At 63.6% G+C, this 57671-nt stretch carries 46 protein-coding genes, 3 tRNA genes, 2 pseudogenes and 1 riboswitch (1 of these 52 running past the window's edge); of the genes and pseudogenes, 26 read left to right on the top strand and 25 right to left on the bottom strand.

Annotated elements, in window-relative coordinates:
* The 7 genes from xdhA to AC07UK_RS19920 all read left to right on the top strand — a co-directional run.
* On the top strand, window positions 1-564 hold the end of the coding sequence (gene xdhA, locus AC07UK_RS19950) for a xanthine dehydrogenase small subunit (protein WP_494686202.1). 939 nt of this gene lie to the left of the window's left edge; the window shows 564 of its 1503 coding nt (coding positions 940-1503); its start codon lies off the left edge, out of view; the stop codon is at window positions 562-564.
* 25 nt (window positions 565-589) lie between these two features.
* Window positions 590-2938, top strand: a complete 2349-nt coding sequence (gene xdhB, locus AC07UK_RS19945) for a xanthine dehydrogenase molybdopterin binding subunit (RefSeq protein ID WP_494686203.1) — start codon at window positions 590-592, stop codon at window positions 2936-2938.
* Window positions 2939-3119: 181 nt separating this feature from the next.
* Window positions 3120-4109, top strand: coding sequence for a xanthine dehydrogenase accessory protein XdhC (gene xdhC, locus AC07UK_RS19940; protein WP_494686204.1), 990 nt, complete (start codon window positions 3120-3122; stop codon window positions 4107-4109).
* A 55-nt stretch (window positions 4110-4164) separates the two neighbouring features.
* The gene (locus tag AC07UK_RS19935; RefSeq protein ID WP_436221115.1) at window positions 4165-5220 is read left to right on the top strand and encodes an adenosine deaminase; all 1056 of its coding nucleotides are present in this window, start codon (window positions 4165-4167) and stop codon (window positions 5218-5220) included.
* Between the two features lie 76 nt (window positions 5221-5296).
* Window positions 5297-6619: a guanine deaminase gene (guaD, locus tag AC07UK_RS19930; RefSeq protein WP_436221114.1), complete on the top strand. Its 1323-nt coding sequence runs from the start codon at window positions 5297-5299 to the stop codon at window positions 6617-6619.
* A gap of 185 nt (window positions 6620-6804) precedes the next feature.
* Window positions 6805-7980 (top strand): fatty acid desaturase, encoded by a 1176-nt coding sequence (locus AC07UK_RS19925; RefSeq protein ID WP_013955981.1) that lies wholly within the window; start codon window positions 6805-6807, stop codon window positions 7978-7980.
* 57 nt (window positions 7981-8037) lie between these two features.
* A riboswitch (yybP-ykoY riboswitch) is annotated at window positions 8038-8187 on the top strand.
* A 114-nt stretch (window positions 8188-8301) separates the two neighbouring features.
* Complete coding sequence (locus AC07UK_RS19920) at window positions 8302-8877, top strand: TMEM165/GDT1 family protein (protein WP_436221112.1); 576 nt, start codon at window positions 8302-8304, stop codon at window positions 8875-8877.
* 153 nt (window positions 8878-9030) lie between these two features.
* On the opposite strand, the gene AC07UK_RS19915 is transcribed toward AC07UK_RS19920, so the two are convergent.
* Together AC07UK_RS19915 and uraH are read right to left on the bottom strand one after the other, a co-directional pair.
* Complete coding sequence (locus AC07UK_RS19915) at window positions 9031-10239, bottom strand: urate hydroxylase PuuD (protein ID WP_436221111.1); 1209 nt, start codon at window positions 10237-10239, stop codon at window positions 9031-9033.
* A gap of 31 nt (window positions 10240-10270) precedes the next feature.
* On the bottom strand, window positions 10271-10624 hold the full coding sequence (uraH, locus tag AC07UK_RS19910) for a hydroxyisourate hydrolase (protein ID WP_010809171.1): 354 nt from the start codon (window positions 10622-10624) through the stop codon (window positions 10271-10273).
* A gap of 297 nt (window positions 10625-10921) precedes the next feature.
* On the opposite strand from uraH, the gene AC07UK_RS19905 reads away from it, so the two are divergent.
* The 6 genes from AC07UK_RS19905 (at window position 10922) to AC07UK_RS19880 (ending at window position 16606) form a co-directional block, all read left to right on the top strand.
* Window positions 10922-11692, top strand: a complete 771-nt coding sequence (locus tag AC07UK_RS19905) for a GntR family transcriptional regulator (RefSeq protein WP_494686205.1) — start codon at window positions 10922-10924, stop codon at window positions 11690-11692.
* A 179-nt stretch (window positions 11693-11871) separates the two neighbouring features.
* Entirely contained in the window at window positions 11872-13278 is a 1407-nt protein-coding gene (locus AC07UK_RS19900) for a nucleobase:cation symporter-2 family protein (RefSeq protein WP_436221110.1), read from the top strand.
* A 125-nt stretch (window positions 13279-13403) separates the two neighbouring features.
* Window positions 13404-14354, top strand: a complete 951-nt coding sequence (gene puuE, locus AC07UK_RS19895) for an allantoinase PuuE (RefSeq protein ID WP_494686206.1) — start codon at window positions 13404-13406, stop codon at window positions 14352-14354.
* Window positions 14351-14869 (top strand): 2-oxo-4-hydroxy-4-carboxy-5-ureidoimidazoline decarboxylase, encoded by a 519-nt coding sequence (gene uraD, locus AC07UK_RS19890; RefSeq protein WP_494686207.1) that lies wholly within the window; start codon window positions 14351-14353, stop codon window positions 14867-14869. The genes puuE and uraD overlap by 4 nt, the downstream gene beginning before the upstream one ends.
* A gap of 183 nt (window positions 14870-15052) precedes the next feature.
* Window positions 15053-16120, top strand: coding sequence for a porin (locus tag AC07UK_RS19885; RefSeq protein WP_436221107.1), 1068 nt, complete (start codon window positions 15053-15055; stop codon window positions 16118-16120).
* A gap of 240 nt (window positions 16121-16360) precedes the next feature.
* Window positions 16361-16606 (top strand): hypothetical protein, encoded by a 246-nt coding sequence (locus tag AC07UK_RS19880; RefSeq protein ID WP_013955972.1) that lies wholly within the window; start codon window positions 16361-16363, stop codon window positions 16604-16606.
* Window positions 16607-16716: 110 nt separating this feature from the next.
* Here AC07UK_RS19880 and AC07UK_RS19875 read toward each other — a convergent pair whose 3' ends face one another.
* Window positions 16717-19038: an NADP-dependent malic enzyme gene (locus AC07UK_RS19875; RefSeq protein WP_494686208.1), complete on the bottom strand. Its 2322-nt coding sequence runs from the start codon at window positions 19036-19038 to the stop codon at window positions 16717-16719.
* 342 nt (window positions 19039-19380) lie between these two features.
* Window positions 19381-20004 (bottom strand): DUF4136 domain-containing protein, encoded by a 624-nt coding sequence (locus AC07UK_RS19870; RefSeq protein ID WP_494686252.1) that lies wholly within the window; start codon window positions 20002-20004, stop codon window positions 19381-19383.
* Window positions 20005-20275: 271 nt separating this feature from the next.
* Between AC07UK_RS19870 and pepN the strand changes: the two genes are divergently transcribed.
* The 4 genes from pepN (at window position 20276) to AC07UK_RS19850 (ending at window position 25834) form a co-directional block, all read left to right on the top strand.
* A complete protein-coding gene (pepN, locus tag AC07UK_RS19865; protein WP_494686209.1) occupies window positions 20276-22972 on the top strand; it encodes an aminopeptidase N in 2697 nt (898 codons plus the stop codon).
* A 97-nt stretch (window positions 22973-23069) separates the two neighbouring features.
* A complete protein-coding gene (locus AC07UK_RS19860; RefSeq protein ID WP_013955968.1) occupies window positions 23070-24086 on the top strand; it encodes a class 1 fructose-bisphosphatase in 1017 nt (338 codons plus the stop codon).
* 152 nt (window positions 24087-24238) lie between these two features.
* Window positions 24239-24314: transfer RNA gene (locus tag AC07UK_RS19855), tRNA-Thr, on the top strand.
* Between the two features lie 107 nt (window positions 24315-24421).
* Window positions 24422-25834, top strand: a complete 1413-nt coding sequence (locus tag AC07UK_RS19850; protein WP_494686210.1) for a DUF6538 domain-containing protein — start codon at window positions 24422-24424, stop codon at window positions 25832-25834.
* Between the two features lie 306 nt (window positions 25835-26140).
* On the opposite strand, the gene AC07UK_RS19845 is transcribed toward AC07UK_RS19850, so the two are convergent.
* The 3 genes from AC07UK_RS19845 to AC07UK_RS19835 all read right to left on the bottom strand — a co-directional run bounded on the left by AC07UK_RS19845 (window position 26141) and on the right by AC07UK_RS19835 (window position 29527).
* A complete protein-coding gene (locus AC07UK_RS19845; RefSeq protein WP_494686211.1) occupies window positions 26141-27457 on the bottom strand; it encodes a hypothetical protein in 1317 nt (438 codons plus the stop codon).
* Window positions 27458-27517: 60 nt separating this feature from the next.
* Window positions 27518-27976, bottom strand: coding sequence for a hypothetical protein (locus AC07UK_RS19840; RefSeq protein ID WP_494686212.1), 459 nt, complete (start codon window positions 27974-27976; stop codon window positions 27518-27520).
* 948 nt (window positions 27977-28924) lie between these two features.
* Window positions 28925-29527: a recombinase family protein gene (locus AC07UK_RS19835; protein WP_494686213.1), complete on the bottom strand. Its 603-nt coding sequence runs from the start codon at window positions 29525-29527 to the stop codon at window positions 28925-28927.
* 579 nt (window positions 29528-30106) lie between these two features.
* Between AC07UK_RS19835 and AC07UK_RS19830 the strand changes: the two genes are divergently transcribed.
* Window positions 30107-31936 carry a hypothetical protein gene (locus AC07UK_RS19830; RefSeq protein WP_494686214.1) on the top strand — a complete coding sequence of 610 codons (1830 nt, stop codon included), beginning with the start codon at window positions 30107-30109 and terminating at the stop codon, window positions 31934-31936.
* A gap of 412 nt (window positions 31937-32348) precedes the next feature.
* Here AC07UK_RS19830 and AC07UK_RS19825 read toward each other — a convergent pair whose 3' ends face one another.
* The 3 genes from AC07UK_RS19825 to AC07UK_RS19815 form a co-directional block, all read right to left on the bottom strand.
* Complete coding sequence (locus AC07UK_RS19825) at window positions 32349-34841, bottom strand: DUF4062 domain-containing protein (protein ID WP_494686215.1); 2493 nt, start codon at window positions 34839-34841, stop codon at window positions 32349-32351.
* An 815-nt stretch (window positions 34842-35656) separates the two neighbouring features.
* Window positions 35657-36574, bottom strand: a complete 918-nt coding sequence (ppk2, locus tag AC07UK_RS19820) for a polyphosphate kinase 2 (protein ID WP_436221104.1) — start codon at window positions 36572-36574, stop codon at window positions 35657-35659.
* 130 nt (window positions 36575-36704) lie between these two features.
* Window positions 36705-38093, bottom strand: coding sequence for an FAD-binding oxidoreductase (locus AC07UK_RS19815; protein WP_436221103.1), 1389 nt, complete (start codon window positions 38091-38093; stop codon window positions 36705-36707).
* A gap of 245 nt (window positions 38094-38338) precedes the next feature.
* On the opposite strand from AC07UK_RS19815, the gene AC07UK_RS19810 reads away from it, so the two are divergent.
* Window positions 38339-39451 carry a CapA family protein gene (locus tag AC07UK_RS19810; protein WP_436221102.1) on the top strand — a complete coding sequence of 371 codons (1113 nt, stop codon included), beginning with the start codon at window positions 38339-38341 and terminating at the stop codon, window positions 39449-39451.
* A gap of 61 nt (window positions 39452-39512) precedes the next feature.
* On the opposite strand, the gene AC07UK_RS19805 is transcribed toward AC07UK_RS19810, so the two are convergent.
* Both AC07UK_RS19805 and AC07UK_RS19800 read right to left on the bottom strand, forming a co-directional pair.
* Entirely contained in the window at window positions 39513-39668 is a 156-nt protein-coding gene (locus AC07UK_RS19805; protein WP_010809186.1) for a hypothetical protein, read from the bottom strand.
* Window positions 39669-39923: 255 nt separating this feature from the next.
* Window positions 39924-41537 (bottom strand): flagellar assembly protein A, encoded by a 1614-nt coding sequence (locus AC07UK_RS19800; RefSeq protein WP_436221101.1) that lies wholly within the window; start codon window positions 41535-41537, stop codon window positions 39924-39926.
* A gap of 216 nt (window positions 41538-41753) precedes the next feature.
* Here AC07UK_RS19800 and AC07UK_RS19795 point away from each other — a divergent pair, with 216 nt between their 5' ends.
* Entirely contained in the window at window positions 41754-42596 is an 843-nt protein-coding gene (locus AC07UK_RS19795; RefSeq protein ID WP_436221100.1) for a class I SAM-dependent methyltransferase, read from the top strand.
* On the opposite strand, the gene AC07UK_RS19790 is transcribed toward AC07UK_RS19795, so the two are convergent.
* A complete protein-coding gene (locus tag AC07UK_RS19790) occupies window positions 42597-43172 on the bottom strand; it encodes a DUF1415 domain-containing protein (protein ID WP_494686216.1) in 576 nt (191 codons plus the stop codon).
* Between the two features lie 90 nt (window positions 43173-43262).
* Between AC07UK_RS19790 and AC07UK_RS19785 the strand changes: the two genes are divergently transcribed.
* Entirely contained in the window at window positions 43263-44528 is a 1266-nt protein-coding gene (locus AC07UK_RS19785) for a TIGR03862 family flavoprotein (protein WP_494686217.1), read from the top strand.
* On the opposite strand, the gene AC07UK_RS19780 is transcribed toward AC07UK_RS19785, so the two are convergent.
* Entirely contained in the window at window positions 44525-46150 is a 1626-nt protein-coding gene (locus tag AC07UK_RS19780; RefSeq protein WP_436221097.1) for an NAD(P)/FAD-dependent oxidoreductase, read from the bottom strand. The two genes, AC07UK_RS19785 and AC07UK_RS19780, sit on opposite strands and share 4 nt — an antisense overlap.
* 67 nt (window positions 46151-46217) lie before the next feature.
* Window positions 46218-46589, bottom strand: coding sequence for a hypothetical protein (locus AC07UK_RS19775; RefSeq protein WP_436221096.1), 372 nt, complete (start codon window positions 46587-46589; stop codon window positions 46218-46220).
* 175 nt (window positions 46590-46764) lie between these two features.
* Here AC07UK_RS19775 and AC07UK_RS19770 point away from each other — a divergent pair, with 175 nt between their 5' ends.
* Complete coding sequence (locus AC07UK_RS19770) at window positions 46765-48201, top strand: aminotransferase-like domain-containing protein (protein WP_494686218.1); 1437 nt, start codon at window positions 46765-46767, stop codon at window positions 48199-48201.
* Window positions 48202-48463: 262 nt separating this feature from the next.
* Here the strand turns inward: AC07UK_RS19770 and AC07UK_RS19765 are convergent, their stop codons facing one another.
* The 5 genes and pseudogenes from AC07UK_RS19765 to AC07UK_RS19745 form a co-directional block, all read right to left on the bottom strand.
* The gene (locus tag AC07UK_RS19765) at window positions 48464-48718 is read right to left on the bottom strand and encodes a putative hemolysin (protein ID WP_436221094.1); all 255 of its coding nucleotides are present in this window, start codon (window positions 48716-48718) and stop codon (window positions 48464-48466) included.
* Between the two features lie 94 nt (window positions 48719-48812).
* Window positions 48813-49715, bottom strand: coding sequence for a lipid A hydroxylase LpxO (lpxO, locus tag AC07UK_RS19760; RefSeq protein ID WP_114131400.1), 903 nt, complete (start codon window positions 49713-49715; stop codon window positions 48813-48815).
* 157 nt (window positions 49716-49872) lie between these two features.
* Window positions 49873-50184 (bottom strand): hypothetical protein, encoded by a 312-nt coding sequence (locus AC07UK_RS19755; RefSeq protein WP_013955947.1) that lies wholly within the window; start codon window positions 50182-50184, stop codon window positions 49873-49875.
* Between the two features lie 32 nt (window positions 50185-50216).
* Window positions 50217-50366, bottom strand: a pseudogene (locus tag AC07UK_RS19750) (DUF2252 domain-containing protein); the annotation flags it as partial.
* Between the two features lie 120 nt (window positions 50367-50486).
* On the bottom strand, window positions 50487-50930 hold the full coding sequence (locus tag AC07UK_RS19745) for a carboxymuconolactone decarboxylase family protein (protein ID WP_018312332.1): 444 nt from the start codon (window positions 50928-50930) through the stop codon (window positions 50487-50489).
* A 145-nt stretch (window positions 50931-51075) separates the two neighbouring features.
* On the opposite strand from AC07UK_RS19745, the gene pdxR reads away from it, so the two are divergent.
* Complete coding sequence (gene pdxR / locus AC07UK_RS19740) at window positions 51076-52524, top strand: MocR-like pyridoxine biosynthesis transcription factor PdxR (protein ID WP_494686219.1); 1449 nt, start codon at window positions 51076-51078, stop codon at window positions 52522-52524.
* Between the two features lie 158 nt (window positions 52525-52682).
* Window positions 52683-52991, top strand: coding sequence for a hypothetical protein (locus AC07UK_RS19735; protein ID WP_013955942.1), 309 nt, complete (start codon window positions 52683-52685; stop codon window positions 52989-52991).
* 57 nt (window positions 52992-53048) lie between these two features.
* Here AC07UK_RS19735 and AC07UK_RS19730 read toward each other — a convergent pair.
* Window positions 53049-53120 (bottom strand): annotated as a pseudogene (locus tag AC07UK_RS19730) (PKHD-type hydroxylase); the annotation flags it as partial.
* Window positions 53121-53205: 85 nt separating this feature from the next.
* Here AC07UK_RS19730 and AC07UK_RS19725 point away from each other — a divergent pair.
* Window positions 53206-53487, top strand: a complete 282-nt coding sequence (locus AC07UK_RS19725; protein ID WP_035819589.1) for a hypothetical protein — start codon at window positions 53206-53208, stop codon at window positions 53485-53487.
* 139 nt (window positions 53488-53626) lie between these two features.
* Here AC07UK_RS19725 and AC07UK_RS19720 read toward each other — a convergent pair.
* The 3 genes from AC07UK_RS19720 to AC07UK_RS19710 all read right to left on the bottom strand — a co-directional run bounded on the left by AC07UK_RS19720 (window position 53627) and on the right by AC07UK_RS19710 (window position 54510).
* A tRNA-Met gene (locus AC07UK_RS19720) sits at window positions 53627-53702 on the bottom strand.
* 257 nt (window positions 53703-53959) lie between these two features.
* Window positions 53960-54220: a hypothetical protein gene (locus tag AC07UK_RS19715; protein ID WP_013955938.1), complete on the bottom strand. Its 261-nt coding sequence runs from the start codon at window positions 54218-54220 to the stop codon at window positions 53960-53962.
* A 213-nt stretch (window positions 54221-54433) separates the two neighbouring features.
* A tRNA-Arg gene (locus AC07UK_RS19710) sits at window positions 54434-54510 on the bottom strand.
* A gap of 156 nt (window positions 54511-54666) precedes the next feature.
* Here AC07UK_RS19710 and greB point away from each other — a divergent pair.
* The gene (gene greB, locus AC07UK_RS19705) at window positions 54667-55236 is read left to right on the top strand and encodes a transcription elongation factor GreB (RefSeq protein ID WP_013955937.1); all 570 of its coding nucleotides are present in this window, start codon (window positions 54667-54669) and stop codon (window positions 55234-55236) included.
* Between the two features lie 21 nt (window positions 55237-55257).
* Here greB and AC07UK_RS19700 read toward each other — a convergent pair whose 3' ends face one another.
* Window positions 55258-57669, bottom strand: coding sequence for a RelA/SpoT family protein (locus AC07UK_RS19700; RefSeq protein WP_436221092.1), 2412 nt, complete (start codon window positions 57667-57669; stop codon window positions 55258-55260).
* Between the last annotated feature and the right edge of the window lie 2 nt (window positions 57670-57671).

Here is a 57671-nt window from a genome sequence, read left to right as displayed (position 1 = left end):
CCGATCGGCGACTCGATGCCGGCGCTGATCGCGCTGGGCACGGAAGCGGTGCTGCAGCACGGCGAAACGCGCCGCACGCTGCCGCTGGAAGACCTGTACCTGGCCTACCAGAAGACCGCGATGCAGCCGGGCGAATTCGTCGCCGCGCTGCGCGTGCCGGTGGCCGGCCCGCAGCACTTCCGCACCTACAAGCTGTCCAAACGCTTTGATGAGGATATTTCCGCCGTGTGTGCCGCATTCGGCATCACCGTGCAGGACGGCATCGTCACGCAGGCCCGCATCGCCTTCGGCGGCATGGCCGCCACGCCCAAGCGCGCCGCCGCTACCGAGGCGGCCCTGACCGGCCAGCCCTGGAATGAAGCCACCGCCCGCGCCGGCATGGCCGCGCTGGCGCAGGACTTCACGCCGCTGTCCGACATGCGCGCGAGCGCGTCGTACCGCAGCCGCGGTGCCGCCAACCTGCTGTACCGCTTCTGGCTGGAGACCCGCGCCGAAGCGCTGCCCGCGGCAGCCGTCAACGTCCGCGCCATCGGCGCCGGCGCCATTGAAACCGCCACGGCCTGAGCCAGAGAAATAGGAAAGCATCGGCATGAACAAGCAAACCGAACCCTTCCTGCTCGACGCCACCGCCGAACAGGTCCCGCAGGTCGGCATCTCGCGTCCGCATGAATCCGCCCACCTGCACGTGGCCGGCACCGCCACCTACACGGATGACATCCCCGAGCTGGCCGGCACGCTGCACGCCGCGCTCGGCATGAGCACCCGCGCGCACGCCCGCATCAAGTCGGTCTCGCTCGACAAGGTGCGCGCCGCGCCCGGCGTGGTCGACGTGCTGACGGTGGACGACATCCCGGGCACCAACGACTGCGGCCCTATCATCCACGACGACCCGATCCTGGCACGCGACGTGGTCCAGTTCATCGGCCAGCCGATCTTTATCGTGGTGGCGACCTCGCATGACGCCGCCCGCCGCGCCGCCCGCCTGGGCACGATTGACTACGAAGACCTGCCCCCGGTGCTGTCGCCGCAAGCGGCGCACGAGGCCGGCAGCTATGTGCTGCCGCCGATGCACCTGACACGCGGCGAGCCCGCCGCGCGCATTGCCGGCGCGGCCCACCAGGACAGCGGCAAGATCCACCTGGGCGGCCAGGAGCAGTTCTACCTGGAAGGCCAGATCTCATACGCCGCGCCGCGCGAGAACGACGGCATGCAAGTGTGGTGCTCGACCCAGCACCCGACCGAGATGCAGCACGCGGTGTGCCATATGCTCGGCTGGCAAGCGCACCAGGTGCTGGTCGAATGCCGCCGCATGGGCGGCGGCTTCGGCGGCAAGGAGTCGCAATCGGCGCTGTTCGCCTGCTGCGCGGCGCTGGCCGCCTGGAAGCTGATGTGCCCGGTCAAGCTGCGCCCGGACCGCGACGACGACATGATGATCACCGGCAAGCGCCATGACTTCGTGTTCGACTACACCGTGGGCCACGACGACGAAGGCCATATCGAGGGCGTGAAGGTCGAGATGGTGTCGCGCGCCGGCTTCTCGGCCGACCTGTCGGGCCCGGTGATGACCCGCGCCATCTGCCACTTCGACAATGCCTACTGGCTGCCGAACGTGCAGATCGACGGCTACTGCGGCAAGACCAACACGCAGAGCAATACCGCCTTCCGCGGCTTCGGCGGCCCGCAGGGCGCGTTCGCGGTCGAATACATCCTGGACAATGTCGCCCGCACGGTCGGCAAGGACTCGCTGGACGTGCGCCGCGCCAACTTCTACGGCAAGACCGAGAACAACGTCACGCCCTACGGCCAGACCGTGGAAGACAACGTCATCCACGAGCTGATCGATGAACTGGTGGCCAGCAGCGAATACCGCGCCCGCCGCGAAGCCACGCGCGCCTTCAACGCCACCAGCCCGGTGCTGAAGAAGGGCATCGCCATCACCCCGGTGAAGTTCGGCATCTCGTTCAACGTGGCCCACTTCAACCAGGCCGGCGCGCTGGTGCACGTCTACAACGACGGCTCGGTGCTGGTGAACCACGGCGGCACCGAGATGGGCCAGGGCCTGAACACCAAGGTGGCGATGGTGGTGGCGCATGAGCTCGGCATCCGCATGGAACGCGTGCGCGTGACCGCGACCGATACCAGCAAGGTGGCCAATACCTCGGCCACCGCCGCTTCCACCGGTGCCGACCTGAACGGCAAGGCCGCGCAGGACGCCGCGCGCCAGATCCGCGAGCGCCTGGCCGTGTTTGCCGCGCGCAAGGCCGGCGTGGAGCCGTCCGAGGTGCGCTTCAACGATGACCTGGTCAGCGCCGGCGAGCTGCGCGTGTCGTTCGGCGAGCTGGCGCGCGAAGCCTACGTGGCGCGCGTGCAGCTGTGGTCCGACGGCTTCTACACCACGCCCAAGCTGCACTGGGACCAGAGCAAGCTGCAGGGCCGCCCGTTCTACTACTTCGCCTACGGTGCCGCGTGCTCCGAGGTGCTGGTCGACACGCTCACCGGCGAATGGAAGCTGCTGCGCGCCGACGCGCTGCACGACGCCGGCCGCTCGCTGAACCCGGCGATCGACATCGGCCAGGTCGAAGGCGCCTTTATCCAGGGAATGGGCTGGCTGACCACCGAGGAACTGTGGTGGAACAAGGACGGCAAGCTGATGACGCACGCCCCGTCCACGTACAAGATCCCGACGGTCAACGACTGCCCGGAGGAATTCAACGTGCGCCTGTTCCAGAACCGCAACGTCGAGGACAGCATCCACCGCTCCAAGGCCGTGGGCGAGCCGCCGCTGCTGCTGCCGTTCTCGGTGTTCTTCGCGATCCGCGACGCCGTGGCTGCCGTTGGCGACTACCGCATCAACCCGCCGCTGAAGGCCCCGGCCACCAGCGAGGCGATCCTGGACGCCGTCGACGCCGTGCGCGAAGCCGCGGCGCAGCCAGCCTGAGCTGGCTGAACGATCGCAGGAAGCGCGCGCCTGCGGGCGCCGCCGGACTTTCCCCCCTTGCCCGCGTTGACGGGCAAGGGGCCGGTGGAAGAAGCAGGCGCGCGCCACCCTTGCGATGACCTAGCGCAGGCAGCACCACAGCATCAAGCAGCAACCAGGCAACACCGACAAGGCCCCCGACATGCAGAACGCACCGCTCAAACCCTTCCGCTTCGCCGACGCTGCCCGCATGGTGCGCGCCGGCGTGCCGGTGGCAATGGTCACCATCGTCGAGGTCAAGGGCTCGGCCCCGCGCGAGGCCGGCATCCGCATGCTGGTCAGCGCCGACGACCTGGTCGGCACCATCGGTGGCGGCCACCTGGAGTGGCGCGGCATGGATATCGCGCGCGAGATGCTGGTGCGCGGTGAACAACGCCGGATCGAGCGCATTCCGCTCGGGCCGGCGCTGGGCCAGTGCTGCGGCGGCGTGGTGCAGCTGGCGTTCGAGGTCCTTGGCAAAACCGACCTGCACTGGCTTGACGCGGTCGAACGCAATTTCACCGCCGGCAAGGCACTGCAGCGGCAGGTGCCGGCCAGCGGCGCGATCACCCATGGCGACAGCCATGCCGTGCTCCCCGGCGTAACGCTGCACGCCGACGGCAGCTGGACCGATACGCTGGTGCCCGACACCATGCACGTGGTGCTGTTCGGCGCCGGCCATGTCGGCCATGCGCTGGTCAAGGTGCTGGCCACGCTGCCGTGCCGCGTGCACTGGGTCGACGAGCGCGACACGCTCTTCCCCGGCGGGCTGCCCGACAATGTCGAGGCCGAGGCCAGCGACACGCCCGAGGCGGTAGTGGCGCAGGCGCCCGCCGGCAGCTACTTCCTGGTCATGACGCACAGCCACGCGCTGGACCAGACCCTGTGCGAGGAAATCCTCAAGCGCACCGACTTTGCCTACTTCGGGCTGATCGGTTCCAAGACCAAGCGCGCGCGCTTTGAACACCGCATGGCCGAGCACGGCATCGACCCGGCCCGGTTTGCGGAAATGACATGCCCCATGGGGGTTCCCGGGATTACCGACAAGGCTCCGGCTATGATTGCGGTAGCCATCGTCGCCCAGCTGCTCCAGGTCCGCGAACAGCGCCTTGCCGCGCTGCGTCTGGGCCGCCCGGAGGCGGTGCATCCCTGAACCCGTGCCGCCGGCCCCGCCGGCAGGCACAGAAATGCCCAGAAACGAGGCCCCCATGACCATCGATGCCGCGCTCGCGGAACAGATCCGCCGCACTCCCAAGGCCGAACTGCATGTGCATATCGAAGGCACGCTTGAACCGGAACTGATCTTCCGGCTGGCGCAGCGCAACCAGGTGGCGCTGCCCTACCCCAGCGTCGAGGCGCTGCGCGCCGCCTACGCCTTTACCGACCTGCAGTCGTTCCTGGACATCTACTACGCCGGCGCCAGCGTGATGCTGACCGAGGAAGATTTCTTCGACATGACCATGGACTACGTCAAGCGCGCCGTCGCCGACAACGTCCGCCACGCCGAGATCTTCTTCGATCCGCAGACCCATACCGCGCGCGGCGTGCCCATCGGCGTGGTGATCGACGGCATCGCCGATGCCCTGGCCCAGGCGCGCACCGAATATGACTTCTCCAGCAGCCTGATCCTGTGCTTCCTGCGCCATCTGCCGGAGGAAGACGCCTTCGCCACGCTGGAAGCGGCGCTGCCCTACCGCGACCGCTTTGTCGGCGTGGGCCTGGATTCGTCCGAGCAAGGCAACCCGCCCGAGAAGTTCGCGCGCGTATTTGCCAAGGCGCGTGAGCTGGGCCTGCACCTGGTGGCCCACGCGGGCGAGGAAGGTCCGGCGCAATACGTCACCGACGCCCTCGACATCCTCAAGGTGCAGCGCATCGACCACGGCGTGCGCGCCATCGACGATCCGGCGCTGGTGGCACGCCTGGCGCGCGAGCGCGTGGCGCTGACCGTGTGCCCGCTGTCCAACGTCAAGCTCAAGGTCTACCCGGACCTGCGCGACCACCCGCTCAAGCGCATGCTCGATGCCGGCGTGGTGATCACGCTGCATTCGGACGATCCGGCCTACTTCGGCGGCTATATGAACGCCAACTGGGAAGCCACCTTCGACGCGCTGCCGCTGGACGCGGCCGATGCCCACAAGCTTGCCCGCAACAGTTTTGAAGCGGCCTTCCTGCCTGCCATGCAGAAGGCCGAATTCCTGGCGGAAGTCGACCACTTCTGGTCGAGCCCGCCCAAGTCCCCGCCCGCAACGACCTCAGCGGCCTGAGCGCGGCGCATGCCAATAGCCCGGCCCGCTGCTTGAACCATGCCGTTCCGCGCGGGCCGGCCACAAGAGACAAACCATGACGACCAATCCCAAGACTGACTCCCTCACCCGTGCCATTCGCGGCCGCGTGCTGCATTTCCTGCGCGATCCGCAATTCCATGAGGACGCGTATCAGTATTGGGACGACGGGGTGCTGATCGTCACCAACGGGCGCATCGCCGCCGCCGGCGACTACACGCAGCTGGCTGCGCGAATTCCGGCCGACGCCGAGATCGTCGATCACCGCGGCAAGCTGATCGTGCCCGGCTTTATCGACACCCACGTGCACTACCCGCAGACCGACATGATCGCGTCGCCGTCGCCGGGCCTGCTGCACTGGCTCGAGACCTACACCTTCCCCGAAGAGCGCCGCTTTGCCGACCCCGACTACGCGCGCGGCGTGGCCGGCTTCTTCACCGAGGAACTGCTGCGCAACGGCACCACCAGCGCGGTGGTCTGGAGCACGGTGCACAAGGCCTCGGCCGAGGCCCTCTTTGCCGAAAGCGAGGCGCGCAACCTGCGCATGGTCACGGGCAAGGTGATGATGGACCGCAATTGCCCGGAATTCCTGCGCGATACGGCCGAGACCGGCGCCCGGGACTCCGCCGACCTGCTCTCGCGCTGGCATAACAAGGGGCGTCTGGCCTACGCCATCACGCCGCGCTTTGCCCCGACCTCGACCGAGGCGCAGCTGGCCGCCTGCGGCGAGTTGGCGCGCGCCTACCCGGACGCCTTTATCCAGACCCACGTGGCCGAGAACCGCGACGAGGTCAAATGGGTCGCCGAGCTGTTCCCGGACGCGCGCAGCTACCTGGACGTATACGACCGCTACGGCCTGCTGCGCCCGGGCGCTATGTACGGCCACGCCATCTACCTGGACCAGGGCGACCGCCGGCGCCTGGCCGACAGCGGTGCCGCGGTGGCGCATTGCCCCACCTCCAACCTGTTCCTGGGCAGCGGCTTCTATGACTTCCACCAGTCCGACGCCAACCGCCTGAACGTGACGCTGGCCACCGACGTCGGCGGCGGCACTTCGTTCTCGATGTTCCGCACCATGAACGCCGCGCACAAGGTGGCGCGCATGGGCGGCTACTACCTGACCGCCCTGCGCATGTTCTACCTGGCCACGCGCGCCGCGGCCGAGGCGCTGGGCTGGACCGACCGCGTCGGCAGCTTTGGCGTTGGCTGCGAGGCCGACTTCATCGTGCTGGACCCCAAGGCCACGCCGCTGATCGCCCGCCGCAGCAACCGCTCGGAAACGCTGGAAGAGGAGCTGTTCGCCTTTGCCATGCTGGGCGACGACCGCCTCATCGACAGCGTCTATGTGATGGGCGAGGCCGCCCACGTGCCGGCCGCCTGATCCGTCACCTGGCCAGCAGCCGCCCGCCGCCATGCGGCGGGCGCGCTTTTACCGCTTCGCCCCCGCCTCCGGCTTGACGAGCGTCAAGACCGTCTCCCACAAAGCCTTCTAACCTTGCGGTTCCGCCGCGGCCGTTCTGCGTGCCGTGCGCCCATACCCATCCGACCGCAATCAGAAGGTTCTGCATGACCGCATCCCAATCCGCCGCTCACGCCCCTGAGCGCGCCCATGGCCCGCATGATGTGCCCCATGCCGCGCGCAAGGGTGCGCCCAACCACGCCCCGCTTCCGGCGCCGATCGCACCGGACGCCCCGCTGCCCTCGCGCAAGATCATCCGCGGCTGGCTGATCCCGCTGGGCCAGCGCAGCACCCCGCGCGCACTGCTGCTGTTCGCCTTCGACTACCTGCTGTTCGGCGCCGTGCTGGCCGGCGTGGTGCTGGCGCAGCACTGGGCCGCCAAGCTGGCGCTGGGCGTGCTGGCCGGGCTGATCATCGCGCGCCTGTTTATCATCGGCCACGATGCCTGCCACCAGAGCCTGACCCCGCGCCGCGGCCTGAACAAGTGGCTGGGCCGGCTCACCTTCCTGCCCTCGCTGACGCCGTACAGCCTGTGGGAAGTCGGCCACAACGTGGTGCACCACGGCTACACCAACCTGAAGGGCTTCGACTTCGTCTGGGCGCCCTACTCGCTGGAAGAATTCAACGCGCTGCCGCGCTGGCGCCGCGTGATGGAGCGCATCTACCGCACCGGCTTCGGCCCGGGCCTGTACTACCTGGTGGAAATCTGGTGGTGCAAGATGTTCTTCCCGAGCAAGCGCCAGATGGCCACGCGCCGCCCGATCTTCACCGGCGACTGTGTGCTGGTAGCCGCATTCGGGCTGGCCTGGATCGGCGCGCTGGCTGGCCTGGCACTGGCCACGGACCAGTCCGTCTGGATGCTCATCGGTGCCGGCTTCGTGCTGCCCTTCCTGGTCTGGAACGTCACAGTCGGCTTCGTGCTGTACGTGCACCACACCCATACCAGCGTGGCCTGGTATGACACCAAGGCCATGTGGGCCAAGGCGCAGCCCTTTGTCTCGACCACCGTGCACCTGCGCTTCCGCCACGGCATCGGCGCGGCGCTGCACCACATCATGGAACACACCGCGCACCACGTCGACATGAGCGTGCCGCTGTACCGCCTCAAGCGCGCCCAGGCGCTGCTGGAGCATGCGCTGCCGGGCCGCATCATCATCGAGAACTTCTCCTGGCGCTGGTATTTCGACACTGCGCGCCGCTGCAAGCTCTATGACTTCAAGGCCCTGTGCTGGACCGATTTCCGCGGCCGCCAGACCAGCGACAACGCGCCTGTACCCGCCTGAGAGTGCAGGCCACGTGGCGGGGGCAGGTGGACGCCTGCCCCCGCTGCCGCTATAATTGCCGCCTCCATTGGGGAGTAGCCGCCCTGCTCTCACCGCGCCGCGCAATGCGGATTCCGGGAGACAGGGGCGTACGTCAACAGACTTGACCGCTTGCGGTTATGGCGTGCGCAGCTCCGGACCCGCCCGGCCGTGTACTGATACGGACCCGGCAGCGTCCAGCCTGGCGAGACCGATGACCATACCTTTCTGGCCGGGCCGGGAAAGGTATGCGTCATTGGCATCTCGCGATGCATTGCGGCCCGGTTACCCCACAAAACCAAAATGGAAGCCTTCCTCGTCTCCACAGGCATCGTCGCCCTCGCTGAAATGGGCGACAAGACGCAATTGCTGTCGCTGGTGCTGGCCGCGCGCTACCGCAAGCCCATCCCCATCATCCTTGGCATCCTGATCGCCACGCTGTTCAACCATGGCTTTGCCGGCGCGCTCGGCGGCTGGATCACGCATGTGCTGGGCGAAAGCCTGCTGCGCTGGATCCTGGGCCTGGGCTTTATCGCGATGGCGGGATGGATGCTGATCCCCGACAAGCTCGACGACGCCGAACAGGCCAAGCCGGTCAAGGGCGCCCTCGGCATCCTCGGCACCACCATCGTGGCCTTCTTCTTCGCCGAGATGGGCGACAAGACCCAGATCGCCACCGTGGCGCTGGCCGCGCGCTTCAGCGATGCGGTGATTGCCGTGGTGGCCGGCACCACCTTCGGCATGATGGTCGCCAATGCGCCGGCGGTCCTGCTTGGCGACAAGTTTGCCAACAAGATGCCGATCGCGCTGGTGCACAAGATCGCGGCGGGGATTTTCCTGGTGCTGGGGGTGTTGGCGCTGCTGAATATCGGCGGATAGTCGCCGAAAAAAAACGGGGCGCAAGGCCCCGTTCAAACCCTCGCCGGTCCGGTACTGACGATTGCCAACTGCACAACCCTCCGGACCGTCGATCACCGATGCTCGGATTTCGCGGGCCGGCTGCACGCGCCGGCCCTGATGCTTTTCACAGCCTTAGTTGGTGGTCTTGGCACCGCCTTCGAACCACTGCCCCAGCAGGGCGCGTTCGTCGTCGGTGATCTGCGTCACGTTGCCCAGCGGCATCGCCTTCTGCTGCACGGCCTGCTGGTAGATCAGCTGGGCGTGGGCCTTGATGTCTTCCGCGGTGTCGAGCTTGATGCCCTTGGCCGCGGTCGGCATCATCTTCGGCTGCGCGGCGTGGCACTGCACGCAGCGCGCGTTCAGCACTTCCTGCACCTTGGCAAAGCTGACGGTGGCGGCGGCGTCACCGCCTTCTGCCTTGGCCACGGCCGGGCGCGGTTGCGGTGCGATCAGCACGGCGACCACGGCCAGCACGGCAACGCCGGCCGCGGGCCAGGCCACGTTGATCTTGCCCTTGTGCTTCAGGATGAAGAACTGGCGGATCAGCACACCGGCCAGCATGATCAGGATCAGCGCGGCCCAGTTGTACTTGTAGCTGTAGGTCATGCTGTAGTGGTTCGACAGCATCGCGAACAGCACCGGCAGCGTGAAGTACGTGTTGTGCACGCTGCGCTGCTTGGCGTTCTTGCCATGGACCGGATCGACCGGCTGGCCTGCGCGCAGCGCGGCAACCACCTTGCGCTGGCCCGGGATGATCCACACCAGCACGTTGGCGCTCATGATGGTGGCGATCATCGCACCGGTCAGCAGGAACGCCGCACGGCCCGAGAACAGGTGGCACGCCACGTAGGCAGCTACGGCCACGTAGATCGCCACCAGCACGCCCACGGTCTTGTCGCTTTTGCCGAACACGCGGCAGATCACGTCATAGACCACCCAGCCCGCGGCCAGGTAGGACAGCGCCAGGCCGACCGCCGCGCCAGGCGACATGTCGTAGACGTTCTTGTCGATCAGGAACGTGCTGGCGTTGAACAGGTACAGCACCACCAGCAGGCCGAAGCCGGTCATCCAGGTGGAATACGACTCCCAGTAGAACCAGTGCAGGTTCTCAGGCAGCGTCTTGGGCGCGGTCAGGTATTTCTGCGGGTTGTAGAAACCGCCGCCGTGCACGGCCCACAGCTCGCCGCCGACACCCTTCTCCTGCAGGTCAGGATCGGTGGGACGGGTCAGGCTGTTGTCGAGCCAGACGAAATAGAACGAGGAGCCGATCCACGCGATCGCCGTGATGACGTGCACCCAGCGCAGCAGCAGATTGGCCCAGTCGAGAATATAGCCTTCCATGTCTTGTCTCCTGTTTCCCTATGCCACCGCTTCAGCTGCCGCGGTAGGTCGAGTACGACCAGGGCGAAACCAGGAGGGGCACGTGGTAGTGCGCGTTGACATCGGCAATACCGAAGCGCAGGGGCACCACGTCCAGGAAAGCCGGCTCGGGCAGCTGCGTGCCTTGCGCGCGGAAGTAGTCGCCCGCAGCGAATTCCAGCTCATACACGCCAACGGCGAAGTCCGCGCCTTCCAGCAGCGGCTGGTCGCAACGGCCGTCGTGGTTGGTCACGACTGTCTTCAGGGTTTCGCGACGATTGTCGACAATCTTATGAAGAGTAACCGACATGCCCTTGCCGGGCGTGCCGGCAGCGGTGTCGAGTACGTGTGTGGTCAAGCGTCCCATCGTGTTTTTCCTTAGGCGATTGGGTTGTGAGGGGCGCCGCTGCCTTCACTAGCACCATTGGTGGGAATGGTGCCCGCTCGGTACGTCTGGTAACGCATCCCGGCGCTGGGTGGTGCGTGGCGACAATGCGCCTGCACTACCCGGTTGGCAATTCAGGGATTTCCCTGAGTTGTCGAAAACCTGAGTCGGTTTTGTTGACAATATTGAAGCAGTAACCAAATAATTGTCAACAATTTTTGGATCACCGCTGCCTGATGTCCAGGATTTGCGGTGCCCTGCCTGACTGCTGGTGCCACGATGTCCAAGAGCCTGAAGCTGATTGCCGCCAACGCCGAAACCAAGGCCGACGCCGAGCCGACTGAAATCCAGGCGGGCAAGCCCGCCAAGCCCGCACGCAAGGGCTCGGTCGAAGAGCGCATGTATCACGAGATCTACGACGCGATCATGGAGCACCGGCTGCCGCCGCGCACCAAACTGACCGAGCATTCCCTTTGCGAGATCTATGCCACCGCGCGGCACACGGTGCGCAAGGTGCTGTCGCACCTGGCCGCCGACGGCATGGTCGATCTCGAACCCAACCGCGGCGCCTTTATCGCCAGCCCCTCCACCGACGAGGCGCACGACATGTTCGAGTTGCGCCAGATGCTGGAACGCGCGGTGCTGGAAAAGCTTGCCGGCATGCCCGACGTCAAGACCGTGATCACGCCGCTGCGCCAGATGGTGGCCAGCGAGCGCCAGGCCTTCCTCACGCATGACCGGCCCAAATGGATCCGCCTGTCCGCCGAGTTCCATACGGCCCTGGCGGAACTGTCGGGCAACGCGCTGCTGGTCAACATGATGCGCCGGCTGGTGTCGCGCACCACGCTGATGATCGCCAGCGTGGAAGCCCCGGGCAACAACGCCTGCTCGTTCGATGAACACGAAGAGATCCTCGACGCACTCGAACAGGGCAATGCCGCGCTGGCCCAGTCACGCATGGCGCACCACCTTGGCGCCTGCGCCGACCGCGTGCAGCCGGACGAGCCGGGCAACTTTGATCTTCGCAGCGTGCTAGGCCGCTCCACCTAGCACGGTGTTCCCGCCCCTGCCCCCAAATACAAGGCCAGACCCGGTCGGCAAACAGCACCCGGCTCACCGACGAGAGTGCTGACACGACCGGCAGATAACGGTCCGGAGACCTTCCTGCATCCAGGACCAGGGCCATGGCAGTGGTGTTCCCATCAAACCAAAGGAGAGGAGACGCACCCATGAATTCCGCAAGCACCACGGTCCCGACGGACCTCACCAACGAGCGTTTGCCTTCCGGGCGCCTGCTCGCGCTCGGGTTGCAGCACGTTCTGGTGATGTACGCCGGCACGGTTGCCGTGCCCCTGATCGTGGGTGGCGCGCTCAAGCTGCCCAAGGACCAGCTGGCGTTCCTGATCAACGCCGACCTGTTCGCCGCGGGCCTGGCCACGCTGATCCAGGCCTTTGGTTTCTGGAAGTTCGGCATCCGCCTGCCGGTGATGATGGGCGTGACCTTCGCCTCGGTGGCGCCGATGATCGCCATCGGCACCGATCCCAATGTCGGCCTGCTCGGCATCTATGGCGCGGTGATCGCGTCGGGAATTTTCGGCATCCTGATCGCGCCGATGATGGGGCGCATGCTGGGGCTGTTCCCGCCGGTGGTGACCGGCACGGTGATCACGCTGATCGGCGTGTCGCTGATGCGCGTGGGCATCAACTGGGCGGCCGGCGGCCAGCCCACCACCCGTGCCGTGATCGACGGCGTGGTCAAGGAGGTGCCCAACCTCGCCTACGGCGACCTGGCCAACCTCGGCATTGCCGGCCTGACGCTGCTGATCATCCTGCTGCTGACCAAGTACGGCCGCGGCCTGGTGGCCAACTGCGCAGTGCTGCTGGGCATCATCGCCGGCACGCTGGTGGCGATGGCGATGGGCAAGGTGTCGTTCGAAGGCCTGGATGAAGCCAGCTTCATGGCTGTCATCACGCCGCTGCACTTCGGCATCCCGACCTTTGAAGTGACCGCCATCCTGTCGATGTGCATCGTCATGCTGATCACGCTGGTGGAATCCACCGGCATGTTCCTGGCGCTGTCGGACATCACCGGCAAGAAGCTGAGCAACGAGGACCTGACCCGCGGCCTGCGCGCCGACGGCCTGGGCACCGTGATCGGCGGCATCTTCAACACCTTCCCGTACACCTCGTTCTCGCAGAACGTAGGCCTGGTGACAGTGACCGGCGTGCGCTCGCGCTACGTGGCGGCGGCCGGCGGCATCATCCTGATCGCGTTCGGCCTGTTCCCCAAGATGGCCCACGTGGTGGCCTCGGTGCCGCAGTTCGTGCTGGGCGGCGCCGGCATCGTGATGTTCGGCATGGTGGCCGCCACCGGCATCCGCATCCTGGGTTCATGCGATTTCAACCGCAACCGCCACAACCTGTTCATCGTCGCCATCTCGATCGGCGCCGGCATGATCCCGACGCTGGCACCGACCTTCTTCCAGTACCTGCCGAAGTGGACCGGTCCGTTCACCCACAGCGGCATCGTGCTGGGCACGATCGTGGCCGTGGCGCTGAACCTGTTCTACAACGGCATCCAGTCGCGCGAAGAGGCCATGCGCAACGCCGCCGCCAACTCGCACGGCACCGAGTAACCGAAGCAACGGTATCGAAGTATCCGGCACCGCCGCCGGCACGACTGGCACGTACATTGCGTGATGGTCGGCGCTTGCGGGCGGCGCGGCGGTGCCGGAAGTTTTCCTGAAGCAAGCAAAGACACATGACCAAAGATAACTATCCACGCGATCTCATCGGATACGGTGCCCGGCCGCCGCACGCCCGCTGGCCGGGCGGCGCGCGCGTTGCGCTGCAGTTCGTCCTCAACTACGAAGAAGGCGGCGAAAACTGCGTGCTGCACGGCGACGCCGCCTCCGAGCAGTTCCTCTCCGAGATCGTCGGCGCCGCGGCCTACCCCGACCGCCACATGAGCATGGAGGGCATCTACGAATACGGCTCTCGCGCCGGCGTCTGGCGCCTGCTGCGCGAGTTCGAGAAGCGCGGCCTGCCGCTGACCATCTTCGGCGTATCGATGGCGCTGCAGCGCCACCCGGAACTGACGCGCGCCTTTGTCGAACTGGGCCATGAGATCGCCTGCCACGGCTGGCGCTGGATCCACTACCAGGGCATCGACGAAGCCACCGAGCGCGAGCATATGCGCATCGGCATGCAGATCATCAAGGACCTGACCGGCGAGTTGCCGCTGGGCTGGTACACCGGCCGCGACAGCCCCAACACGCGCCGGCTGGTGGTGGAGCACGGCGGCCTCCTGTACGACTCGGACTACTACGGCGACGACCTGCCCTTCTGGACCGAAGTCGAAGTCACCGGCGGCGAGAAGAAGCCGCACCTGGTGGTGCCGTACACGCTCGACTCCAACGACATGCGCTTTGCCACGCCGCAGGGCTTCAATACCGGCGAACAATTCTTCCAGTACCTGAAGGACGCGTTCGACGTGCTGTACGAGGAAGGCGACCCCGACGGACAGGACAGCCCCAAGATGCTGTCGGTCGGCATGCACTGCCGCCTGCTCGGCCGCCCGGGCCGCTTCCGCGCGCTGCAGCGCTTCCTCGACTATGTGCAGGGACACGACAAGGTGTGGATCTGCCGCCGTGTCGACATAGCCCGCCACTGGGCCGATACCCACCCCTACACCCCCCGGAACCAAGCATGAGCCAGACCTGCACCATCGCCCAACTCAACACCATGCCTGTCGCGGAGTTCGTGCAGGTGCTGGGCGGCATCTACGAACATTCGCCGTGGTTTGCCGAGGCCGCTGCCGCGCAACGGCCCTTCGCCGACGGTGCCGCGCTGGCGCAGGCACTGCGCAAGGCCGTCGATGAAGCCGGCGAGGCGGCCCAGCTCAAGCTGGTGCGCGCCCACCCGGAGCTGGCCGGCAAGGCCGCCGTGCGCGGCGAGCTGACCGCCGAATCCACGCGCGAGCAAAGCGGCGCCGGCCTGAACCTGTGCACGCCCGAGGAGTTCGACCGCCTGCAGTCGCTCAACGCGGCCTACAACCAGAAGTTCGGCTTCCCGTTCATCCTGGCCGTGCGCGGCTACGACCGCCACGGGATCATCGCGGAGTTCGCGCGCCGCCTGGAAAACACGCCGCAGCAAGAGTTGCAAACGTGCATCAACCAGATCCATCGCATTGCGCAGTTCCGGCTTGACGACTTAGTATCCGCCTGAGCAAAAAAGCGTCACCTGTATAACAAAAAACGCTGTACCCGATGCCGCCGGCACCCCATGCACCACCCATCACCGAGCCAGGCCAGGCGGCACGAATAAAAGCACCAAGACATTAGAAGAACCCGACAGGGACCCAGTACACAACGTTCCAAGCAGGATCGATCAAACCACGGAGGTCTAACAATGCAGAAGCAGTACAAGCCGGCACTAAAGCTGGCGGTGGTAGCGGCTACCCTTTTTTCCGGCGCGGCCATGGCCCAGTCCAGCGTCACGCTGTACGGCCAGGCTGACATGTTCGTCGGCGGCGTCAAGAGCCCGGGTTCGGGCGAGCGCGCATGGGTGGCCAACTCGGGCGGTATGCAGACGTCCTACTGGGGCATCAAGGGCACCGAAGACCTGGGCGGCGGCACCAAGGCCATCTTCGACCTGAACGGGTTCTTCCGCACGGACAGCGGCAACAGCGGCCGCTTCAACGGGGATTCGATGTTCAGCCGCAATGCGTACGTCGGCCTGCAGAATGACAAGCTGGGTACGTTGAAGCTGGGCCGCAACACGACCCCGTACTTCATCTCGACCATCCTGTTCAACCCGCTGGTCGACTCGTACGTGTTCTCGCCGACCATCTTCCACACCTACTTCGGTTCCGCCAGCAATGGCGTGGTGGACCCGGGCATCATCGGCGACTCGGGCTGGAACAACTCGGTGCTGTATTCCACCCCGAACTTCGGCGGCCTGAGCGCGAACCTGATCTACTCGGCAGGCGAGAAGGCAGGTGCCGCGGGCCAGAACAAGTGGGGCGGCAACCTGATGTATTTCAATGGGCCGTTCGCCGCGACCGTCGCGTACCAGCAGGTCCGCTTCAACGCGGTTCCCGACGACCTGTCGAGCGCGGGCTTCAGCCGCCAGGACGCCGTCCTGGGCGGCATCACGTACGACTTCAAGGTGGTCAAGCTGTTCGCCCAGGGCCAGTACATCAAGACCAAGGCCAGCACGGCCGCCAGCGGCGACATCAAGCACACCAACGGTCAGGTCGGCGCCTCGGTGCCGATCGGTGCCGGCAACGTGCTGGCGTCCTACGCCTATGGCAAGACCGAGAACGCGATCGGTGACTTCAAGCGCAACACGTTTGCCGTCGCCTACGACTACAACCTGTCCAAGCGCACCGACGTGTACGCCGCCTACTACTACGACAAGATCACCGGCATCGAGCACGGCGATACCTTCGGCGTGGGCGTGCGTCACAAGTTCTGATGACGTAACCGCCTCACCGGCAGTCCTGCAGCCCGCCCTTCCGGCGGGCTTTTTCATTGCCGCGTTCGCATCACACCGTGCGGAAATCTGCCGCAGCAATGCTGCGCCGCGCCATCGCATGCCGTCAGGCAATACGGATCGAAAGCCAACATTTCATAGATGGATTCAATTGGAAGCCCCCCTTCACGCTTCCTAGATTGGTGTTCCGGACCCTCAAAACGACATTGAGAGAGGTGATTCATGCGGCGATACCCGAAGACCCGTTCCGAACTGATGGCCATCCTGAACCAGTGCCTCGACAACAACCCCGAGTGCGGCGAATGCGAACTGCACGCGGTGCGAATGCACCAGCCTGACCATACCGGATGCAACTGGAGCGCCGAGGTCGATTTCCCGCAGGAATATGTTGAAAATCTCGACACGCAGTTGGCCGCGGCCAAGTCGATCATCGTCGTGATGCGCGAGCAGTACAACGTGCTGCAATAGCAACCACGTCAAGTGCCCTCCCCTCGCGATTGCCGCGGGGCAGCATCAAACAAAAAGCCGGGTCAGACGACCCGGCTTTTTGCATTCTTGCTGACTGCGTTTTCAGCGCATCAGCGCACCGCGCTGCTCTCCGCCACGGCCACCGCCGTCATGTTGACGATACGGCGTGTGGTCGCCTGCGGGTTCAGGATGTGCACCGGCCTGGCCGCGCCCAGCAGGATCGGGCCCACCGTCACGCCCTGCCCGCCCGTGATCTTGAGCAGGTTGAAGGCGATATTGGCCGCGTCCAGCGTCGGCATCACCAGCAGGTTGGCGCTGCCGGCCAGCTTGGTCGACGGCAGGAAGTGGCGGCGCACGTCTTCGTCCAGTGCGGCGTCGCCCTGCATCTCGCCTTCCACTTCCAGGTGCGGTGCCACCTTGGCCAGGATCGCCGCAGCCTCGCGCATCTTGCGCGCCGACGGACGGGTCGAGGAACCGAACATCGAATGCGACATCAACGCGGCCTTGGGGATCAGGCCGAAACGCGCGATTTCCTCGGCGGCCAGTTGTGCGATCGCGGCCAGTTCCTCGGCGGAGGGATCGTCATTGACGAAGGTGTCAGTGATAAACAGCGTGTGCTTCTCCAGCATCAGCGCGTTCATCGCGGCGAACACCTTGGCGCCCGGCGCCAGGCCGATCACGTCACGCACGTGCTCGAGGTGAGCCTCGAAGCGGCCGACCGTGCCGCACAGCAGCGCATCGGCATCGCCCATGTGCATCAGCATCGTGCCGATCAGCGTGTTGGAGCGGCGCAGCGCCACCTTGGCCATGTCCGGCGTCACGCCGTCGCGACCGCGCAGCGCGTGGTAGGCCTCGTGGTAGGCGCGGTAGCGCGGGTCTTCTTCCGGATTGACCAGGTCGAAGTCCACCCCGGCCTTGAGGCGCAGGCCGGCCTTCTCGATACGCATCTGGATCACGTGCGGACGGCCAATCAGGGTCGGACGGGCCAGCCCTTCATCCACTACGGTCTGCACCGCACGCAGCACGCGCTCTTCCTCGCCCTCGGCGTAGGCCACGCGCTTGGGCGCGGCCTTGGCGGCCGAGAACACCGGCTTCATGATCAGGCCGGTGTGATAGACATAGGTGGACAGCTGCTGGCGATACGCTTCGAGATCCTTGATCGGGCGCGTGGCCACGCCGGATTCCTCGGCGGCCTTGGCCACCGCCGGCGCGATCTTCTCGATCAGGCGCTGGTCGAACGGGGTCGGGATGATGTAGTCCGGGCCGAACTTCAGCTCACGGCCGCCGTAGGCGGCGGCAACGGCGTCGTTCAGCTCGGCCTCGGCCAGCTCGGCGATGGCCTTGACGCAGGCCAGCTTCATCGCTTCCGTGATCTTGGTCGCGCCGCAATCCAGTGCGCCGCGGAAGATGTACGGGAAGCACAGCACGTTGTTGACCTGGTTCGGGTAGTCCGAACGGCCGGTGGCGATGATGCAGTCCGGGCGCGCGGCCTTGGCCACTTCCGGGCGGATTTCCGGCTCGGGGTTGGCCAGCGCCAGGATGATGGGCTTGTCGGCCATGGTCTTGACCATCTCGGCGGTCAGCACGCCGGCGGTCGAGCAACCCAGGAAGACGTCGGCGTCCTTGACGATGTCAGCCAGCGTGCGCGCCGAGGTGTCCTGTGCGTAGCGCGCCTTGTTGGCTTCCATGTTGGCGTCGCGGCCAACGTAGATCACGCCCTTGGAGTCCACCACGGAGATGTTCTCGCGCTTCACGCCGAGGCTGACCATGGTGTCCAGGCAGGCAATGGCAGCCGCGCCGGCGCCGGACACGGCCAGCTTCACCTTGCCGACGTCCTTGCCGACCACCTTCAGGCCATTGAGCAGCGCCGCGGTCGAAATAATGGCGGTGCCATGCTGGTCGTCGTGGAAGACGGGGATGTTCATGCGCTCGCGCAGCTTCTGCTCGATGTAGAAGCATTCCGGCGCCTTGATGTCTTCCAGGTTCACGCCGCCCAGCGTGGGCTCGAGCGCGGCGACGATCTCGACGATCTTGTCCGGGTCGCGCGCGTCGAGCTCGATGTCGAACACGTCGATGCCGGCGAACTTCTTGAACAGGCAGCCCTTGCCCTCCATCACCGGCTTGCCGGCCAGCGGGCCGATATCGCCCAGGCCCAGCACGGCGGTGCCGTTGGTGATCACGGCCACCAGGTTGGCGCGCGAGGTGTACTCGGCGGCAGTGGCGGGGTCCTTGGCGATTTCCTCGCAGGCATAGGCCACGCCCGGCGAGTAGGCCAGCGACAGGTCGCGCTGGTTTGACAGCGCCTTGGTCGCGGTTACCTGGATCTTTCCCTTGGTGGGGCTGCGGTGGTATTCCAGCGCAGCGAGGCGCAGTTGCGCTTCAGGACTGTTCGGGGCATGTTGCGGTGCATCACCGCTTTTCTTGCTGCTCATTGGCTCGTCCGGAAAATGGCCCGAACCGGAAGCGCCGCTCTCCCGCCAAGAACCGGCTCGGCCCCGATCGAGAAGTCTCAGGATACGGGCCGGCAGCGAAGGACAACGCCTGGCAGCGAAACTGGCGATTCCGGCAGACAGGCCGGAAAAATCGAGCAACCATTCTAGCCCACGTGTCCGCGCAAAGTACCACCAGAGCCCGCCTGCAGGCCGTTTTTTGAGTGGATTATTCCAGTTAAACAGCTTTTACCATTGCGTATGCAATGCAGGTGCAGACGCATGCCCCTGCATGCATCCGCACGCAGCGCCTTACCGGGACGGCGCGGCCAGGCTCCGGTCGCCCTACTTTGCGTTTTTCTCGACCTCCAGCGTCACCCGGCGCGGACGGCCGCTCTCGGCCGGGAAGTCGGTAAAGGCGCTGCGAATCAGGTAGGGCATGACCGCCGGCAGGCTGCCGTTCTCGGTCTGGTTCTGCGCGGTGACCTGGTAGATCCGCTTGCCGCTGGCCGCATCCCTGAAATACACCCGCAGGCTGGAGAACGTCACCGGCACGTCGCGCACCACGGTCTGCGGCGGCCAGTAGCCCGGCCCCCATGGGCCCCACGGACCCCAGGGCCCGTATGGGCGGTAGTTGCCAGGCCCCCAGTACGGGCCCCACGGGCCGTACCACGGGTCCGGGTAGACGGTCTCGGCCACGCGCACGATGCCGGGCGCGGCATCGAAGTCCATGCTGACGCGATAGCGCGCCTGTTTCGCCGGCACCTGCTCGAAGCCGATCCCCGCCAGCGCCGTGGCCAGCCACTGCTCATAGGTCTGGCGGTCCAGCTGCGCGGCCTGCTCGGCGCTGCGCTCGAAGCTGTAGGTGCGCGGCGCATCGTTCTGCCAGCCGGGCTGGCTGAACGCCGTGACATCGGTCATCACCGTGCTGGCGCACCCTGACAGCAACAGCGCCGCCAGGAACGCCATCGCCCCCCACCACCTGCGCGGCCCCGCCGCTCCTGCATTGCCGACACCGCCTGCGCGCTGCCACATAGTGCTACCTCGCTTTCCTCTGAATATCCACGTGTCTCTGAGACCACGCCGCCGGCGCGGAATTCCCCGCAGCATGCCGATGCCGTGCTGCGCCGGGCCGCGCCTCGACCCCTTGGCTACAATGAGGACTTCAGCGCCATGCTTCGCTGCCGCGCGCATGGCCCGCCCCCCTTTCCTAACGGTCTTCCGAAGACAGGATCTTTCCATGCTGCGCACCGACACGCCCGTTACCGTCTATCGCAAGGACTATACCCCGCCGCCGTTCGCCATCGACCACGCCGAGCTGGTGCTGGACCTCGATCCCCAGCGCACCATGGTCACCAGCACGCTGCGCTTCGCGCGCCAGGCCGGCGCGCCCGACGCACCGCTGGTGCTGGCCGGCGAGGAACTCGAACTGATCGGCGTCAGCCTGGATGGCAAGCCGGTCGCCAACGCGACCCAGGATGCCGGCACGCTGACCATCCCCGGCCTGCCGGCGCAGGGCACGCTGGAGATCACCACCGCGTGCCAGCCCGCGGCCAATACCACGCTGTCGGGCCTGTACGTATCCAACGGCAACTTCTTCACCCAGTGCGAAGCCGAGGGCTTTCGCCGCATCACCTACTTCCTGGACCGCCCCGACGTGATGGCGACCTACCGCGTCACGCTGCGCGCCGACCGCGCCGCCTACCCGGTGCTGCTGTCCAACGGCAACCTGGTGGGCCAGCGCGAACTGCCCGACGGCCGCCATGAAGCCGTATGGGAAGACCCGTTCCGAAAGCCGGCCTACCTGTTCGCGCTGGTCGCGGGCAAGCTCGAATGCATCGAGGAACGGATCCAGTCCACCTCCGGCAAGGACAAGCTGCTGCAGGTCTGGGTCGAGGCGCGCGACCTTGACAAGACCCGCCACGCCATGGATTCGCTGGTCCATTCGATCCGCTGGGACGAGCGCCGCTTCGGGCTGGAACTGGACCTGGATCGCTTCATGATCGTCGCCGTGGGCGACTTCAACATGGGCGCGATGGAGAACAAGGGCCTGAACATCTTCAACACCAAGTACGTGCTGGCCAACGCGCAGACCGCCACGGACACGGACTTTGCCAATATCGAGGCGGTGGTCGGCCATGAGTACTTCCACAACTGGACCGGCAACCGCGTGACCTGCCGCGACTGGTTCCAGCTTTCGCTCAAGGAAGGCCTGACGGTGTTCCGCGACCAGGAGTTCTCCGCCGACATGATGGGCTCGGAATCCGGCCGCGCAGTCAAGCGCATCGAGGACGTGCGCGTGCTGCGCCAGGTGCAGTTCCCCGAGGACGCCGGCCCGATGGCACACCCGGTGCGCCCCGACAGCTACGAAGAGATCAACAACTTCTACACGGTCACCGTGTACGAGAAAGGCGCCGAAGTCGTGCGCATGTACCAGACCCTGCTCGGCCGCGACGGCTTCCGCAAGGGCATGGACCTGTACTTCCAGCGCCATGACGGCCAGGCCGTCACCTGCGACGACTTCCGCGCGGCGATGGCCGATGCCAACGGCCGCGACCTGAGCCAGTTCGGCCTGTGGTACAGCCAGGCCGGCACCCCGGTGGTGACGGCGCGCACGGACTGGAACGGCGACGACGGCAGCCTGACGCTGACGCTGTCGCAGCGCTGCCCCAAGGTCGGCATCGAGACCCGCGCCGGCACGCCCGAGAAGCAGCCCTTCCATATCCCGTTCGCGCTCGGGCTGCTTGGCGCAGACGGCAAGGACCTGCCGCTGCAGCTCGAAGGCGAAAGCACGCCCGGAGCCACCACGCGCGTGCTCGACTTCACGCAGGCCGAGCAGCGCTTCCGCTTCATCAACCTGCCGCGCGGCGCCAGTGCCCCGCTGCCCTCGCTGCTGCGCAACTTCTCGGCGCCTGTGATCGTCGATGCCGAGTACACCGACTCGCAGCTGACCTTCCAGCTGTCGCACGACAGCGACGCCTTCAACCGCTGGGAAGCCGGCCAGCGCCTGGCCACGCGCGCGCTGCTGCAGCTGGTGGCAGACGTGCAGGCCGGGCGCGAGCTCAAGCTCGAGCCCGCGCTGGTGCAGGCCATGGGCGCCGTGCTGGCCGACGACACGCTCAACCCCGCCTTCCGCGAACAGGCGCTGGTGCTGCCCGCCGAGGCCTACCTGGCCGAGCGCATGGGCGTGGCCGATCCCGCCGCCATCCACCGCGCCCGCCAGTTCATGCGCGAAGGCCTGGCGCGCGCACTGCAGGCCGACTGGCTCGCCGCCTACGAGGGCAACGCCACGCCGGGCACCTACTCGCCCGATGCCACCTCCGCCGCCAGGCGCGCACTGCGCAACCTGGCGCTCAGCTACCTGGCCGACAGCGGCGATGCCGCGATGCAGGCGCTGGCCGAGCAGCAGTACCAGAACGCCGACAACATGACCGACCGCTTCGCCGCGCTGTCGGCCCTGGTCAACAGCTTCGCCCCCGGACGCGAGCACGCGCTGGCGGACTTCTACGAGCGCTTCGAGGACGACCCGCTGGTGATCGACAAATGGTTCTCGCTGCAAGGCATGCAGCGCGGTGAAGTCGGCCCGCACGCCGGCAAGCGCACCATCGACACCGTGCGCGCGCTGATGGAGCACCCCGCCTTCAACCTGCGCAACCCCAACCGCGCGCGTTCGCTGATCTTCAGCTTCTGCTCCGGCAACCCGGCCCAGTTCCACGCCCAGGACGGCTCGGGCTACCGCTTCTGGGCCGACCAGGTGCTGGCGCTAGACGCCATCAACCCGCAAGTGGCGGCGCGCCTGGCGCGGGTGATGGACCGCTGGCAGAAGTACGAACTGGCGCTGCGCGACCGCATGCGCGCCGAACTGGAACGCGTCGCCGCCAGCAGCACGCTGTCGCGCGACGTGCGCGAGATCGTCGGCAAGGCGCTGGCCACCTGAGCGGCGGGAACGACACAAGGAGGCGCGCCAACGCCCCCTTTGCCCGGCCAAGCGCGGCCGGGCATGTAGAATTGCGGCCATCCAAGGAGAACCAACCATGACTCGCATCAGCCTCACCCGCTACCTGGTCGAGGAGCAGCGCAAGCACAACACGATCCAGCCCGAACTGCGGCTGCTGATCGAAGTGGTCGCGCGCGCCTGCAAGGCCATTTCCAACGCCGTCAGCAAGGGCGCCCTCGCCGGCGTGCTGGGCTCGGCCGGCACCGGCAACGTCCAGGGCGAAACCCAGCAGAAGCTGGACGTGATCGCCAATGAAGTGCTGCTCGACGCCAATGAATGGGGCGGCCACCTCGCCGCCATGGCGTCGGAAGAAATGGAATCGTTCTACGAGATTCCCAACCGCTACCCGAAGGGCGAATACCTGCTGATGTTCGACCCGCTGGACGGCTCGTCGAACATTGACGTCAATGTCTCGATCGGCACCATCTTCTCGGTGCTGCACATGCCCAAGCCGGGCCAGACCGTGACCGAGGCCGACTTCATGCAGCCCGGCACCCACCAGGTCGCCGCCGGCTACGCCGTGTACGGCCCGCAGACCACGCTGGTGCTGACCGTCGGCAACGGCGTGCACATGTTCACGCTGGACCGCGAGGCAGGCAGCTTCGTGCTGACGCACTCCAACGTGACGATCCCGGACGACACCAAGGAATTCGCCATCAACATGTCGAACATGCGCCACTGGGCCCCGCCCGTGCGCCGCTATATCGACGAATGCCTGGCCGGCGAAGAAGGCCCGCGCGGCAAGAACTTCAACATGCGCTGGGTCGCCTCGATGGTCGCCGACGTGCACCGCATCCTGACCCGCGGCGGCGTCTTCATGTACCCGTGGGACAAGCGCGAGCCGGAAAAACCCGGCAAGCTGCGCCTGATGTACGAAGCCAACCCGATGGCCATGCTGGTTGAACAGGCCGGCGGCGCCGCCACCAACGGCCACCAGCGCATCATGGACGTGCAGCCCGAAAAACTGCACCAGCGCGTCTCCGTGATCCTGGGCTCCAAGAACGAAGTGGAACGCGTCACCCGCTACCACCTGGAAGCCGAAGGCAAGGCCTGATTCCGGCCGCGCGGCAACAGGACGGGGGGCGCCCAGGTGGCGCCCCGTTTTCTTTCGGCCCCGGCCGGATGGCACGGGCGACACAAAAGGGGTTCACAAGGCGGAAAAACGCTGCTACTATTGCGGGCTGTTCCAGTTCACCGGAACATGTTGCCGAAGTAGCTCAGTCGGTAGAGCAGCTCATTCGTAATGAGAAGGTCGGGGGTTCGATTCCTCTCTTCGGCACCATCGCAAAGGGTCTACACTGACCCGAAAGCCAGTCCTGGCAAGGGTTCCAAGGATTCCGACGCTGTGTGTGGGTACCACTTCGAGTACCTCAGGAGTACCACACGGCTATGGCTATCATCCCCCTCACCGCAATCCTGTCAGTCAAGGTCAGATACCTCTGGCTGAAGAGCCCAACGGGTTCGTTCTATTTCAAGCGCAGAATCCCCGAAGACATACAGCCCTACCTTGGCGGCAAGACCTTCATCCAGGAGTGTCTGCATACCAGAGACCCCAAGGAGGCCGCCAGGAAGATTGCTAGGCTGGTTCAGAAGACCAACACGGCATGGGCTCACCTGCGATCACCTACCCGCCCGTCCACCATTGAACAGGCCGAACAGCTCCCGCAACAGTTCGGGGTAGATCGCAGCACCCCCAAGGTCCATGAAGAGGCCCTAGCCCCGTTCTTTGACGAGAGAAAAAGCCTGCTATCGGTCAAGGCCAGGGATGACCTGTACCAAGACCAGACGCAAGGCATATCGGTCGGACCCCAGGACATTGACAAACACCTGTCACCAACCACGGCAGCAGCCTTGGTTATGGCCCAGGGAGGGATGGAATTCCTGGCCTCTGACTGCCTGGACATGTACCTTCGGATGCGGGCACACACCCCCAGGGCAAGGAAGACTGCCACCTTCCCTTTCAACTACTTGATAGAACACCTAGGCGATAGAGACATCAGGAAGTACCGAAGGGCAGACGCTAACGAATTCGTCAAGCACCTGCTCACTGGCGGTAACGGTAAGAAGCCAATCGCTACCACTACCGTACAGCGCTACCTGAACACCCTTAAAGCAGCCTGGGGGCTGGCTACCAAGGAAAACGAACTTGACCTGAAGAACCCCTGGGCATCCATCGAGATACCTAGGCTAGGCAAGGACGCCCAGAAGAGGGAGTCATTCACGGTCCCGGCATACAGGGCTCTCATGGCAGCCATAGACGCTACCGGGCTGGATGACCTTCGCTGCATGATCGCTCTGGTTGCAGAGACCGGCACTAGGTTGGGTGAGATTGTTGGTCTGGCGGTGAGCGACTGCCACCTCCATGCAGCAGTACCGTACATCGACCTCAAGCCTCATTCAGGGCGCAGCCTCAAGACCGACCAAAGCGCCAGAAAGGTACCTTTAACGGCAAAGGCTCAGGAGGTGGTAAAGATGGCTGTGCGGCTGCGGGGGGCCAGTCCATACCTCTTTCCTCGCTACACGGACGACCAGGAATGCAAGTCCGATTCTGCCTCCGCCACTTTGCTTAAATGGGTCAGGCCCAGGCTCAAGGCCGCTGGTATCGATGCAACTGGGTTGGATATCCACTCCATGCGCCATGGCATGAGAGACCTGTTACGAGAAGTTCACGCCCCCGATTCAGTAGCCGATCAACTCCAGGGCTGGAAAGCTCAGGGGATGGGGGCTAGATACGGGTCAGGGTATTCTCTGGAGAGGCTGAGGGAGTGGCTGGACAAGGCGACAGCGCTTTATGTCGCATAGGCTGGGCCGTGGTGATCCTGTTGCCAGATAGTGGCAGCCCCCGGTTTCCGTCTATTGATATGGTTATGGGCCCCTCATAAGGGGAAGGTAAGGATTACTACCATTAACAACACTATATTAATATCGAATAGAATGTACCTATGGATGGTTGTGTGGTGAGTGAGTGAATGGTACAGGAATGGATAAATACAGAGACATAGGACTAGGCTGTATCCCTACATCAATGTCCATGGCATTGCCAATACTGGCATAGTAGGGGCGTACCTAGGCAGACCCCTGGTTTTCCTAGCCCCCTCAACACTACCATTACACTTCGATTCCAACTACACCCTCAAAGCCGGTAAATTCCCTGAATACCGACAGCATAATGTCCTTGGTGTCTTCCTGGTGGTCCTCCGATACCATCACGGCATCGTGAATCGGTAATGCGATGATACCCTGTTCCATTAGGCGGGTCAGCACCTTTATCAGAATGCGACTCTCTTCGTAGAAAAGCCGCAGCCCTACGCCCGTATTGAAGGACTCTGCTATTGGCTTATGGAAGTCCCTGATAAGGCTAGTCGCTTGATACACTGTCATCCCCCTCGGTAGACCAGCCTTGGAGCCCTGGGGAAGTCTGCCTAGGGGCTTGCCTGTGTGTATCATTGCATTCATCACTTTCTTTACCCCGTCCCGGTGATCGAGCAGACCCGGTACGCTGTATGCGTCTTCAAAGTGAGGCTGGATACCAGCTAGTCCATACAGAATCCGTGGACACATCTGGCCATAATCCAGTGTCGCTATTGGCAAACCATCAATCAGCAATCCATATCGCCGCTCATCCTTGGGCAGGCTGAGCCAAAATCCCCCGAAGAATCGCCCACCTTGCTCAAAGCTCCCATTGTTAAACACACGGAGAAGCCTGCGGGAAGATGTGTCAACTGCTTTCTTTGTTTCATTGAGGGGAACATATTCCAGGTCCGCCCGCTCCAGCCAGCCATTAATGCGCCCCAGTTCTTCCCTGAATGCAATGGTCTGTGGGGTGTCATCGTACTGAATCCATTTGCCCTTGTCGAAATGGTCTTCCTTGTCTGCCTTGAGGATGATGATTTCCTCGCTTGGCTCCAGGCCGAAATCTTCCAAGCCCAGGCCATGCTCGATAATGCGGTCCCTCAGTCTTGAGCCAGCCCGCATCATCGTTTGCCGGTTGCCGTCTATTAAAAATGGATTCTGGTAGCCAATCTCTAACTCCGCAAACTCCATTTCTGGTCTCGCCATCTTGCGGGCCACGTCCGGCAGCGTTTTCCCCAGCACTCTAGGGCGGTAGCGGTCATTGCTGCCCAGGACTCGCTTTGAGAAAGGCACTGCGATTTTTCCTCCAGGCACGGTAAGTTCCCTGTGGGCAAGATCACAAACTAGCGCTTCAATTTGACGCTCGAACATTTGCTGATCTAACGGCTTGCGAGCCCGTTTCCTCAGCTTGTCATGCCATTCCAAATTTTGAATCTGATTCCGCACATCCACGATTAAGGCGTGAGCCCCCGTGCTCTTGGCGATACGAAAACCATTGAATGGACGATCTCTCGGCGCTTGGGTGAGTTCGGTTTTCGTCCCAAGCTTGAACTCGGGGGCTACAAATTCCATTTAAATCATCGCTCGTTCATTTTTCCTTGCAGCCTCACTCATTGAGTCAAGTAGAATAATTCACTCAATGCCATGGTTTTTCAGGATTTTCTTGGCGTGTTCCTTGGCAGCTTTTTCCAAGAATTGTTGGATGGAGTGATAGCCTCCATAGTTGGCCATGATCCACTGGATTTTTGCATGGAGCTTCGGGTCCAGCTTGAAGCCATAGCCAATGCGGTCCTTGTGGGTCTCAGCGTCCTTCATACCGTGCCAAGGGTATTCGTGCGTGGAATTATCGATTTTCAGACCCCCTTCAGGCGTTCCAAGAGTTGCAGCCCCTTGCTGGAAGCTGTTTTCCGATACAGCAGGTTCATGGAAATTGAGACTCTTCTGAGGTTCTGCGTAATTGACCTCCTTGGTTTGCTCTTCAGCCTTTTCCGTTGCGGGCTTCTCAGTGAGCAGGGTTTGCTCCTTGAGCTTGGCAAGCAAAACCTCAAGGGCTTCCAGGTCACCAGAGGTAAAGCGGGAGTTATCAAACATGGTTACTTATTCACTAGGTGATTTTCGGTCGATATGAATACAGGGCGGCCTGATCTGATACACAGCTCTTTCCTGCCGCGAGGCGGCAATGTAATCGGTTTTCTGTTGAGGTGTAAACCCCCCGAAAAATGCCTAATTGTGCATAATGAGCCGCATTATCCACCGCTTTTTTAGGCTTAGCTTAAAATGCCATTTTCCGGCGAATCCGCTTGGCGGCCCCCTCGTTAACCACATTAAGAGCGCAGAGGAAGAAGATGATTCGGGTAGGGAGCAAGAGTATTTAAGTTGTACCTTAAAGCTGGGTGGCTCGAAACTGGTGGCTGAAAAAAACTAAACCCACGCTGGAGTTATGGACTTGGGTGGAGTTGAAAGCGCCGTTGAGTGCCCATATGGCCAATTCATTGTTGAATGCGGCAACCTAGGGGGTTCCCCGGTACTCCGGCATACCTTGGAGCCATGTGCGCTCTCTCAGCCTTGGCCACCCTTTTCAGGATCATCTCAGGCAGAATACGCCCCAGATTAAATCGGTCTTTCAATGAGGATAAAAATGAGAATGGTGCTGTGGCTGGGCGCGGTCCTTGGCTGGGTGCGTATCTGTATCGGACGTGACCCCGTGGGGCGGTGGGACCTACGTGGTTGAAAGCCGTGTGGCAGGGAACCCCACGAAGTCCTGGACTGAGATTAAGGGGCTGGCTGTGAAGCGAGCAGACGCCTACTGCCGGGAGCAGGGTAAAGGAATGGAACTCGTTGGAGACATTGAGACCCGTGGGGCCCATGGCTGGACACCCTTGGAGGCTGAGGTCAGGTTCAAGTGCGTTGGCTAGCTAGCGGGAGGGAGGGCTGTGGGGATTGATACTCACCTGTCCATCTTTCTTCATCAAAGGCCGTGTGCGGAGTAGTGCCTAATTTCCGTATTGAGAATGGCTCGCATCTGTAGTGGACTAATGGCTAAGCCTTCACTTCCCGCATATACCGCTTTACCGTAGCCGTACCAATACCGAACTTCTCAGCAGTCTGGGCAATGCTGGCTCCATTCTCAGCTCTCCAGGCTGCTACCTCAGCCGCATCAGCAGCCTTGGCACGTCCCTGGTAGCTCTCAGGGCGCTCCCGCTTGGCAACCTCAATCCCCCGGCGCTGCATCTCCCTACGGTTCAGGTAATCCGCTTCACCTTGGGCCGCCATAAAGGCCAATACAGCGTCCCTGGTGGCCTTGGCAATGGCATCGGTAGCCTGACCATCAAACTCCATGCCATTAAGCGTACAGACCACCTTCACGCGCATATCCATCAGCTCCCGCATGGTCCTGTGCAGCTCATCGTAGCGGCGTGAGATACGGTCCAGCCAGCGCACATACAGAACCCCTCCATCGCTTAGCTTGTCCATGACCCGTGACCATTCAGCCCGGTCTGTTGGTGCTACGTGGTAGCCACTGACACCCTCATCAATATGGACATGCTTGGCAGCAACACCCTGCTTAGCTGCATCCTCATACTGGCTGGCAGAGGTCTGCCCTTCTGTGGTGCTGATACGCCCGTAGTAGACCGTCTTCATTTCCTGCCCCTAGCTCACCTGGATCAATTGGTTGGTGGATCAATACTATGGGGTGGATCACAAACAGTCAACCCTAATGATCCATGTTAATGAGGACTTTTGCCATGGCTCAGCTTGTATACCCCAACGATCCAACTCAATGGGCCCACTGGCCTAATACCAAGAGAACCGGCCAGGGATTCCTCCCCCTTCACCAGTGCTATGGCTGCAGGTCAGGTTCTCGCTCCATACCGAGCGGTCCATCAGGCTTGTTTGGATGGTACCTACTCAGCAGACAAGGTACCCCGTACGGGTGGTGAGGAAAGGCACTTCAAAAAGACCGCTAAAGACCCTTCTGATTGTTTGTTGTTCCGCCTTCACGCTGGGGGGCACAGGTAGGATTTTGATATGAGTAGAAGCAAAGGTGCTCCCGTATCACCGTCACCCTTAACTACCGCAGCTTTCCGAGCTAAGCGTGGCGGCTTCAGTATGAGAGGTGTCCCTGTTAGCCACGCAAGAAGGTAAATTCGGAAAGATCCCGCTGGCTGTCAATGCTGCTAGAATGCTTTGAGTGCAAAAGAAGCAACAAGGAGATGGATAATGCTGGAGGATGTGGAAAAGGTTTCGGCTGCCTTGGAGAATGTATTTAAGGAGTCTAGTAATTTTATAGTTATTGGACTGACAGGTAGGACTGGGTCCGGGTGCTCCACCGCTGCTCAGATTTTATCGGGTGATCTACTGAATTTGCCAGAAGCTGGAGCCTCACATTACACCGGAAATGAGGCACGAAAGTTCAGAATAGTTAAGCGTTACATTGAACCCCATTGGCACCCTTTCAAATGGCTGCAGGTGAGATCTGTTATTACGCGTTATATCCTTGTATTGAGCTTTGCTGAGTTTACAAAACTTGTCGCCGAAATTCTCGGGGACAATCTTTCCGATGTTAGGGATAAGCTCAAGAACTTCAAGCCAGAGTATGAGGAAGCGCACGTAAGGATAAAGGATTACTTAGGCGCCAAAGACGACACAATTGAGTCTCAAGGTAACAAGAAGAAGGCAGCCTATCAAATATATTTTGAATGGCTCCCCATTTTCTCTGACAAGCTCAGGGAGCACTTGAGAAAACTCTCTATTGATGCCTATACGAGGGTCTATCAGATAGTGGGAGACAATATCAGGACATCAGGCTGCGCTAACAATAGCAAGTTTGATCCTGATAAGATATTTAGCCTCTCCGTAACGATCAATAAGGTCATCAAGTCGGCTCGCTTTGTGTCTCACCAAGAGGGCGAGCCTTGCTATATAGTGATCGACGCAATCCGGAATCCCTATGAGGCCATGTTCCTCAAGGAAAGATACGCAGACTTTCATTTGCTTGCCGTCAATACAGCTAATGAAAATCGACTTTCGCATTTGCGTAATAGTCGAAAATTCTCCGATCAGCAGATTCTCGATCTCGATGCCAAGGAGTATCCTGATAAGCTGAGTGGCTACAGAAAATATACATCCCAGAATATCCAGAAGTGCATTGAGGTATCGGATATTCACGTAAACAATCCACGTACCGATCAGTACGGGCACAGCCAACTCAGATGTCAATTGGCATGGTATGTATCATTAATGATGCATCCCGGCTTGATTATGCCTACATCGATTGAGAGTGGCATGCAAATCGCCTACAGCGTTAAGCACAATTCCGGATGCATTTCAAGGCAAGTCGGCGCGGTAGTTACGGATGCAAACTATTCGGTAAAGGCAGTGGGGTGGAATAATTCTGCTCAGGGTCAGGTTCCATGCCTCTTGCGTAGTGCCGATGATCTGCTCAATGGCATCGATGAGAAAGCATACAGCCACTATGAAAAGAATGATGACACCTTCCGAGCAGTGCTCTCACATAAATTTTCGGGGGTCTTGGGCACAAAGACACTGAATGGTAGGAATCTTTGCTTCTGTTTTAAGGACCTACAGAATGAGGTGGACAAGGAAAAAAATCAAGTTCACACTCGATCACTTCATGCCGAAGAAAATGCTTTTCTTCAAATCTCGAAATACGGTGGTCAGCAGTTGCAGGGTGGCGTCCTATTTACTACAGCAAGCCCTTGTGAGCTGTGTGCAAAGAAAGCTTATCAGCTCGGAATTAGCAAAATCGTCTATATTGACCCCTACCCGGGAATTGCGACGAGTCACGTGCTCTCATCCGGTGAGCATGCGCCGATGTTGGAGTTATTCAGAGGCGCTGTCGGGCGAGCGTTCCATAAACTCTATCAACCCATAATGCCCTTCAAGGATGAGCTTGATATGCTTCTATCAATTCCGAAGATGAGCAACAGGAAGGAAGATAGAATTAAGAGCCTAGAGGATGAGAACGGATTGCTAAAAAATCAAATTGAGAGACTGAAAGAGCAACTGAAGCACGCAGCACGCAATTGAGGGGGAGCTGCGTCGACGTCGATAACTAAGCCGAGGGCTGCTGCCGCTGGGGAGGGTCGCTGGCTCGCTCGCTGATGCTGGCTGGCAAAGTACCCCCTCCCCCCCACTACCCCAGCCCTCACTTCAAAAAAGCCGCTAAAGCCTTTGCTGTATTGCTGTTGTTCGGCCTTGTGCGAGTGAGACCGCCACCAAGAAATAGACCCCTGCCCCCCCGGGGAGCTTCGGCAGAAGAGAGGGGGCCATGTTTGCCACAAGGGTGACCCGAGGCAGAAGCGAGAGATCAACTTCAAAACAGAGAGTTAAACGTCATTTTGCAGTATGTTTCTGTTATTTCCGCATTGGAGCCTCGAAAGCGACTTGATTTGATTGTTATTCATCACCTGCACCAAGGCGATGAACTGAAAATAGATGGTCAAAGCCAGTCGTTGTTGTGGTATATCTCTTTGTTTAATGCGATTCGTGCGGATCTTCTTAGACGCTCTAGCGGTACGAAAATCCCAAAATCCAGCCAGTGAATAACATTGTAGAAATGTTGCTCATCGCTTGAGATGTAGGCATCCAGAAGACCGCGTAACCTCTCCCTTGAGAGAGAGACGACACTTTTCAGAGCGCTACATTTCCGTATCCGGTCGCTATCTGATCGTAGCAGTCGCGCAATTGTAACATCAGCAAGATCTGCGAATTCTATATCTGGGATTACACCGACAAATTGCACCAGCAGACTATCTTGGATGGACAAAGCCAATACTTCGGACAGCCGATTCTTGCCTAGTGCATATATAGCGTGCGCTGCCTTCTCGTATTTCGAATCAACGTTACCTGACAGAAGTAAACTGGCAGTCATTCCACCAGAGCGAGTTGTTGATTCTATGATCAGGGGAATATCTTCCCATTCGCCAAAGCTGGACAAATATTCAGCATCATCTGCAGAGTAATCGAGGGTTCCGCTCTTCAAGGCGAGCCTTACCCGATTAAGATCCTGCGGGGAGCGTTGGCGACAAACTAGATCTAAAGCGCGGCGGGTGTGTCGTGTGCGGGTGAAGGTCTCCAAGCCGCGAGTTTTTTTTAGCAAATCACTGTCTCCGTGATACCTCGCCTCCATTCGCGCCAAGGCAGCCCGAAATTCCGTCTGATACCGATCGTCAATCGATTTTCGTATCTTTTCTCCATAGACATTGAAATGACGCTCCGCGAGCACAAAAGTTGCCGAGAGGTCGAAAATTGAATCGGACTCGACGGCCCTCTCCAATTCCTCGTCTGATAATGACCTGAGTTGATCAATTTCGAATTGTTCTAAACAACGCTTACCACTCTGATCCCCGAAGCTAAGTAGGCTCAAGGCATTGCCAGGAAGTTCTTTGACCAATATAGCCTTGGCCTCAGCCTCAGAGAAATGGCGGCCTTCGGCGAGGAGGGATCGCATTGCCAGGTACCTCACATCGGCATCACTATCCACAAGCAACCTCTCTGCGACCTCACGGGATAAAGCTTGCCGCTTGCTCAGTAAGCTGACCACAGTCTGACGCACCTCGGCACTCTGATTTTCGACTCCTGCCATCAATAGATCGGTACTAATTGTGTCACCCTTACCGAAAAGGGCCCTTAGTAGGCTACGCCTAATTGATGTCGGTTGAAGTTCGTAGAGCACGCGAATTGCCTTTTCTCGGCTGTCCCGAAGGCTAATGGCGATTAATGTCTCCGTTGCTGATCTAGCGATTTGATTATCATTACCGTCAACGACTTTGCGAACAGCCTCAAGGTCTGCGGTGATCCCACAATCCGTGAGATAGTCTAAAGCGGCTGATTTTAAAGGTGCAGTTTTGTCCTCTGCGAACCATGCGTCGAGGAAGCCCCCCCGATCTAATTTTAGATCAGCATGGAGAGGCTCGGCAATTATGGTCATGGCCCTCAATGCACCAATATGGCGATCTACTGAGGGACCCATCAAGGTGAGAATTGGCAGTAGGTGGCGCTCGAAACCATTAATCTTATCAAACCAACCCCACAGCGGCGCATTCTCATTTGGATAATACTCGAGACTGCTTCCTATTATGCCCAGATATTCTCTATTTCCGAAGTTGAAGTAGCTTCCCGCGGTATAGAGCAGATTCAAATCATGAACGCCAATGGGCTGCGCATCGTTTCCTTGACTCCCCACCAGATTGGCGAGTAGTCGAAATCTAGCCACCTCCACTGCTTTGGTTTCTTCTTTGCCAGGATCATTTTCGATCCGTAAAATAAAATCCCTGAGAAACTTTGCTGCTTCTCCGGAGAAAGGAGACTCCGCTGCCGTGCCGGCGGTTCCGGAGGAACTTTGTTGTTTCCCTCCAGTTGTCGGAGCTTGACTGAGGTCAGCAATCTGGTCCAGCTCCTTTGTTCTAAGAGCCTTAACATGATGCGCTATGCAACGATGGAACTTTGTCTCAAATTCTTTGAGATTTGAGAAATTTTCGAAAAGAATAGACTTTCTATCGATTAGTTCTTGCCTAAATGCAAGCACTTTTTTTAATCCATCCCCCGGGTCACGCAAAAACTCCTGCTCAATTGTCTTGAAGAACAGACTAATTTCAGGCACTCCCTGGCTATTGCGCCGCTCTACCGAAGTCCGAAACTCTTCTTCGAATCCCGAAGTGTATGGACCAGAAGTGCTGGGCGGTGTCCCCCAATGCTTCCACATAAGCCCAACGAAAAGCTCACAACGCTCTAGCTCGCGGTTGATGGTCGCTTGTGGGCGCCCAAATGTCGAAACAGTGTCCTCCCAACCGACAAGCTCAACCTGGTATCCAAATTCGTCGGCCCACAGCGCATTAAACTCGTCAACAACTGCTTTTGCCGCTTGGCGCTCGGCAGTCAAATCGCCAGGAGACCCTAGGAATACCTTTACCAACTTCCGGCTATCGGCCATGTCTTCTTCAATCAGGAACGCTCTTGGGGCTCCATCTTACAAGAGGCAGAATGGAATGCCAGATCCCTGAATTGCAGACGGACTATCGATTTCGCATGATTCATAGCAACACAGCCGCTTGTGGGTTCCGTTAGCGGCCCGGCAGCACGTCCGGAAACCATAGGCAGTCGCTAAGGTGCCAGTAACCTATGGATAAAGAAGGCCTGTCTTTCTCATACGGCTCAGATTTTGGCGGTCGACAATGTATCTGCCACTGGTTGGCCATCCCGGGATAGGGGGCATTGCGGTACCACAATGGGACCTCAGGCAGTACCACAGGGTCCCCCAATGTCCCGATAGCTCTGTCCTTGCTGCTGCCCGAAAACCCGCTTAAACTAGCGTTTTTGCAGCACCTACACACAAGTAGCTCAGTCGGTAGAGCAGCTCATTCGTAATGAGAAGGTCGGGGGTTCGATTCCTCTCTTCGGCACCACGGAATTCCAGGGCATCGCCCACACAAGCCAACCCGGACAGCGTCACGCTCTCCGGGTTTTTTGTTGCCTGTGATCGGGCAAAGCCGGCGGTAGCAGCGGGCGCCCCAGCCGTTGCGCCCACCAGTAGCGGAAGGGATGATCTAAATCGGGATAAAGCACCGGCTGGCTGAAGCAGCCGGCACGCTTCATCAGAAGGTAGGCAGCAAGCATGGCCGCCCAAAAAACTAGCAGTTCCACGATAACGGCCACCCTTGGATTTACAGGTGGCTGTTTTCATTATAGGTAGCCGTCTACCGCAGGGGGACGATGGCGCACCCCGTGCAAACCCTAGGGTCTGTTCCCTCAATACACATCCGGCACGATCATCTCCTTCGGCACCGGTTGCCGCACATAGTCCTCATGCCGTTCGCGCCCCGGCAGCACCACGCTGGGCGCCTCCACTTCCGCATAGGGGACCTGGCTCAGCAGGTGATGGATGCAGTTCAGCCGCGCGCGCTTCTTGTCGTCGGCCTGCACCACCCACCACGGCGCCTCGGCAATATGCGTGCGCTCGAGCATGATTTCCTTGGCCTTGGTGTAGTCCTCCCAGCGGCGCTGCGATTCCAGGTCCATCGGGCTCAGCTTCCACTGCTTGAGCGGATCGTGGATGCGGCTGAGAAAGCGCAAGCGCTGTTCGTCGTGCGTGATCGAGAACCAGTACTTGATCACCTGGATGCCGGAGCGCACCAGCATCTTTTCGAACTCGGGCACGGAGCGGAAGAACTCTTCGTACTGGTCGTCGGAGCAGAAGCCCATCACGCGCTCGACGCCGGCGCGGTTGTACCAGCTGCGGTCGAACAGCACGATCTCGCCGGCGGCGGGCAAGTGCGCCACGTAGCGCTGGAAGTACCACTGGGTGCGTTCGCGGTCGTTGGGCGCGGGCAGCGCCGCCACGCGGCAGACGCGCGGGTTCAGGCGCTGCGTGATGCGCTTGATCACGCCGCCCTTGCCGGCGGCGTCGCGTCCTTCGAAGATGATGACGATCTTGTGCCCGGTGGCGGCCACCCAGCTCTGCAGCCGCACCAGCTCGCCCTGCAGGCGGAACAGCTCGCGGAAATAGTGGCGGCGACTGTCCTGCTCGGCCTCGTCGTCCAGGTGCACCGGATCGCCGAAGGCCTCGCTGGCTTCGCGGTCGTCCAGTTCCAGTTCGATCTCTTCGTCGTAGTAGTCGGCCACCTCGTTGTGGATGCGCCGCACCAATTCTGCTTCGCCCGGTCTCATCTGATCTGCTCTCCCTGTGGATACAACGCGGTCGCGGCGATACTCGCATGCCAGTATTGCAGCCGCGTGAAAACGGGGCAGGCAACCCGCCCTGCCCCGCCTTCCTGCCTGTCCCTGCAGATTACGCCAGTTACGCCGCTGGATTGATGTTGTGGTTGTGGCGGAACAGGTTGTCCGGATCGTAGCGCCGCTTCACCTCGACCAGCCGGTCGTAGTTGGGCCCGTAGGCCGCGCCAATGCGGTCGGTTTCTTCCTGCGTCAGGAAGTTCACATAGACGCTGCCCAGTGCAAAGGGCGCCGCCGCGCGGAACACTTCACGGGCCCAGCTGATGCACTTGTCGTCGTCCGCGGGCACGTCCCAGCGCCCGTGCAGGTTCATGATGAAGTTGGCGTCGCGGCTTGCGTAGGCAGTCGCGTCAGGCGCGACGCGGTTGGTCTGCCCGCCCATGGCGCCGATAAAGACTTCGCATTGCGGCGAGGGCAGCTTTCCGATCTGCTCGATCAGCATCGTGATCAGGCCGTCGTCCAGCCCGGCGAAGTTGTGCGATTTCCAGTAATTGCGCGCGCCCGGCGTCAGCAAGGGATCGAACGCCTGCTGCCATGCCGTGAGCGGCATGGGACCGACATGCTCGCCATAGGGCGTGCCGAGCTTGCGTAATGGCTCGACCAGTTCGGGGCCTTTGTCAGGCGGGCCGATATAGCAGATCGCCAGTGCCGCGATCGGCTTGCCGTGCGCCTCGGGCGGCAGGAACGGCAGCGGCGGCGCCTGGCGCAGCACCACCCAGACGGTCAGCTCGTCCGGCATCGACTTGAACAGCTCACGGTAGGCTGGCAGCACCGCGGCGGCCTGTTCCAGCGGATAGACGATCAGCCCGCCATAGACCTCGGGGCCGACCGGGTGCAGCCGGAACTCGAACATTGTCACCACGCCGAAGTTGCCGCCGCCGCCGCGTAGCGCCCAGAACAGGTCGGCGTTCTCGTCGGCGCTGGCGCGCACCAGCTTGCCGTCCGCAGTCACGACCTGTGCCGACACCAGGTTGTCGACGGTGGTGCCGAACTTGCGGCTGAGCCAGCCGAAGCCGCCGCCGAGCGTCAGCCCGGCCACGCCGGTGGTGGAGTTGATGCCCAGTGGCGTGGCGAGGCCAAAGGCCTGCGCTTCATGGTCGAAATCGCGCAGTGTGGCGCCAGGCTCCACGAAGCCACGTTGCGCGTGGGGATCGATCCGCACGGATTTCATCTGCGACAGGTCCAGCACCATGCCATCCTCGCAGATCGCCAGCCCGCCGATATTGTGGCCGCCGCCGCGTATCGACAGCAGCACGCCATGGTCGCGCGCGAAGTTGACCGCGACGATCACGTCGGCGGCGCCCGCGGCCTGCACGATCAGCGGCGGACGGCGGTCGATCATCGCGTTCCAGATGCGGCGCGCTTCGTCGTAGCCGCTGTCGTCCGGCTGCAGCAGGCGCCCGCGCAGTTGCGCCTTGAGTGCCTCAATGTGTTCCTGCGATGGCTGGGCCATAGTGTGCCTCCCGATGCTGGTTGGAAACATCGGACGGCGCGCGGCATCCGGGTGCAGGGAAATGGCCACGAGGACCGATGACTACATCATTTAAGGCAGGCACCGCTCGAATGTAAATGGGCCTCTGGCCCCACGCGCACAATCTCCATGGCAAGTGCCGCAACGCGATCATGCCGCGCCGCCACCCTGCCGGCCTATCATGAATGAACAGCCGGCACGGCGCCCTCTCGCCGTCCGTCTGCGCCATGAACACAGCCAGCCACCCTCCCCTGTTCCTGTGCGGCGACGTAATGACCGGGCGCGGCATCGACCAGATCCTGGCGCATCCCAGCCAGCCGCTGCTGCATGAATCGTATGTGCATTCCGCGCTCGACTACGTGCGCCTGGCCGAGCACAAGGCCGGCCCGATCGCGCGCCCCGCCTCGCCGGAATACCCGTGGGGCGATGCCCTGGCGGAACTGGAAAGCCGTGCTGCGCGGCCGCGCATCGTCAACCTGGAAACCGCCATCACCACCAGCGACGATGCCTGGCCCGGCAAGGCGGTGCACTATCGCATGCATCCGGGCAATGTCGCCTGCCTGCAGGCCGCCGGCATCGACTGCGCCGTGCTGGCCAACAACCATGTGATGGACTGGGGCCGCGCGGGCCTGACGGATACGCTGGCAGCGCTCGACGGCGCGCATATCGCGCATGCCGGCGCCGGCCCCGACGAGGCAAGCGCGGCGCACGCCGCACTGCTGCAGCGGCCCGGCGGCGGCCGCGTGCTGGTGCTGGCCCTCGCCATGGAAAATGCCGGCACCCCGGCGGCCTGGCGCGCCAGCGCCGGACATTCCGGCGTGAACCTGCTGGAAGACTGGTCGGTTGCATCGCGCGAACGCATTGCCGCGCAGGTGCGCAAGTTCAGGCGTGCCGGCGACGTCGTGGTGGTATCGATCCACTGGGGCCCGAACTGGGGCTACCACATCGACCCCGCGCAACGCGCCTTCGCCCGCGGGCTGGTGGAAAGCGGCGAAATCGACATCGTGCACGGGCATTCCTCGCATCATCCGCTGGGGATTGAGCTGCATGCCGGCAAGCCGATCCTGTATGGCTGCGGCGATTTCATCAACGACTACGAAGGCATCGGTGGCTACGACGAATACCGGCCGGACCTGGCGCTGATGGCCTTTGTCAGCTTCGATGCCGGCGGCAGCGCCGACCTGCGGCTGGTGCCGTTGCGGCGCAGCCATTTCCGTCTGGCCTACGCGCGCGAAGTGGATATGGCGTGGCTGCAGGCCATGTTCGAAGACGAGGGACGGGCACTCGGCACCCGGGTGGAGCGCAGCGGCTTGCATGAACTGCGTTTGCGGGCGGCATAAACCCCAGCCCATGAAAAAGCCCGCCGTTGCGGCGGGCTGCACGAAAGCCAATCGCCAGGCGTCAGTGGCGATGGATCATGTGATCAAACCATGTGCGCACTGACTGCTCCTGCTGCTGCAGCAGCGTCGGGTTCTTTTCCCGCAACATCCAGATGGCAAATGCGGCGCACGCAACGAGGGCGATCAGGACCAGCGCGGTAATCAAGGTCGCGGCCATAGCAACCTCCTTTGGGTAATGGTTGCACCTTCAGTGTAGTTCGCCTGGCAGCCGTCACAGAAAGCAGAAAGGCCAGCCTTGATGGCTGGCCTTTCGGTTATTCCAGTGCCACGTGAGTTGGTTCCGTGTAACGCTTCCGCAGAGTGCTGATCCGCTTCTTCATTCACTGCCCGACTCTAGCTCTCTCGCCCATCCTGCGGCACCCCAGGACATAACTGCAGCATAGTACAAATCCCCGCGGATAACAGCGCGCGTTCAGTTGACGGCGATGCGGTCGTCGACCAGGCGGATCTGGCCGCCAGGCTTGTCTTCCATCACTTTGAGCACGCGGCTGCCTACCTGCAGCGTGACGCCGCCATGGATGCGGCGCGCGGCGTCGATCACGGCCTCGGCGGCCGGCTGCATCTGCTGCCCCAGTTCGGTCAAGCGTGCCTCCAGCTCGAACAGGTCACGCGACAGCTTGAACAGTGTCGCGCGCGCCTTCTCGCGCAGGTCGCCAACGGCCTTCTCGGGATGCTTGGCAAAGAAATCCACCAGCTGTTTGACCTTGTTCTGCTCTGCCAGCATGCGGCGGCGCTCGGCTTCCAGCGCGGCGCGCTGTGCGTCGGCAAATGGATTCAGGCCCACCTGGATGCTGGTGGCGGTGCCGGCCGGTGCGCCCAGCACCGCGGCGCGCACCGCCAGCAAGGCGCGGCTGCGGCCGCCGCTGATGCTGCCCTGCGCGCCGGTGCCGCCCACCACGATGCGCTCGCCGGCAGCAACATCGCTCTGCCGGATGCCGCTTTCGACGTTGACCTCGGTGCCGGCCTCGACCACGGCGTTCTCGATAAAGCGCGCCTTCACCGCGCCCTTGCAGCGCACGCTGGCGCGGCTGATGCCACCTTCGGCGCGGCCGGTGTCGGCCTTGCCGATGATGCCGCCCTTGACGATGACATTGCCGCCGGCCTCGACGTTGGCGGCTTCGATGGTGCCCTCGACCACCACGTCGCCGCTGACATTGACCGACATGCCGGTGCGGATATCGCCCGAAACGCGCAGCGTGCCGTCGAACGCCACGTTGCCTGAGTGCAGGTCGACCGAGTCCACCTGCACCACCGGGCTGACCGCGATGCCGTGCACGCCCACCACCGGCGATCCTGCGATCACCGCGCGCAGCAGCTCCGGATCGTCGGCATCGGCGGCAGCGCCAGTCAGGCCTTCGGCAAAGGGCGGATCATCCACCGGATCGGCGGCGACGGGCTTGCCGAATACGTCGATGCCGTCATTGCCATGCACTGCCGGGATGCGCCGCATCAGCGGCGTGCCGGGGCTGACCAGCAGCAGGTTGCCCAGGTCGCGCAGGTCGACCTTGCCGGCCTCGTCCTCAGGCTGCGCCGGCTTGCGCGGTTCGAGCAGGTTGATGAAGCGCGCCGGCTCACCCTGGCGCGGCGCGGCGCCGGCGGCAATGGTGCGCAGCTCGCAACGGCCTTCGGCCAGCGCGGCGTCCAGTGCCAGGGTCTGGATCGGCGCCACCACGCCGCGTTCCGCCACGGCGCGGCGGATGTCCTCCGCGCTGACCGGGCGGCCGCCTTCGGCTGGCAGCAGCGTCAGCCGCACGGCCAGGCCGTCGGCGGTGATGTCGAGCTCGAAGGCGCCGTCGATCAGCGCACCGATGGTGGCATCGATCTCATGCTCGGCCCGCTGGCATTGCGCCAGGAACTGCGCCACCGCGCGCGCATCCAGCCGCGCCCCGGCCCAGCCCAGGCTGTCCAGGCATTGGCGCAGGCTGGCCTGGTCCGGCGGCAGCCTGCCTGGCTGCGGCGTGTAGCGCGCATGCACCTGCTCGCCTGGCTCGGCAAGTTCCAGGCGCAAACCCGACTCATGCGTCATGCGTCCCCTGAATCGTCTTGTGCAGCCGCACGGCGGGTGCCGGCGCTCCGCTTGTTATCGATCCATAAACCAACGGCAGCAGCGCAGAGAACTTTAGCGCACAGCACTCCCCGACGGCATCATCGCCACTCGTCTTCAGGGGAACCCGCCGGACTTTTCGGTAAACTGTCGGCATTCCGGGACGCGCCGCGTCCCGCAGCCTGCGCAGTCCCCTTCATGTCAAATACCCACGAAATCCGCCCCGGCCAGTCCATCGAACTGCTCAAGGAACTCCATATCCTGACGCGCGACGGCAAGATGAACCAGGATAGCCGGCGCAAGCTCAAGCAGGTCTACCACCTGTTCCAGTTCATCGAACCGCTGCTGCAGGAGGTCAAGGCCGAGCGCGGCCGCGTCACGCTGGTGGACCACGGCGCCGGCAAGTCGTACCTGGGCTTTATCCTGTACGACCTGTTCTTCAAGGCGCTGCAGGACGACTCACACATCTTCGGCATCGAAACCCGTGAAGAACTGGTGAAGACCTCGCAGGCGCTGGCCGCGCGGCTGGGTTTTCCGGGGATGTCATTCCTGAACCTGTCGGTGGCGGATTCGATCACGTCGCCGCAGTTGCCGCCCACCGTCGATGTCGTCACCGCGCTGCATGCGTGCAATACCGCGACCGACGACGCGATCCGCTTTGCGCTGGCCAAGCAGGCCCGCCATATCGTGCTGGTGCCGTGCTGCCAGGCTGAGGTGGCCAGCGTGCTGCGCAAGCACAAAGGCAAGCTGCTGGCGGGCAATCCGCTGACGGAGATCTGGCGCCACCCGCTGCACACGCGCGAGTTCGGCAGCCAGGTGACCAATGTGCTGCGCTGCCTGCAGCTGGAGGCGCACGGCTACCAGGTCAACGTGACCGAGCTGGTGGGCTGGGAACACTCGATGAAGAACGAGCTGATCATCGCGCAGTACAAGGACCTGCCGCGCCGCCGCCCCGCCGAGCGGCTGGAAGAGGTGCTGGAAAGACTGGGGCTGGAAGAGATGCGCGAACGCTTCTTTACCGCGCCGGCGCCGGCTGCGTAATCAGCCTTTTTCGGGTTCGTCCTCGCCCGCCATCCAGCGCTGCCAGCCGTCGTGGCCCAGGCGGCGCATGGTGGCCTGGTTGCGCTCATAGATGTCCGCCGCATCCGGGAACGCCGCCGCCGCGCGGGCGATGGAATCCTCGCGCAGCAGGTGCAGGATCGGATACGGCGCACGATTGGTGTAGTTCTCGATATCGTCCGGCTCGGTCCCGGCAAACTGGTACTGCGGATGGAAGCTGGCGATCTGCAGCGTGCCTTCCAGGCCGAGGCTGCCGAGCAGGCGCTCGGCGAAGTACAGCAAGTCGTTGAAGTCGAGAAAGTCCGCCACCGCATCAGGCAGGATCAGCAGCGTGGTGTCGATCTGATCGGGATCGGCATCGGCCAGCAGGCGCAGTTCGCGCTCCAGGTCGTCCATCACGTCCGGCGCCTCGGTGACGGTGCTGACCACGTAGCGCACCTGCTCTTTCACATACACGCTCTTGGCGAACGGGCACAGGTTGAGCCCGATCACGGCGCGCTCCAGCCAGTGGCGGGTGGCGGCGATGACGGTGTCTGCGGAGTGAGTGGCGGAGGTCATGATGGCAAGGCGCGGCAAACCGTCATTCTAGCGCTGCCGCAGGCTCTATAATCCGCGGCGGAAACACCCCGCCCCCTGCCGAGCCTCCTGATGCCCTCTTCCGCCACTTCCCCCCCTTCCCAAGCCAGCCTCGACGTTGCCGTCATCGGCGGCGGCCCGGCCGGGCTGATGGCGGCCGAAGTGCTGGCGGCACAGGGTGCCAGCGTGGCCGTCTACGACGCCATGCCGTCGGTCGGGCGCAAGTTCCTGATGGCCGGCAAGGGCGGCATGAACCTGACCCATGCGGAGCCGGAGCCGGCCTTCCTGGGCCGCTATGGCGCCCGCACGGCGCAGATCGCGCCGATGCTGGCGGGCTTCGGCCCGCAGGCCCTGCGCGACTGGGTGCACGGGCTTGGCATCGAAACCTTCATCGGCAGTTCCGGCCGCGTCTTCCCGACCGACATGAAGGCCGCGCCGATGCTGCGCGCGTGGCTGCACCGCCTGCGCGAGTCCGGCGTGCAGTTCCATATGCGTCACCGCTGGCTGGGTTGGGACGAGGGCGCGCGGCATGCGCTGCGCTTTGCCACGCCCCACGGTGAAACGGTCGTGCAGGCACGCGCGGTGGTGCTGGCGCTGGGCGGCGGCAGCTGGGCAAGACTGGGATCGGATGGCACATGGGTGCCGCGGCTGGCCGAGCGCGGCGTCGAGATTGCGCCGCTGCGGCCCGCCAACTGCGGCTTCGATGTAGCGTGGAGCGAGGCATTTGCCAAGCGCTTTGCCGGCGAGCCGGTCAAGCCCGTCGCCATCGCCCTGACTGACCGCGACGGACAAGCGCACTACCGCCAGGGCGAGTTCGTCATCAGCGCAACCGGCATCGAAGGCAGCCTGGTCTACGCGCTGTCCGCCCCGATCCGCGACCGCATCGAAGCCGATGGCGACGCCACCATCCACCTTGACCTGCTGCCGGCGCACAGCGCCGAGCACGTCAGCGCGCAGGTAAAGCATCCGCGCGGCGCGCGCTCGCTGTCGAGCCACCTGCAAAGCCGGCTCGGCCTCACCGGCGTCAAGGCCGGGCTGCTGCGTGAATGCCTGTCCAGGGAAGCGATGCACGACGCCGACACGCTGGCCGCATCGATCAAGGCGCTGCCGCTGCGGCTGCTGCGCCCGCGGCCCATCGACGAAGTCATCAGCAGCGCTGGCGGCGTGCGCTTCGAAGCGATGGATGAAGGGTTGATGCTGCGCGCGCTGCCGGGCGTGTTCTGCGCGGGCGAGATGCTGGACTGGGAAGCGCCCACCGGCGGCTACCTGCTGACGGCGTGCTTTGCCAGCGGGCGCACCGCGGCGCTCGGCGCCGCGGCTTACCTGCAGCAGGCTTAGTCGGCCTTGCCGCCGACGATGCTTAGCGCCACGGCCTCGGCCACTTCGATGCCGTCGATCGCTGCGGAGTAAATGCCGCCGGCATAGCCCGCGCCTTCGCCCGCCGGGTACAGGCCCTTCACATTGATGCTCTGGTAGTCATCGTTGTTGCGGCGGATGCGCAGCGGCGACGAGGTGCGGGTTTCCACCCCGGTCAGCACGGCATCATGCAGGGCAAAGCCAGGCAGTTTCTTGTCGATCTCGGGAATGCCCTCGCGGATCGCCGCGATCACGTAGTCAGGCAGCGACGTGCTCAGGTCGGTCGGCGTCACGCCGGGCTTGTACGAAGGCTCGACCGAACCCAGCGAGGTCGATGCCCGGCCCGCGATGAAATCGCCCACCAGCTGGCCCGGCGCGCAGTAGTTGCTGCCGCCAAGTTCGAACGCGCGCTCTTCCCACTTGCGCTGGAATTCGATGCCGGCCAGCGGCCCGCCGGGATAGTCCTCGGGCGTGATGCCGACCACGATGCCGGCATTGGCGTTGCGCTCGGCGCGCTTGTACTGGCTCATGCCGTTGGTCACCACGCGGCCCGGCTCGGAAGCAGCCGCCACCACCGTGCCGCCCGGGCACATGCAGAAGCTGTACACCGACCGCCCGTTGCTGCAGTGATGCACCACCTTGTAGTCGGCCGCGCCCAGCAGCTTGTTGCCGGCGAACTTGCCGAAGCGGCTGCGGTTGATCAGCCCCTGCGGATGCTCGATGCGGAAGCCCAGCGAGAACGGCTTGGCCTCCATGAACACGCCGCGCTCATGCAGCATCTCGAAGGTGTCGCGCGCGCTGTGGCCAACCGCCATGATGACGTGGTCGGCTTCCAGGTATTCGCCGGTGGACAGCTTCAGGCCGCGCACCTGGCCGCCGTCGATATCGATATCGTCGACGCGCGTCTCGAAGCGGATCTCGCCACCGAGCTCGGTAATCTCCGCGCGCATCTTCTCGACCATGCTCACGAGCCGGAAGGTGCCGATATGCGGGCGCGCCTTGTACAGGATGTCTTCCGGCGCGCCGGCGCGCACGAACTCGTTGAGCACCTTGCGGCCATAGTGCTTCGGGTCCTTGATCTGGCTGTACAGCTTGCCGTCCGAGAACGTGCCCGCGCCGCCTTCGCCGAACTGCACGTTCGACTCCGGATTGAGCACGCTCTTGCGCCACAGGCCGAAGGTGTCCCTGGTGCGCTCGCGCACTGCCTTGCCGCGCTCCAGGATGATGGGGCGGAAGCCCGACTGCGCCAGGATCAGCCCGGCCAGCAGGCCGCACGGGCCCATGCCGATCACCACCGGGCGCGGATGCGTGCTGCCCGCCTGGGCACGCGCGACGAAGTGGTACGCCATGTCCGGCGTCACGCTCCAGTGCGGCTTGCCGGCCATGCGCTGGATGGCGGCGGCCTCGTCCCGCACCTCGATATCGATGATGTAGGTCAGCTTGATATCCGAGCGCTTGCGCGCATCGTGGGCACGGCGGAACACGGTATAGCCGATCAGGCCGTCCCCCTTGACGCCGATCTGCGCGGCGCTGGCGCGCACGGCGGCGTCCAGGTCACTTTCGGTATGGTCGAGCGGGAGTTTGACTTCACTTAGACGTAGCATGGGGAACCCGAGAACTGCGGCCGGGGGGTTGGGCACACCAATGTGCCAGGCCGGCCGGAGCGCAATTTTATAGTCTTTCGGGCGCGGAGTCGGGAATCGGGCGGGATACGGGCTGGCGGGCCGGGCCGGTGCGGCGCCAGGACAACGCCAGCCAGGCTTGCAGCCGGGCCAGCCACCCCGGTGGGGCCGTGACCGAGAGCGCGCCGGCGCGGCTTGCCGACACCGCCAGCCAGCCGCGCGCGGGCACGATCCAAGTGTCGTCCGCGCGCAGGCGCCGCCGCGGAATGTAGCAGGTATCGGCCAGCCATTGCGGCGGCCCGGCTACCTCCAGTTCACCCACGCCGGCATGCAGCACGGTGCCCGCCGCCACGCGCAGGCGCAGGCACTGGCCGGCCGAAAGCGGCATTATGGTTGAAGTGTCGTTGAGATCGCTTTGCATGACAGGACTCCGGTAACAGGCACAGGACTCCAGCCTATCGACCGGCCAGCGCGTGCGGCAGGCACACCGGCGTACCGCCTGGACCGGAACAGCAACCAGGATTTCTGGCTGTTACGATACAGAGGCCCCGCTTCTGTATCTGTACCGATGCGGCCGACCACGCCACGATCCCCCCATGGACACCACCCCGCTCTACCGCCAGGTTGCCGGCCACTACCGCCGCGCCATTGAATCCGGCACGCTCGCCGCCGGCGACCGCATGCCGTCGGTGCGCGCGCTGATGGCGTTGCACAGCGTGAGCCTGTCCACTGCGCTGCAGGCATGCAGGCAGCTCGAGAGCGACGGCTTGCTGGAAGCGCGGCCGCGCTCGGGCTATTTCGTCGCGGCACCGCTGCGCTCGCCGCTGGTGGCGCTGGCCGAGCCGGCCGCGGCCTTGCCTGATCCGGCGCAGTATGTCGGCATCCACCAGCGCATTTCCGGCTTGCTGGCGCGTGGCCAGCAACAGCATGTGCATACCAACCTTGGCGGCGCCTATTGCGCGCCGTCACTGTATCCGACCGAGGCGCTGCGCAGCGCCGCGACCCGTGCGCTGCGCCGGCATCCGATGCTGTTCGGCGAAGCGGTCGAGCCCGAAGGCTACCAGCCGCTGCGCGCCGCGCTGGCGCGCCAGGCGTTGCGGGCGCGCGTGCAACTCGCGCCGGAAGAAATCGTTATCACCAACGGCTGCACCGAGGCGCTCAACCTGGCCCTGCGCGCGGTGGCAGGCCCGGGCGACGTGATTGCGGTGGAGTCCCCGACCTACTATGGCCTGCTGCAGATCCTGGAAAGCCTGGGCATGCGCGCGCTGGAAATCCCGTGCAGCCCCCAGACCGGCATCTCGCTGGAGGCGCTGGAGCTGGCCGCGCAGCACTACGACAACATCCGCGCGGTGGCAGTGGTGCCCAACCTGCAGAACCCGCTCGGCTGCATCATGCCGGACGCGCACAAGGCGCGGCTGGTGCAGTGGTGCGAAGCGCGCGGCATCGCGCTGATCGAGGACGACTGCTTCTCGGCCACCGCCGACAGCGATGCGCCGCCCGCCGCGGCCAAGGCCTGGGATGGCAGCGGCAACGTGATCCACTGCGCCTCGCTGCACAAGGTGCTGGCGCCCGGCATGCGGCTGGGCTGGATCGCCGCCGGCAAATGGCAGGCGCGGGTGGAGATGCTCAAGTTCGGCCTGTCGCGGCCCAACGAGATGCTGTCGCAGATGGCGGCCGCTGACTTCCTGGCTTCCGGCGCGCACGACCGCCACTTGCGCCGGCTGCGCACCCGATTGCGCGCGCAGCGCGAATGGTTCGCGCAGGCCATCGCGGCCAGCTTCCCCGCCGGCACGCGGCTGGGCTCGCCGCGCGGGGGCATGCACCTGTGGGTGGAGCTGCCCGCGCAGGTATCGTCCGAAGCCGTATTCGACCAGGCGCTGCAGGCCGGCATCCGCGTGATGCCGGGCGTGATGTTCTCTAACGCCGGCCGCTTCGACCATTGCCTGCGCGTCAACTGCGGCACGCCGCGCTCGGCGCAGATCGAGCGGGCGCTGGGCACGCTGGCCGCCATCGTGCAGCGGCTGGCAGGCTAGCCTTGGCGCCTGCCTGCAATATCCCTCCCCTTTTGCCGGCGCCTCGCCTACATGCGGCTGTCGGCCAGCTTGACGATCTCGCGAGCAGATCGGCAAGCTGGTGGAGCTGAACAACCGCAGGCAGGTAGCTTGGCCGATGGAAAGGCTCAGGCGTGCGCCCGGGTAGAACTGGGCAAGGCGACCGGCTGAACGTGTATCAGGCAAAGCGCGACTACTACACCACGCTGGCAATCGAACGCCGCCGCGATTGAAGCCTGGCGGCTCAGCCCGGCGTGCATTGGCCGCGCATCAGCGCCCACTCCTCGCATTGCTTGCCCGACGGGAAAGTGCAGATGCCGGACTGGCCGGCCGGTGTCGACACGATCTGCAGCTTGCCGCCGCGCTGCGTGCAGTTGACGGAGGCGGGGTTGGGCTTGCCGACGGCAGCGGCGCTGCTGGCGGCTCGTTCTTCAGGTGTCGTGGTGCAGGCGGCGGCGCCAAGGGCGGCGGCCAGCCACAGTGCGGAGCGGACGCGCATCGGGATCTCCGGAACAGGGTCGCAAAGCGGGATGTGAACGGCGCTCGCTGCCCGCCCAAGGCAAAGAGCCGGCTTGCGCCGGCTCTCTTGCTGCTTACAGGAAGACGATCAGCCCCACGCCCAGCACGATCAGGCCAAACTTGGTGACGTAGTAAAGCTGGCGGTTCCAGGCCTTGAAGCGGCGGCGGTACTGGCCGCCCAGCCAGACAAAGCGGAACAGCCGGTTGATCATGCCGGTCTGGTCGTGCTCGTCATTGGGCGAGCTGGCCGCGGTCATGACCTTGCGGCCCATCCAGTGGTTGAACTTCGCAGCCCAGCCGTAGCGCATCGGACGCTCGATATCGCAGAACAGGATCAGCCGGTTGGCATCGCTGCGGTTCTCGGCCCAGTGCAGGTAGGTTTCGTCGAAGACCACGCCCTCACCGTCGCGCCAGCTGTGGCGCTCGCCATCGACCTCGATAAAGCAGCGGTCGTCGTTCGGCGTGGCCAGGCCCAGGTGGTAGCGCAGCGAGCCGGCAAACGGGTCGCGGTGCGGGTTGAGCTTGCCGCCCGGCGGCAGCTCGGCAAACATCGCCGCCTTCACCGTGGGCAGCTCGCGCAGCAGCGCCACGGTCTTGGGGCAGAGCTGCTCGGCCGACGGGTGCTGGGCCTCGTACCACTTCAGGTAGAAGCGCTTCCAGCCGTACTTGAAGAAGGAATTGAAGCCGGCGTCGTCGTTCTTGTCCGCGGCCTTGATCTTGCGCATCGCGGCCAGTGCCAGCCCTTCGTCGCGGATCTCGGGCCAGGCGGCGCGCAGCTTTTCCAGGTCGGGGAAGTTGTCGACCGGGATGTACGGCGTGCGGGGCACGCCCGAGAATGCATACATGAAGCAATTGATCGGGGCCACCAGGGCCGAATGGTCCAGCAGCTGGCGCCAGATGCGCAGGCGCACCTTGCCGCGGAAGTGCACATACAGGATGGCACCGAGGTAGCCCGCGACGATTATCCACTTGATCACCGAAATTCTCCTGGTCAGCCGCCTCCGCCGCGTGTCAGTCACAGCGCGGACCGGCTGGGTGAAAACGCGTATTTTAGCGAAATGGCAGAGCCGCCGCAGCTTGAGACGATTGCGGCACATGGCCCGGGGTGCGGGCCGCGCAGTCAGGCTGGCGCGTTCAGGCCCCGCCGCGCGACTGGCGCGCGATGCGCTCGATCAGTGCCTGGGCGTCGTCGGGCAGGCCCTGCAGCGTCAGCAGGCGCGCGTTGAGCACCAGGTTTTCCAGCACCAGCTTGGCGGTCGAGGCCCACATCGTGGCCAGCAGTGCTTCCACCGGCAGGCCGGACGCCTCCATCTCGCTGGAACGCTCGGCGATCAGCCGGCACGCCAGCCGGCGCAGCGCGGCGTCGTCGAACGGCAGGTCGGCATAGTCGATGGGGTCTTCCTTCTCGACTTCCGTCATCAGTTGCAGCAGGGTGTCTTCTGTCATGGGCAGACTCCTGGCCAGGCAAGATGCGTGGGCTACACGCGGAAATCAGCAGCCATGTCGGCATCGGTGCGCGCCTCGAGGCGCCCCGAACGGCACGCGGCGACAAACTGATCGTAGTCGCGTTCGACCTGGTCGGCATAGCCATTGGCATAGCCTACCATCACGTCGGCCATGCGGTCGCTGCGCCGGCTGTTGCCATTTGTGCGGCATCTGCAACAGAAGCTAATGTACTGCGCCGCGGCTTGTCAATCGGCAGGCCGCGGCAGGGGTCAGGCTGGGGTCATGCGAATGTGCACCGTGGCTCAGAGCGCCGGCGGCTGGCGCCGGAAACCGACGCCAAAGCGGTTCCATGCATTGATGGCCGAGATCAGCAGCGTCAGGTCGGCCATTTCCTTTTCCGAGAATTGCTCGCGCAAGGCCTGGTAGTCCGCATCCGGCGCCTGGCTTTGCGGCAGCAGCGTGAGCGCCTCGGTCCATGCCAGCGCGGCGCGCTCGCGCGGGGTGAACCAGCTCACTTCACGCCAGGCCGGCAGCAGGTTCAGGCGGCGCTCGCTTTCGCCATGCTTGCGCGCATCGGTGATGTGCATGTCCAGGCAGAACGCGCAGCCGTTGATCTGCGAGGCGCGGATCTTCACCAGTTCCTTCAGCGTGGTCTCCAGCGAGCAGCGCGCCAGGTAGACCTCCAGGCCGATCATTGCCTTGTACGCGTCAGGGGCCACGTCTTGCCAGTTCATCCGTTCTTCCATGATCGATCTCCGATTTGACAGGTTGGATTTGGCGGGCACTGGTGTCGCGCCCGTTGGGATGAAAGATAGACGCATCGATTGGCCCCGTACACCGCCAATTTCCGGCAGAATCAGTAGACCAATTTCTGGATCGACGCGTACCCTCATGGAACTGCATCTCGCACTGGACCAAGCCAGCGACCTGACCGCGCAGATCGTCCACCAGATCCGCGACGCGATCCAGGGCGGACGGCTCGAGGCCGGCGCGCGCATGCCGCCTACGCGCCTGCTTGGCACGCAGCTGGGCGTGGCGCGCAAGACGGTGACCACGGCGTATGAACGGCTGGTGGCCGAAGGCTGGCTGCACGCGCGCGTCGGCGACGGCACCTATGTGGCCGAGGGGCTGTCCCGCCCGGCCGCGCGCATGGCGGCGGCGCCGGTGCTGCCGCCCGCCGCGCAGCGCTGGATGGCAGTGCCGACGCCGTTCCTGGACGCCGCCGGCGGCGCGCGCTATGCGTTCCAGCCGGGGCAGGCCGACACCACGCGCTTTCCGCATGAAGCCTGGTCGCGCTGCGTGCGCGCGGCGCTGGCCGCCGAGCGCCAGCGTCCGCCCGGCGCCGCCGATCCGGCCGGTGAGATGGTGCTGCGCCAGGCCATTGCCCGCCATATCGCATTCACGCGCGGCGTGCAGAGCATGCCGACTGACATCCTGGTCACAGGCGGCGCGCAACAGGGCATCGACCTGCTGGCCCGGCTGGTGCTCGGGCCCGACGCCGTGGTGGCGATGGAGGATCCCGGCTACCCGATGGCGCGTTCGTTGTTCCAGGGGCTGGGCGCACGGGTGGTGCCAGTGCCGGTCGATGGCGAAGGGCTGGCGGTGGACGCACTGCCGAACGATGCCACGCTGATCTATGTCACCCCCTCGCACCAGTCGCCGCTGGGCGTGCCGATGAGCCTGGCGCGGCGCCAGGCGTTGCTGGACTGGGCGGCGCGCGGCCACGCGGTGATCCTGGAAGACGACTACGACAGCGAATTCCGCTATGGCGGCCAGGCGCTGGACGCGCTGCAGACCCTGGACCGGCATGGCCGCGTGGTCTACCTCGGCACCTTCTCGAAGACGCTGGTGGCGAACCTGCGCGGCGGCTACCTGGTGGTGCCGCCCTGGCTGATGCCGGCCGCGCGCAAGGTCAAGCACCTGATGGACTGGTACACGCCGACGCTGATCCAGCAGGCGCTGGCGCGCTTCCTGTCCGAGGGGCACCTGCTGCGCCATATCCGGCGCTCGCACGCGCGCCACGCCCAGCGCCGCGCCCGCCTGCTGGCGCGGCTGCAGGGCGACCTGTCGCCGTGGCTGGAGCCGCTGCCGGCGATGGCGGGCTTCCACCTGGCGGCACGGCTGCGCGTGCCGGTGGCGTCCGAGGCGCTGGTCTCGATGGCGCGCCTGGCCGACCTTGAACTTGCCACGCTCGACCCCTGCTATGCCACGCCTCCCGCTACCTGCGCGGGGCTGCTGCTGGGCTTCGGCGCCATCGACCTGCTGGATATCGATCCTGCCCTGGACCGGCTGGCAATGGTACTCTCTGCACTGGTACCTGAGCCGCCGCACGCCACGTGACGCGGGCGGCACAGAAGCGATACCAGGTGACGCATCCCGCGCGCATGCCATCCCGGCGAGATGGCGCCGCAGTCACGCTGGTATTTCGCAAACTGCCGTGAACAAATCGGAAGCGTGCGGGTCTCACTCGCACTTTCCACACAACCAGAGTCGCGTTCATGACCAAGCGTTTGTTGTCCGCCATGCGTCAGTACGCATGGTTTGCCGGGGTGAAGCACCATGTCGTGCAGGGCGTCGAAGCCCTGGCGGAGCTGCTCAAGTCCCCTTCCGCCGCGGCGCGCGCCGTCGCGGCCATCATTGCCGAAACCGAGCAAGGCGTACAGGTCTGGGTCTCGTACTTCGGCAAGCCGCTGGATCCGCACACCAACTACGTGCTGTGGCCCAACCGCGCGCTGCGTCCGGCGCGGCGGCGTATCCAGCCCTCTCCGATCGAACTGTTGCAGATGCAGCGACGGCGCGACGAATAGCCGCGCCTGCTTGCTGGCTGACGTGATGCAGCGCCCTCGAGAGGGCGCCGCCGGCGTTCAGGCGTCCGCCCAGCGGCGCAGCAGGGTGTGATAGACGCCGGTCAGGCCGATCACCGATTCATGCGCCTGGCCGAAATCACTACCGTTGGATCCTGTGCAGGCGGCGGCTTCACTACAATGGGTTTTGTATCCCCGTCACCGACAAGGAGCCGACATGTCCGAACCGCTACACGATGAAGCGCTGGTCAATCTCTACCTGGAACGCATCTCGGCTCTCTCGGTGAGCGCCTTCGATGGTGCCGATGTCAGCGGCGAGCTCGATGCGGTGATGCGCGAAGCGGTAACCAAGTGCCAGGCCGCGGGCGGGCCGCAGGCGCAAGGCACACTGACGGTGCTGGCCACGCGGCTGCGTGAGCATGCCGACGCTGCGGAGCGTGAAGACCAGCCGCTGGTGCGCGATACGTTCAGGCGTGCGGCAGAACTGGTGCGCACATAGCAGGCGCACGAACGCTGCAAGGCATGCCTTTGGCTTGCGCGGAATTACATCGGAGCTGTGAGTGAGTCAGGCCGGACGGCCTTGAGAACAACGCCTTGAAGGACTGCGGCGAATGCCGCTGGATACTGATATAAGGCGTTGGTTGCGGGGGCAGGACTTGAACCTGCGACCTTCGGGTTATGAGCCCGACGAGCTGCCAACTGCTCCACCCCGCGTCTGAAGGAGACGGATTATGGGCGATTCACCCGCGCATGGCAAGCGCTATTTTGCCGTGCGCATGAAATCGTTCGTTCGTGCCTCGCGCCGTCATGCAATGCGCCTGGCTTTGCCGTCCGGTTCATGGCGAGCGAGACTTCGCTCGCTTCATTTCCAGAGTAGGAGTGCCGGGGCCGGATCAAAAATAATCCGCGTCAATAGCAATAGATCACGGCATGATATAAGCCGTTGCGCCAACCACAATGAGGCGCAGCCCTTATTCGGCGGGCCCCAGCAGTCGGTCCACCAGGGCATAGCCCGCGCCGAAGGCAGCCACCTCTGCCGCATGGCGCGTGGCGAACTGCTGCGGGCCGCTGGCAAGCAACTCGGTATCGCCCGCGTCGGCCGGGTCGGCGCCTTCCTGCGACACGCGGACTTCATAGCCCCAACGGCCGATGCTGTCCTGCCCTTGCGGCGATACCAGGACATAGACATCCATGCCGCGGTACTCTTCAACGCGCCACTCTGCGTTTTCCATGCGCTCAGCTCCCAGGGTCGAGGTTGTGCCTGATTCGAGCCTAGGAGGCCGCACGCGCGACCGCAAGGCGTGACGCAGCAATCGCAGGCGAGCGTGGGTGCAGGTGGAAAGCGGGAACGGTAGCCGCAGCGCGCAGGTCGAACGGCACGACGGCGAGAGGACGGAAACGAAAAAGGGCTTCCGTTTCCGGAAGCCCTTTTCTTTCTGCATAGGTGGCGCGGCTGGCAGGATTCGAACCCACGACCCCTTGGTTCGTAGCCAAGTACTCTATCCAACTGAGCTACAGCCGCACGCGAGAAAAAGATTATAACCCAGTTTTTATTTTTGGGAAGCCCCTTCGCAACTTTTTTGTGATCTTTCCTTGGAAGGGGCGCAGCAGATGCCCGCCGGCGAGGTTCGCCTGTGGCGTTTTCCTATAATGACAGACCCAAGAAGTGATCCGGAACATGAACAAGGCATTTGTCAAAGAGTCGTCCGGCGACGAGGACGACGATCTCCCCGAAGGCGCAACGCCGCTACCTCCCGGCACCAAGAACTACATCACCGCCGATGGCTACAACCGCCTGCGCAATGAGCTGATGCAGCTGATCGACGTCGACCGGCCCGATGTGGTGCAGATCGTGTCGTGGGCGGCCTCCAATGGCGACCGCTCGGAGAATGGCGACTATCTCTATGGCAAGAAGCGGCTGCGCGAGATCGACCGCCGCATCCGCTTCCTGACGCGCCGCCTGGACAAGGCGGAAGTGGTCGACGCGTCCCTGCAGGGCGACAACGACCAGATCTTCTTCGGCGCCACCGTCACCTACGCCAATCGCGCCGGCGAAGAAACCACCATCACCATCGTCGGCATGGATGAAGTCGACCTGGACAGCAACCACGTGAGCTGGATCTCGCCGATCGCCAAGGCGCTGATCAAGGCGCGCGAGGGCGACACCGTGGCGTTGCGCACGCCGGCCGGGGTCGAGCAGATCGATATCCTGGAAGTCCGCTACCCGTCGCCGCGCGGCGCCGAGTAATCACGCGCCGCCGAGCGGCGCTCAGCCGTCGTTGCGGTCGCGGAAGATGCGGATCACATCGGGGTTGCGCCGCAAGCCCCGCATCACGTTCGCCAGGTGCAGGCGGTTCTGCACCTGGATGATGAACTGCATATAGGTGGCTTCCTGGTGGCCGGCGTCCTGCTGCTCCATGGCCACGTGCGCCACGTTGGCATCGGCGGCGGTCAGGTCGGCCGCCACGCGCGCGACGATGCCCTTGACGTTGCGCACCATCACCTTGATCGACACATCGAAGGCGCGCGTGGTCTTCTTGGCCCACATCACGTCGATCCAGTGCTCAGGATCCTTGCTGTGCAGGCGCTTGGCGATCTTGCAGTCCTGCACGTGGATCTGCAGCCCTTCGCCCTTGCCCAGGTAGCCAACGATCGAATCGCCCGGGATCGGGCGGCAGCACGCCGAGAAGATCATCGACATGCCTTCGTCGCCGGTGATCGGCACCGCGGGCGCTTCTTCGCCGGCAAAGGTCTGCACCGCCGCCAGCAGCGCGCTGTCGACATCGCCGGACAGCTCCTGTAGCAGGATCTCCATGCGCTTGGCCACCACCGCCGGCACGCGCCGGCCCAGTGCCAGGTCGGCAAAGATGTCTTCGCGCTGCTTGTTGCCGGTCCACTGGATCATGCGGTCCCACACCGACTGCGGCACCGCCTTGAGCTCGAAGCCGAGCTGGCGCGCCGACTGTTCCAGCAGGCGCTCGCCGAGCTGGATGGCTTCGTCGAGCTTGGTGGTCTTCAGGTAGTGGCGGATCGCCGCGCGCGCCTTGCCGGTGCGCACGAACGACAGCCACGCCGGATTGGGCTTGGAGTACGGCGCCGTCACCACCTCGACGATATCGCCGCTCTTGAGCTCGGTGCGCAGCGGCAACATCTCGTTGTTGATCTTGACCGCGACGCACTGGTTGCCCAGGTCGCTGTGCACCGCGTAGGCAAAGTCCAGCGCGGTGGCGCCGCGCGGCAGCGCGCGGATATGGCCCTTGGGCGTGAACACGTAGACCGCATCCGGGAACAGGTCGATCTTGACGTGCTCGAGGAATTCCTGCGAATCGCCGGTCTGGCTCTGGATATCGAGCAGCGACTGCAGCCACTGGTGCGCCTGCTGCTGGATATCGTTGGCGTGGTCGGCCTGGTGCTTGTACATCCAGTGCGCAGCCACGCCCGCCTCGGCGATCTGGTGCATGTCGCGCGTGCGGATCTGGAACTCCACCGGCGTGCCAAACGGGCCCACCAGCGTGGTGTGCAGCGACTGGTAGCCGTTGATCTTGGGGATGGCGATGTAGTCCTTGAACTTGCCGGGCATGGGCTTGTACAGCCCGTGCAGCGCGCCCATAGCCATGTAGCAGTGCATCTGCGTTTCCACCACCACGCGGAAACCATATACGTCCAGCACCTGCGAGAACGACAGCTGCTTGTCGTGCATCTTGCGGTAGATGCTGTAGAGCGTTTTCTCGCGCCCGGACAGTTCGGCCACGATGCCAGCATCGGCCAGCCCCTTCTGCGCGGCTTCCAGGATACGCTTGACCACCTCGCGGCGGTTGCCGCGCGCAGCCTTGACGGCTTTCTCCAGCGTGGCGTAGCGGAACGGCGAGCCGACCTTGAAGGACAGCTCCTGCAGCTCGCGGTAGATCGTGTTGAGACCGAGACGGTGCGCGATCGGCGCATAGATCTCCATGGTCTCCAGCGCGATGCGGCGGCGCTTCTCCGGCGGCACGAAGTCGAGCGTGCGCATGTTGTGCGTACGGTCGGCCAGCTTCACCAGGATCACGCGCACGTCGCGCGCCATCGCCAGCAGCATCTTGCGAAAGCTCTCCGCCTGCGCCTGCTCGCGGCTCTGGAATTCGAGCTTGTCCAATTTGGTCAGGCCATCGACCAGTTCGGCGACCTTCGGGCCGAATTTCTCGGCCAGCTCGCTCTTGGTGATGCCCTGGTCTTCCATCACGTCGTGCAGCAGCGCCGCCATGATGGACTGCACATCCAGCTTCCAGTCCGCGCACAGCTCGGCCACCGCCACCGGATGGGTGATGTAGGGCTCACCGCTCTGGCGGTACTGGCCCAGGTGGGCTTCGTCGGAAAACTGGAAGGCCTCGCGCACGCGCGCCAGGTCGGGCGCTTTCAGGTATGCGAGTTTCTCCATCAGCCGGGTGATGGAGATGACCTGCTGGCGCGGCGGTACCGCCGGCTGCGAGGTCGGGCCGAAGAAGTGCCGGTATGACTGCGCCAGCACTGCGTCGATAAACAGGCTGTCAGCCGCCGGCGCCACATCCTGCATCGCGGCCAGCTCGTCCTGCAGCGCCGCGCCCCTGGCCTTGCCCGGCGCCAGCGCGGGCGCGACGGCACGCTCGCCGACGACATCGCCGCCGAGCGGATCGGGAAGATTGGGAGCGCCAGTGCGCGCGTTCACGG

Source organism: Cupriavidus sp. GW821-FHT07C08 (assembly GCF_059419025.1).
Note: the sequence above shows the minus strand (reverse complement) of the source record. Positions and strands in the feature narration are given on the sequence as shown.

Bases quoted from the DNA above. Each gene is read 5' to 3' on its own strand.
- xdhB (WP_494686203.1), top strand. From the start codon at position 590: ATGAACAAGCAAACCGAACCCTTCCTGCTCGACGCCACCGCCGAACAG.
- xdhC (WP_494686204.1), top strand. From the start codon at position 3,120: ATGCAGAACGCACCGCTCAAACCCTTCCGCTTCGCCGACGCTGCCCGC.
- AC07UK_RS19935 (WP_436221115.1), top strand. From the start codon at position 4,165: ATGACCATCGATGCCGCGCTCGCGGAACAGATCCGCCGCACTCCCAAG.
- guaD (WP_436221114.1), top strand. From the start codon at position 5,297: ATGACGACCAATCCCAAGACTGACTCCCTCACCCGTGCCATTCGCGGC.
- AC07UK_RS19925 (WP_013955981.1), top strand. From the start codon at position 6,805: ATGACCGCATCCCAATCCGCCGCTCACGCCCCTGAGCGCGCCCATGGC.
- AC07UK_RS19920 (WP_436221112.1), top strand. From the start codon at position 8,302: ATGGAAGCCTTCCTCGTCTCCACAGGCATCGTCGCCCTCGCTGAAATG.
- AC07UK_RS19915 (WP_436221111.1), bottom strand. From the start codon at position 10,239: ATGGAAGGCTATATTCTCGACTGGGCCAATCTGCTGCTGCGCTGGGTG.
- uraH (WP_010809171.1), bottom strand. From the start codon at position 10,624: ATGGGACGCTTGACCACACACGTACTCGACACCGCTGCCGGCACGCCC.
- AC07UK_RS19905 (WP_494686205.1), top strand. From the start codon at position 10,922: ATGTCCAAGAGCCTGAAGCTGATTGCCGCCAACGCCGAAACCAAGGCC.
- AC07UK_RS19900 (WP_436221110.1), top strand. From the start codon at position 11,872: ATGAATTCCGCAAGCACCACGGTCCCGACGGACCTCACCAACGAGCGT.
- puuE (WP_494686206.1), top strand. From the start codon at position 13,404: ATGACCAAAGATAACTATCCACGCGATCTCATCGGATACGGTGCCCGG.
- uraD (WP_494686207.1), top strand. From the start codon at position 14,351: ATGAGCCAGACCTGCACCATCGCCCAACTCAACACCATGCCTGTCGCG.
- AC07UK_RS19885 (WP_436221107.1), top strand. From the start codon at position 15,053: ATGCAGAAGCAGTACAAGCCGGCACTAAAGCTGGCGGTGGTAGCGGCT.
- AC07UK_RS19880 (WP_013955972.1), top strand. From the start codon at position 16,361: ATGCGGCGATACCCGAAGACCCGTTCCGAACTGATGGCCATCCTGAAC.
- AC07UK_RS19875 (WP_494686208.1), bottom strand. From the start codon at position 19,038: ATGAGCAGCAAGAAAAGCGGTGATGCACCGCAACATGCCCCGAACAGT.
- AC07UK_RS19870 (WP_494686252.1), bottom strand. From the start codon at position 20,004: ATGGCGTTCCTGGCGGCGCTGTTGCTGTCAGGGTGCGCCAGCACGGTG.
- pepN (WP_494686209.1), top strand. From the start codon at position 20,276: ATGCTGCGCACCGACACGCCCGTTACCGTCTATCGCAAGGACTATACC.
- AC07UK_RS19860 (WP_013955968.1), top strand. From the start codon at position 23,070: ATGACTCGCATCAGCCTCACCCGCTACCTGGTCGAGGAGCAGCGCAAG.
- AC07UK_RS19850 (WP_494686210.1), top strand. From the start codon at position 24,422: ATGGCTATCATCCCCCTCACCGCAATCCTGTCAGTCAAGGTCAGATAC.
- AC07UK_RS19845 (WP_494686211.1), bottom strand. From the start codon at position 27,457: ATGGAATTTGTAGCCCCCGAGTTCAAGCTTGGGACGAAAACCGAACTC.
- AC07UK_RS19840 (WP_494686212.1), bottom strand. From the start codon at position 27,976: ATGTTTGATAACTCCCGCTTTACCTCTGGTGACCTGGAAGCCCTTGAG.
- AC07UK_RS19835 (WP_494686213.1), bottom strand. From the start codon at position 29,527: ATGAAGACGGTCTACTACGGGCGTATCAGCACCACAGAAGGGCAGACC.
- AC07UK_RS19830 (WP_494686214.1), top strand. From the start codon at position 30,107: ATGCTGGAGGATGTGGAAAAGGTTTCGGCTGCCTTGGAGAATGTATTT.
- AC07UK_RS19825 (WP_494686215.1), bottom strand. From the start codon at position 34,841: ATGGCCGATAGCCGGAAGTTGGTAAAGGTATTCCTAGGGTCTCCTGGC.
- ppk2 (WP_436221104.1), bottom strand. From the start codon at position 36,574: ATGAGACCGGGCGAAGCAGAATTGGTGCGGCGCATCCACAACGAGGTG.
- AC07UK_RS19815 (WP_436221103.1), bottom strand. From the start codon at position 38,093: ATGGCCCAGCCATCGCAGGAACACATTGAGGCACTCAAGGCGCAACTG.
- AC07UK_RS19810 (WP_436221102.1), top strand. From the start codon at position 38,339: ATGAACACAGCCAGCCACCCTCCCCTGTTCCTGTGCGGCGACGTAATG.
- AC07UK_RS19805 (WP_010809186.1), bottom strand. From the start codon at position 39,668: ATGGCCGCGACCTTGATTACCGCGCTGGTCCTGATCGCCCTCGTTGCG.
- AC07UK_RS19800 (WP_436221101.1), bottom strand. From the start codon at position 41,537: ATGACGCATGAGTCGGGTTTGCGCCTGGAACTTGCCGAGCCAGGCGAG.
- AC07UK_RS19795 (WP_436221100.1), top strand. From the start codon at position 41,754: ATGTCAAATACCCACGAAATCCGCCCCGGCCAGTCCATCGAACTGCTC.
- AC07UK_RS19790 (WP_494686216.1), bottom strand. From the start codon at position 43,172: ATGACCTCCGCCACTCACTCCGCAGACACCGTCATCGCCGCCACCCGC.
- AC07UK_RS19785 (WP_494686217.1), top strand. From the start codon at position 43,263: ATGCCCTCTTCCGCCACTTCCCCCCCTTCCCAAGCCAGCCTCGACGTT.
- AC07UK_RS19780 (WP_436221097.1), bottom strand. From the start codon at position 46,150: ATGCTACGTCTAAGTGAAGTCAAACTCCCGCTCGACCATACCGAAAGT.
- AC07UK_RS19775 (WP_436221096.1), bottom strand. From the start codon at position 46,589: ATGCAAAGCGATCTCAACGACACTTCAACCATAATGCCGCTTTCGGCC.
- AC07UK_RS19770 (WP_494686218.1), top strand. From the start codon at position 46,765: ATGGACACCACCCCGCTCTACCGCCAGGTTGCCGGCCACTACCGCCGC.
- AC07UK_RS19765 (WP_436221094.1), bottom strand. From the start codon at position 48,718: ATGCGCGTCCGCTCCGCACTGTGGCTGGCCGCCGCCCTTGGCGCCGCC.
- AC07UK_RS19755 (WP_013955947.1), bottom strand. From the start codon at position 50,184: ATGACAGAAGACACCCTGCTGCAACTGATGACGGAAGTCGAGAAGGAA.
- AC07UK_RS19745 (WP_018312332.1), bottom strand. From the start codon at position 50,930: ATGGAAGAACGGATGAACTGGCAAGACGTGGCCCCTGACGCGTACAAG.
- pdxR (WP_494686219.1), top strand. From the start codon at position 51,076: ATGGAACTGCATCTCGCACTGGACCAAGCCAGCGACCTGACCGCGCAG.
- AC07UK_RS19735 (WP_013955942.1), top strand. From the start codon at position 52,683: ATGACCAAGCGTTTGTTGTCCGCCATGCGTCAGTACGCATGGTTTGCC.
- AC07UK_RS19725 (WP_035819589.1), top strand. From the start codon at position 53,206: ATGTCCGAACCGCTACACGATGAAGCGCTGGTCAATCTCTACCTGGAA.
- AC07UK_RS19715 (WP_013955938.1), bottom strand. From the start codon at position 54,220: ATGGAAAACGCAGAGTGGCGCGTTGAAGAGTACCGCGGCATGGATGTC.
- greB (WP_013955937.1), top strand. From the start codon at position 54,667: ATGAACAAGGCATTTGTCAAAGAGTCGTCCGGCGACGAGGACGACGAT.